Here is a 57,027-nt window from a genome sequence, read left to right on the forward strand (position 1 = left end):
TCAAACTTACCTTTTGCCATGGCTGTGACTCCTGACTGTGCGAAAATACTGCGAGTGAACGAAATACGTTAGTGGTGCCCATGACGCGGATCGAACGCGTGACCTCTCCCTTACCAAGGGAGTGCTCTACCACTGAGCCACATGGGCGGTATCCTTCAAGCTAAAAAACCCGCCTTAGCGGATTTGCAAAAACTTGGAGCGGGTGAAGGGAATCGAACCCTCGTCGTAAGCTTGGAAGGCTTCTGCTCTACCATTGAGCTACACCCGCGAAGGGATTCTCTTCTGTACCTGGCGTTGCCTAACGTTGTTGTGCAACGCTGCTTACGCAAAATGCCAGGCCCGTTCTAAAAGGTTTCTGGTGGTGGGAGTTGGATTCGAACCAACGTAGGCGCAAGGCCAACAGATTTACAGTCTGCCCCCTTTAACCACTCGGGCATCCCACCAAAAGAGAACCTCGAATTATGCACATATTTTTAGTGCGTGTCAAACGCTATGCGGCTTTTTTTTAGTGTTCGTCGAAATATTTTTGAATTTTTACAATTTCGGCGGTTTTTTGCAGGGCAAGAAACAACAAAACACGTGCTTTATGTGCATTTAAGTCATGGGTTACAACAAACCCATGAGCATCATCTTGAACCTCGAGATTTCGGGTCACACGACCGGCGGCGCAACGGGTGGCTCGGGCCACCACAAGGCCCTGTGCCGCGGCAGAGGCCAGGCGTTGCAGGGTTTCGTCTGACATATTGCCATTACCAACGCCTGCGACCACCAATGCCGCTGGTTTTGTGAGCAATAGTGCTTCAAGGGTTTCGATATCATTTGCTGCCATGGCGTACCACACGGGCACACGAACGGGAGGGCGCGCGTCTTGATCGGTGGCGCTCAAGTCAAGATGCAGCTCGCTTGCACTACCAAACTTTTGCACCGGGCCTTTATAGAAATAATGTATTCCGGTTGTGTTCACGTAGCCCATAGGGCCGGCATTGCGGGATTCAAAAGCGTCGATGCCTTCACATGCAGCTTTTTGCACGTAACGCGCGCTGTGGACAACGCCGTTCATGACGACTAATACGCCTTTTTTGGCCGATCTGGGATCGGCAGCGACTTGCACCGCGTCGTACAAGTTAATCGGGCCATCTGCCGCATACGCATTCGCGGGCTTCATGGCGCCGGTAATAACCACCGGAATGTCGACAGACAATGCCAACTGCAAGAAATATGCGGTTTCTTCCATGGTATCGGTACCATGGGTGACAACGATTGCATCGGCATGGCCAGCCTGAGCAATTTGCGTAATACGGCGGGCGAGTGCCGCCCACACGGTCCAGGTCATAGACTGACTACCGATATTGACCAGTTGTTCAGCCTGGACCGCAGCAATGCCGGATAAATCGGGCAGAGCCGACAGCAATGCTTTGGCACTGAGTTTGCCCGCCACATACGCGGCCTGCCCCGTTTGAACACCAGCAATAGTGCCGCCGGTTGCCAGGATGGTCACGCGGGGCAAAGCCACCGCCTTATGCCGGTCAGGCATCGACCACACCTGCCATACCTTGTCGCTCGAGCAAGGCGTTCAAGTGCTCCCAATCATGAAAATCGATAATAAGTTGGCCTTTATTCTTGCGGCTGATTTTCAGGGAAACTTTTGTGCCTAAGTGATCGGACAATGCTTCTTCAAGCCGCTTGGCATCGCCGGATTTGCTGCTGTCAGCAGCTACAGTGCGCGCAGCCGGCTCGTCTCGTTCTCGTATGGCCCGACCCACCAGTTTTTCAGCATCACGAACTGACATACGTTTCGTGATGATTTCGTTGGCCAGAATAATTTGTTGCCCAGCATCGATTGCAAGCAGCGCCCGGGCATGTCCCATATCGATGTCGCCGGCCAAAAGCATCGTTTGCACCGGCTCGGTCAGGTTAAGCAAACGCAACAAGTTGCTGGTTGCCGATCGCGAACGACCGATTGCCTGTGCGGCTTGTTCATGCGTAAGGCCGAACTCGTCTAGCAAGCGACGTACGCCATGTGCTTCTTCAAGCGGGTTCAGATCCTCGCGCTGAATGTTCTCAATAAGGGCCATGACGGCCGCATTTTCGTCAGCGACGTCACGAACCAGCACTGGGACTTCTTTCAGACCCGCAATTTGGGCGGCGCGAAAACGACGTTCACCCGCGATGATTTCATACTTGCCTTTCTGCGAGCCGGAAAGTGCGCGCACCAGAATAGGCTGCATAATCCCTTGCGTACGAATAGATTCAGCCAGTTCATTCAGGGCGCCTTCATCCATGCGCGTACGAGGTTGATACTTGCCCGCTACCATTTTGGTGACAGGCAACGTATTAGGTAATGTTGCAGCTGCTGGCTTATCGCCCAGCTTCTCCATGGCGTCAGCGTCTGCGCCTAACAGGGCATCCAGCCCACGTCCCAACCCTTTTGGTTTTTTTGTGGCCATGATTCGAATTCCTTATGTATGCGAGGGTTCGTTTTGGACAGATTTGTTCTTGGCGTCTTGTTTCACGCGTTTGACGAGCTCTTTGGCAAACTCGATATAGGCTTTTGCGCCACGCGAGCTTTTATCGTAGACCGTTCCTGGCATGCCATGACTAGGCGCTTCGGCCAACCTTACATTGCGTGGCACGACTGCTTTAAACACCTTATCGCCAAAATGACGCTCAATCTGTGCAGAAACTTGCTGTTGTAACGTTACGCGGGTGTCGAACATAACGCGCAGCAAACCAATAAGCTGCAAATCGGGGTTGATGTTTCGATGTACACGCTTAATGGTGTTGACCAGATCAGACAAACCTTCGAGCGCGAAATATTCGCACTGCATCGGGATAATCACACCGTGTGCGCCAGCCAAACCGTTCAGGGTCAGTAATGACAGCGTTGGCGGGCAATCGATCAAAATAAAGTCGTAGTCCGAAATGACCGTCTGAATCGCATTTTTCAACTGCTGCTCGCGGTTGTCCATTTGGACCAAGTCAATTTCCGCACCTGAAAGTTCACGATTTGCAGGCAGGACATCGTACAGACCCGTGGGCGATTGAACCCGTGCCTGGGCAATGTCAGCTTCGCCAATCAACACATGATAAAGATTGACGTTATCTGCGTTTTTATCGACGCCGCTGCCCATGGTCGCGTTGCCCTGTGGGTCGAGATCGATAAGCAAGACGCGTTGCCGCTGCATGACCAGGGCAGCAGCCAGGTTAATTGCTGTCGTTGTCTTGCCAACACCGCCTTTTTGGTTGGCAATGCAAAAGACCTTGGCAACTTTCTTTTGTGAATCTTGGGTCATTTATTTTCCTTGCGGCTCATCCAGACCAAGCAGCGCTGGGCATCAAGTGCTGGTACATGTAAGGGTTCGATTGCACTGACGCGCCATTCGGTTTGTTCGTGTAATGCGTTAATTTCTTCGTGGGGCTCACGACCTTTCATGGCCAGCAACACCCCCGAGGCCGCGACGTGCTGTCCCGACCACTTGGCAAAATCGTTTAGGGAAGCAAATGCTCGCGATACAACCACTTGTGCGTTAAAAGCGGGTAGCGACTCTACACGAGCATGATGGGCATGTAGATTGGTCAGTTTCAATACGCCTGAAATTTGTCTGACAAACGCCATCTTTTTTTCGACGGCATCAATGCAATGTACCTGCCGCTCGGGCAATAAAATAGCAATAACCGCACCGGGCAAACCTGCGCCAGAACCCACATCTACGATGGGTCGCGTCTCGCTACCTGGCGAAATTGTATCTAAATATTTCTTAAGCGCAGGGATAATAGCCAAGCTGTCAAATACATGCTGAACCAGCATCTGTTCAGGTTCGCGAATCGCCGTCAAATTATACGTTCGATTCCACTTCTGAAGCTGCTGCAAGTAATGCAATAGCAATTCGCACTGCGCGTCAGTCGCTTCGATGCCCAACTGATCGACAGCAGCTCGAAGACGTTGTAAATAGACCGAGGTCGACGCCGTCATGCCGCGTGTTTTCCGTAGTTGTGACGTTTAATGTGAATCAAAAGCAATGAAATGGCCGCAGGCGTTACACCCGACACACGACGCGCCTGACCAATCGTTTCTGGACGGCTTTTCTTAAGTTTTTGACGCACCTCGATCGACAAACTGGAGATTGCATCGTAGTCGAGATTCTCTGGAATTTTTTGCTCTTCTTGTGCAGCCTGTTTCTTCACGTCTTGTTGCTGACGATTAACGTATCCTTCGTACTTGACCTGAATTTCTACCTGCTCAGCCACAACAGGATCTTCAACCGCAGGCCCGCCAATATTTTTCCCATCGACAGTGGTCAGCGTGGTCAACTTTTGATAGGTAACCTCCGGACGCTTTAACAAGTCCAATAATGCGTAGTCGCGTTCCAGCTTTTTGCCTACTACCTCTTGAGCGACCGCTTCGCTGACAATGCGTGGATTAACCCAGGTTTTTTTCAAACGCTCTATTTCACGTGAAACAGCATCGCGCTTTCTATTAAAAGCATCCCAGCGAGCATCATCTACCAAGCCCAAATTACGGCCAATTTCGGTCAATCTCAGATCGGCATTATCTTCGCGCAAGCTTAAGCGGAATTCGGCGCGAGACGTGAACATACGATAGGGCTCTGTCACGCCTCGGGTAATCAAATCATCAACCAAGACACCAAGATAGGCCTCGTTACGCTTTGGACACCATGCATCAAGTTCTTTAGCATGACGTGCAGCATTAACGCCAGCCAACAACCCCTGGGCTGCAGCTTCTTCGTACCCGGTGGTGCCATTGATTTGGCCGGCAAAAAACAGACCCGAAATTGCTTTAGTTTCTAATGAAAACTTTAATTCACGTGGATCAAAGTAATCATATTCAATGGCATACCCAGGCCGCATGATCAATGCGTTTTCCAGGCCTGGCAATGTTCTGACCAGCGCTAGCTGAATATCGAACGGCAAACTAGTAGATACGCCGTTAGGGTATATCTCTGTTGTCGTAAAGCCTTCTGGTTCTAAAAATATTTGATGGCTCGACTTGTCGGCAAAGCGATGAATCTTGTCTTCGATCGATGGGCAGTAACGAGGGCCGATCCCTTCAATTTGACCCTGATCGCTATACATAGGGGACCTATCGAGACCCGAGCGAATAATATCGTGCGTACGTTCGTTTGTATGTGTAATCCAACAAGGCATTTGCGCCGGATGCATGGATTCATTGCCCATAAACGAAAAGACAGGGATGGGGTCTGTGTCGCCAGGCTGTACTTGAGTGCGGCTAAAGTCAATACTTCTTGCATCAATACGCGGCGGCGTACCCGTCTTGAGACGACCTTGGGGCAGTTTCAATTCTTTAAGGCGCTGCCCCAAAGACACAGCAGGCGGGTCTCCTGCACGACCACCAGAATAGTTATCTAGCCCTACGTGGATCAACCCATTTAAAAACGTGCCTGCTGTTAGCACAACAGCACGTCCTTTAAACGACAAACCAATTTTGGTTACCGCACCCGTAACGCGATCGCCCTGCATCAACAAATCATCAACCGACTGTTGAAAGATTGTTAGATTAGGTTGATTCTCTAGTGTTTGCCTGATTGCACTGCGATACAGCGACCGATCGGCTTGAGCTCGCGTCGCACGTACCGCCGGACCTTTTGAACTATTAAGCGTTCGAAACTGTATTCCCGCTTTATCGGTAGCAAGTGCCATAGCCCCACCCAGGGCATCGACCTCTTTAACCAAATGGCCTTTACCAATTCCACCGATAGACGGGTTACACGACATTTGGCCGAGTGTGTCTATATTGTGGGTAAGAAGCAGTGTAGATGCGCCCGTTCGTGCCGCAGCCAGGGCAGCTTCGGTACCAGCGTGTCCACCACCAATAACGATGACGTCGAATTCGTCTGGGTAGATCATGTTTGATAACTTTAAAAGACTATATACGGATGATTATAACTTCCGCACTACGTTTCACGTGAAACATACAGTTATCAACAAATTAAAGAATCACGCCAACACACATTATCTACCACCATGTTTCACGTGAAACAAACGGGAGAAGCGGCGTTGAATATTATTTCCAGAAAAATACGGGCATCTGAAAACGCACAAGATTTCTTAAGAACCATCCTAAAAAACAGCAGGGCTAAGGTTAAGCCGGAAAACGTTTCACGTGAAACACAAAACACACCATGTGGATAAGTATGTGTATAAAGCTGTGGGTACAGGAAGGATAAAATGTGAATAAAAAACCCCAGCACTGCCGGGGTTTCGATGAAGCGCAGCGAACTGCTTACATCTTAAAGAGGGCGAATTTGAGCAGCTTGAGGACCTTTCGGGCCATCATTAACTTCAAACTCTACAGCCTGACCTTCGTTAAGGCTGCGGTAACCGCGACCATCGATAGCGGAGAAGTGAGCAAACACGTCTGCACCACCTGCGTCAGGCGTAATGAAACCAAAACCTTTGTCGGCGTTAAACCATTTAACTTTGCCCGTTTGAGCCATAGTACTAGCGTCCTAAATAGAAACAAGAAAAACAATGAACCAAGGGCGCCGACACGAACTGGATACGCTTAACTTAATAACCAAACGAGACTTACGCACAGCTTGAATTCAAATGCACCGCAAGAATAACCATAGCGCGTAGATATTTCAAATACATGATTACCCCAAGCCAACCTATGCCTAACGGCGCAAACTACACAACAACCATAGAGACACGGCAAATGAGTATTGAATCGAAATTACCCAACGTCGGCACCACTATTTTTACCGTAATGAGCCAGCTGGCTGCCGAGCATAACGCCATCAACTTAGGGCAAGGGTTTCCTGACTTCAACCCGGACGAAAGGCTAATAAGCCTGACAACCGAAGCCATGAAAAATGGCCACAATCAATATCCACCCATGCCAGGCATCGCGTCGTTACGCCATGCTATCGCCACAAAAATTTCAACCTTGTATGGTCAGCACTACAACCCCGATACTGAAATTACGGTAACCGCCGGTGCTACTGAAGCATTGATGATTTCAATACAAGCCCTGGTTAAACCTGGCGATGAAGTTGTTGTGATCGAGCCAATGTATGACTTGTATGTTCCTGCGATCGAATTAGCCGGTGGAAAACCTGTACTTGTACAAATGACAGTACCAGACACACCCGAAGCAAGTTACCGCATTGATTGGAACAAAGTAGAAGATGCACTTACTGAAAAAACAAGGTTGCTGATTTTAAATACGCCTCATAACCCAACAGGGATGACTCTGAACAACGCAGACCTGGATGCGCTGGAAAATTTACTTGAGCGTTCCCCATTTTTTGTGTTGTCGGACGAAGTCTATGAGCACATCATTTTCGAAAACAAGCCACATTTAGGCATGTCGTCACGACCAAAACTGGCTTCTCGTTCAATTGTCGTTTCTTCATTTGGCAAGACTTATCACATCACAGGTTGGAAAATTGGCTACTGCGTAGCGCCGTCTTATCTGATGAAAGAAATCAGAAAAGTTCATCAATTCACGGTGTTCACCGTAACGTCGCCTATGCAGGTTGCTTTAGCGCAATACGCAGCAGACGAATCTACGTTTAACGGTTTAGCAAGTTTCTACGAAGAGAAGCGTGACTATTTGGCAAAAGGTTTGGCGTCTACAAAATTTGTTCCCTACAAAAGCAACAGTACGTTCTTTTTACTGGCCAACTACAAAAATCTCAGCCATGAATCAGAAAGTACCTTTGCAAAAAAATTAACGATCGAACACGGGGTGACGGTCATTCCGCTGTCTGCGTTTTACATGCATCCCGAATCGAAGTCAGCAAACAATCATCTGGTTCGGTTTTGCTTTGCCAAACAACCTCAAACCCTGGATAACGCTTTGGCACGTTTGGCTGTGCTTTGAACTGAACGAAGCGAAGTATAGGAACTTTGTCGGCTGTTGTGCAGCGGCTTGCCGCCGGTGGCGTTGGGAACAAAGTGTTTTAGTTATTCCTTTTCTTTGATATCAAATGATTACTGATAATGGGTGTCTGTGGATAAGTAGAACAAGCCGATTTGGCTGTTTGAGAACAACGACTTAACGCAAAAAAATCTCTGGACTAACTTGGGCGTAAGCAAAGGATGGTTTCTGGACAATTTTTTGAAGGGCACAGATTTGTGAGGTTATGCCTGTCTCGTCCACAAGCTGTTCACATTGCCTCGTACTAGACGTTATCCACAGGCATCTTTATTGTAATTTTGTGTAACTTAAGTCTTTGGGTAGAGAAAAATGCAAAAAAAAAGGGCCTAAGGGCCCTTTTAAAGGTTGTTGACGGAAGGAAAACCCGTCGGAGTTACCTGATGGTATTCACCGCGGTGCCATCATCAAATATCAGCTGGTTTTCGGGCCAGCGCAGTGCACCCAGCTTGAACCTGGACTGACTGACCGGGCGATTGGCCTTACGGTCTCTCCAACGCGCGCCAACCGAGTAATCGATGCAAAATACCTTTTTTTCATAGCCATACCAGGCCACCGAATGAATATTGCTGAAGAGCTGTGTGTATCGGGGACTGGCCTGGGTAACTTTTTGCCGATACAAGCGCCAATAATGGCCGATGACGACGTTTTCAGTACCTCGATAGTCATCCCACCAATTGACGCGATCTGAAAAGCGCCAGCGCCCGCCTGCAAAGAATGGTTTGGCCGCTTTTTTTTCGACGCCTGACGTCAATACCTTAAACGGGTTAACCATTTGCTGCATGGCTTCGTACTGTGCGATATGTTCAAGCACCGGCGGCGGGGATGTGTCGTCTTCCAGTACTTTTGCCCATCGTTCTTTTTCTTCAAGGTACTGATCGTAAAGGCCGCTGTGTTCTGCCGCTTTTTGGGCCTCTTCGTCCCAACGTTTAAATGCTTCGGTAACGTTACCCAAAGGGATGTCTTGAATCGCCTGAACGGCAGTTTGTGACCATGCCGCATGAACAATCCGAAGGTTTCTACCCACTAAAACAACGGGTAAGCTGTTCAAGAATGTTCGAACCTCATGTCGCTCTGATACGGGCGTTCGTCTAAAAGGCGCATAGTTCTTTAAATCTTGCTCGTAGCGCTCGTCGAAGAACCAGCCCGACCCATCTTTAATGTCGTCGGTTAATAAGTTGAGTTCGTGATTTCCCAAAATAGCCTGGGCCTGGTGGTTTTCTACCAGCTCTTGTACGCGCCTGACGACACCATGGCTGTCGGGCCCGCGGTCGACAAGGTCACCCACAAACACGGGAATGCGGTTCTGCGGGTGGTGGCCACTGGATGAATACCCCAATCGTTCGAGCAGGAGCTCGAGGGCGTCAATTTCGCCGTGAATATCACCAATAATGTCTAGGGGGCGGTCGGGAAGTTCGGTCACTAGATTCATGTGACGCCTTTAGAAAAACAGGTTACAGAAATACTTTTTGCAGTAGGTAGATCAGTTGGTCGTGCTCGTCGGAAGAGAGCGACGCAGGACGGTCAAGGTCGGCGATACCCGCCCGGGCCTTTTCATATCGTTGCTGACCCTGCAGTGTAAGTGCCAGTATCTGGGAGCGTTTGTCGTTTGGGTTGCGCTGGCGGGTCAGCAGGCCGTCGGCCTGCATGCGGTCAAGTAAAGTCGCCAGATTCGGCGGTGAAACGTTGATGGCTTCACCCAGACGTTTTTGATTGATGTCCGGGTTGTCGACGATAACGGCTAAAACGGTGAATTCGACAGGACGTAAATGAACCTTTTTAAGCTGCTTTTTTACTTGTGGGATGATTTTAAGATACGCCTGCAAGCAGTTGTACCCCAACAGACCAAGCAAATAAGATTGGTCTACTGGGGCAGGTTGGCGCGAGGTTGCCTTGGCCGTCATTGCACAGAAAGTACCGTTTGGTAGTTTTGGTGTTGGCCTGCCTTGGCATTGGCCAGGCATTGCTTAATGACAGTGATCAGTTGCTGCGACTCGGGCAAGACAAACGTAAAGTAATACTGCGCCGTCGTCTGCTTTGCCAGATAAAAGTCGGGGTCTTTGTCTTGCAAGGTACGGGCGACGTTGGCTGCCTTAAGCCAAAGCCATGCAATGGCGCAATGACCAACCAATCGCAACACTTCAGGTGCAATTTGGTGGGGTAGGTCGGGGTAGCTCAGGCCGGCTTGGCCAATTTCGGGTATTAACGTACGTAGGGTACGTGTTAATGCTAAAAGGGCTGTCGTTGCGCTTGCCAATGATTCGTGCGTTGTTTCGGCAATGGTTTGTTCGATATCATCCAGCAACATACCCAGGCGTTTGCCATTGTCGGCCAGTATCTTTCGCATCAACAGATCTATGGCCTGGATTTCGTTGGTACCTTCGTAAATCATGGTGATGCGAACATCGCGCATGTACTGTTCGATACCGGTTTCGCAGACGTATCCGTGACCACCATAGACTTGCAGCGCTTGGCTGGCGCCTGCAAACCCTTGATCGGTCATCAAGGCCTTGATGATCGGCGTCAGTAGTGCCAGCTGCTCGTCGAGCGCTTTGCGTTGGGCTTCATCGGGGTGGTGTTCGGCGCCATCAAGCAGTAGTGCGCTGTAGTAAGCCAGCATCCGGCAGCCTTCAACCCAGGCGCGTTGCGTCATTAACAAGCGTTGTACCGGCGGATGCATGACAATGGGGTCGGCGGCTTCTGTTTTACGATGTTCTGGCCGCATGACGGCCCGCGACTGAAGTCGTTCGTTGGCGTAAATCAATGCATTTTGGTAGGCCGTTTCGGCAATACCCAGGCCTCCGATACCCACCTGCAGCCGGGCCGAATTCATCATGACAAACATGGCTGCCAAGCCGCGGTGGGGTTCTCCCACCAGCCAGCCGGTCGCCTCTTCGAACTGCATAGTGCAGGTTGGGCTGCCATGGATGCCCATTTTGTGCTCAAGCCCAGTGCACGTGACGGCGTTATGTTGTCCGGCGCGGTCGCCATCGGGGAATATCTTTGGCACGACAAACAACGAAATGCCTTTGCTGCCTGCAGGCGCGTCGGGCAACCGGGCAAGTACCAGATGAACGATGTTGTCGGTGATGTCTTGGTCGCCGCCAGAGATAAAAATTTTGGTGCCGGTAATTTGGTAGCTGCCGTCGTCGTTGGGTATGGCCTTGGTGCGCAGTAAACCCAGGTCGCTCCCGGCATGAGGTTCGGTCAGACACATGGTGGCCAACCATTCGCCGCTGACAATTTTTGGCAGGTATGTGTTTTTGATGTGGTCGCTTGCATAACGATGAATGCAAGAATAAGCGCCATGCAGCAAACCAGGGAACATCGTCCAGGCCAGGTTTGTGGCATTGAGCATTTCGTACAGGACGCTGTTCAGGGTGTGTGGCAATCCCTGCCCGCCGTAGTCTGGGTCACACGCGAGTGCGGGCCAGCCAGCTTCACAAAACTGATGATAAGCCTGGGCATAACCTTGAGGCGTTATGACCCGGCCATTGTCGAGCGCACTGCCTTTAGCATCTGCAGTCGCATTAAGCGGGAACAGGACTTCGCTTGCAAATCGCCCGGCCTCTTCAATGACTTGCTGAATTAGCGCATGATCGACGTCTGCAAATTCGGGATATTGTTGCAACACGTCCGCAGCCTGGAACATATCGGCTAGAACAAAATTAATGTCTTTGAGCGGGGGTTGGTATTGGAACATGGTGATTAGCTCCGTTGAACTTTGTTCTTTTTCTGGTCAAGAAACTCGGCCAGCAAACGTTGTGTGGCGGGGTCGGTTTGAGCAACAGCTGCCATCAGCGATTCGGTTGCCATACCGTCTTGAATGGTTTGGTCAGCGATACGGGGCAGCATGTGCATGACGCCGTAATTGGTCATGGCGGCGTTGGTTGCAATGCCCTGGGCCAACTCCATGGCCTTTTTAAGCCCTTCGCCTGGTTCAGTCAGGTAGGTCGAAATGCCCAATTGCAGGCCTTCTTCGGCGCTGAGTACACGGCCTGTGAGCATCAGGTCGGACATGCGGTTGACGCCGATCAGGCGCGAAATACGTACTGAGCCGCCACCCCCGACGAATAACCCTCGTTTGCCTTCGGGCAAGGCATAAAACGCGGTGTTTTCCGCAACGCGAATATGGGTTGCAGATGCCAGCTCAAGCCCGCCACCGACGACTGCACCATGCAAGACGGCAATGACGGGAGCGCGTCCGAACTGGATTTTTTCGAAGGCTTCATGCCACATGCGCGAATGTAGGACCGACTGCGGTACGGTGTGTTCGCGAACCTCGGACAAGTCGAGCCCTGCGCAAAAGTGGTCGCCTTCGCCGTGCAAAATGATGGCTTTTACTGTGTCGGGCATTGACCCGAAACAATGGTTAAGTTCGCCGACCAAATCAAGGTTGATGGCATTACGCTTGGCTGGCCGGGTAAGTGTCACCAAGGCAATGGCATCAGTAAATTTGACGGACAACAGTTTGTATTGGGTAGATTGGGTCATGTTCGGGCTCGCGAATAGGGTAGAAGCAAATATTGTTAATTACTTATAAATCATAATATTTATTCTTTATAAATAAAATAGGGGGAATCCTGCAAGAAATGAACTTGCATTTTTTGCAGGGGCATCATCCAATGAGCTGTCACGACACGTTACGTTTGAGCATCAATGCAAGGCACCCGTCGATCGCATACCCGCACCTACTTGCGTTTGCGTTATCACTTTCTGGTTTTGCCTTTGCTGGTATTAGCCGGCGGCTTTTTGCTGACCTACGCGTCCTGGTTAGTGTTCGACCGCGCCCATCAGGCCGAAGTTCGACGTGCTTTTTCTGTTCAGGTAGATCAAACGTTAGGGCAGTTTCAGGCGCGTTTTTTGCAATATCAATCACGCCTGGAAGCTATTCGAGCTTTGTTTGCGGCTTCTGATACTGTTGACCGGTTCGAGTTTGTCGAGTTTGTTGACACGCTTAATTTCCAGAAGCAGTCTCCTGGCATTGTCGCGGTGGGTTATATCGCCTTAAATGCCGATAAAACCAAAGCCAACATTGAATATATCTACCCCGAAACTGAACGGAATTTGGCGATTATTGGTGTAGATGCTTTTAGCGATCCTAGTCGTGAAACGGCGCTACACGAATCGGCAAAAGCTTCTGTTGCCGTGCTGTCTAATCCAACCCGTTTGCTTCAATACGAAAACAACGGTACGCAAGATGACACCGGGTATCTGCTGTTCATGCCGATCGATGCCGAGTTTGCGTTGTCCAGCACCATCAAGCCGTCAACGTTAATGGGTTGGATATACATTGCTTTTCGATTAGACGAGACATTGGCAGCAACATTTGACGGCCAGGGCTTTGAGCTGGCGCTTAACGTGTTTGATGCCACTGACACTAGCGCGCGACAATTGGTGTTTACATCTGACATTGCATCAGAGGCACGTCCCAGCGGTTTTAAGTCTTTGGTGACAACGCGTACCGTAAGCTTGTTGGGCCGAACCTGGGAGCTGGACATTGCGTCCACCCCGAAATTCCATGATCAGTTTCGTAATTCGTCGGGCGGCTGGGTAATTTTTATTGGCCTGTTGCTGAGTGCATTTTTGGCAGTGTTGACCTGGCTGGTGGCTGACCGTACCCGAGCATTACGTCAAATTCGTCGCATCAATCATCAGCTTCAGGTTAGCGAACAACGTTGGAAGTTCGCGCTTGAAGGTGCTGGCGACGGCGTATGGGATCACGATATCGTTGCCGGTAAAAATCATGTGTCGGCTCGTTGGAAAACTTTGCTGGGCTTTGAGCCTGAAGAAACGACGGAAAGCATCGAGGCATGGGCAAGCCGCATCCATCCCGACGATTACCCCGTGGTCATGAAAACCATGACTGACTACATTAAAGGTGAGCGTACCGACTATGTTGTTGAACATCGTATGCGCTGTAAAGATGGGTCGTGGAAGTGGGTATTGGAACGCGGGATGATTGTCGAGCGCGACGCCGTGGGCAACCCTGTTCGCATGGTGGGGACAACCGCAGATATTTCGCGGATGAAAGCGTCTGAAGCCTTAATTTGGCAACAAGCCAATTTTGATGCACTGACGGGTTTGCCCAACCGACGGATGTTTTTTGATCGCCTGGAAACCGAGATTGCGCGAGTTAAGCGTTACGGGGGAGTGTTCACTTTATTGTTTATTGACCTTGATGAATTCAAAGAAATTAACGATGGTTTTGGACACCAGGCCGGCGACGATGTGCTTAAAGGTGTAGGCCGGCGCTTACGTGTGGCCGTACGCACGACCGACGTTGTCGCGCGGTTAGCCGGCGACGAATTCACGATTATTCTTAGTCAGGTGAACCACAGCCAAGATCTTGAGACCATCGTCAATAAAATACTTGACTCACTGCAACAGCCCATAAATGTTGGTGACCATGTCTTTACGGTGTCAGCCAGTATCGGCGCTGCTGTTTGCCCTTACGACGGGGTTAGCGCAGACGATTTGCTTAACAAGGCCGACCGTGCAATGTACTGGGCTAAAGCCAAGGGGAAAAATAGATGGCAGAGTTATTCGATGCCCGTCGCGTAAGTCCCGAACGGGCATTGATTCTTCTCCAAAATCGGTTGTTTCGCGACGCCGTACGAGGTAAGACCTTGTTTGAGCTTTTAGGCGAGCTCATTGCGTTTGTTGAAAGCGAGTTTCCACGGGTACGGGCATCGATACTATTTGTTGATGAAGAAAGTCGACGCTTGGTGCCAGGGTTGTCTCCGCGTCTGTCAGCAGGTTATATCAGTGCGTTGTGCGCGCTGGGTATTGGCCCCAGTGCGGCGTCGTGTGGCAGTGCGGTATTTATTGGCGACCTTGTTATTGTGGCCGATATCGCAACCGATCCGTTATGGGCCAATGTAAGTTACGCTGCCGCCAAAGAAGGGGTTGCAGCGTGCAGTTCCCTCCCGTTTCGTAACAGCGAGGGGGCGGTAATTGGCACCCTGGCGCTACATGCAGATCATCGTTGTCAGCCGTCTGGTGACGATATATCGATGCTGGATCAATTGGCGGCGTTAGCAGGCTTGCTGGTTGTACATGACCGCAAAATGCAACACACCAAGTTTACCGGGCAAGAAATTAACCATGCGTTTTACGGCGCGGCAACGGGTATTGCAATTACTGATTTGCATGGGCGATTTGTTCAAGTTAACCGGGCCTATTGCGAAATGTTGGGTTATACCGAGCAAGAGTTGTTGCCGCTCGATTACACGGCTGTTACTCACGTTGAAGACCGTCATAAAACCGATGACGAGATTCAACTGCTGTTGCGAGGTCTGAAACGTAATACCGTCGTCGACAAACGGTATACGCACAAAGATGGGCACACTATTTGGGCGCGGGTCAGCGTATCGGTGCAGCACGATGCCCGGGGACGGCCTACCGGGCTGATTGGCATTGCTGAAGACTTTACCGAAATTAAACTGGCGCAAGCGCAACGCGAAGAGGCTGAAAAGTCGATGTTAAACTTTTTGGCTAATTTGCCCGGCATGGTTTATCGCTGTCGTAACGACGACCACTGGACGATGCTGTACGTTAGCCAGTCGGTAAAAGCGTTAACGGGTTACGACGCCGACGATCTTTTGCTTAACCGTCGTTTACCTTATGCGCAGGTCATTCATCCAGATGACATTGCGTATGTTGCGCTGCGTATTTCAGAAGCGGTCCGCTTAAATGGCAGTTTTCATGTCAACTACCGTATTCGTCGTGCCGATGGGCAAATTGCTTGGGTGTGGGAACAAGGCCGGGTTGTACTTGATGAAGCTGGCGAAGTCGCCTTTCTCGAGGGTTACATTACCGACATTACGGCACGTAAAGTGGCTGAAGCGGCGCTTGCCGACAGCCAGCGCCAGGCCGAAGCATTGTTGAACGCTGTTGCTGAGGGTATTAACGGTGTCGACCATCGTGGCAACGTTGTGTATGTGAACAGGGCGGCTTTACAGGCGTTTGGTTATACCGAGCCCGAAATGCTGGGCAAAGACAGTCATGCGCTGGTGCATCATCATAAAAAAAATGCGCAACCTTACGCGTTTACCGATTGCGCGGTTTATAAAACATTGCAAGATGGCAGGGTGCGGCGTGTCAGCGACGAAGTGTTTTTTCGTAAAGACGGCTCGTCTTTTCCGGTTGAATATATGGTGTCGCCAGTCTTTAACGAGTCTGACGAAATATGCGGCGCCGTTATAAGCTTTAGCGATATTTCAGAGCGTCTGGCACTTGAAGATCAATTACGTCGTGCGCAGCGGCTGGATTCCCTGGGCCAGCTTACTGGCGGTGTCGCACACGACTTTAATAATTTACTGACCGTGATTATGGGCAATGCCGAGTTGCTTGAGTCGCACCTATCGGTGCAAGACCCCATGAGGAAAGTTGCGGGTATGGTCGTTAACGCGGCGCAGCGCGGTGCAGAGCTTACCCGCGCCTTATTGGCGTTTTCGCGTAAACAGCCCCTTAAGCCCACGGTAGTGTCAGTAAACGACTTACTCGAAAAAAATCGAAGTTTTATCAAGAGCGCGATGGGTGCGCACATTGCCCTGAGCATTATCGAGAATCCAGACCTCTGGTCGGCCAATATCGACGTGCATCAGCTTGAAAACGCCTTATTGAATTTGGCTATTAATGCACGCGACGCGATGCGTGCCGGCGGGCAACTTACCTTGCATACCAGTAATGTGCATTTCGCGGCCGATCAGGCGCTGCAACGTCATATGGCTGCGGGTAACTATGTGGCGGTGTCGGTGACTGATACGGGCTCAGGTATAGAACCCGCGATACTCGATCGTGTGTTCGAGCCGTTTTTTACCACTAAAGACCAGGGTAAAGGTACGGGCCTGGGTCTGGCCATGGTGTATGGTTTTGTGCGGCAGTCGGGTGGGCATGTCGAGATCGATTCTGAACCCGGGCGCGGCACGACGATCAGACTGTATTTGCCGGCCGTCACAACGACAGCGCTATTGACTGAAGCCGTTGCAGCGACGCAAGTAAAAGGGGGGGGCGAGCGGATTTTGCTGGTTGAAGATGACCCGTTGGTGCGGCTGTATGCAGTGACGCTTTTGTCGGGTCTGGGTTACGACGTTATCGAGTACCCCAATGGCGCCGATGCGATTGCCGCCGTGGCGAGCGGCAAAACTTTTGACTTACTATTTACCGACATGGTGATGCCGGGCGACATTAACGGCAAGCAATTGGCAGACCAAGTGCTTGCTATATGCCCGACGGCGAAAGTGTTGTTTACGTCGGGCTATAGCGAAAACCACTTGATGGATGGCAAGCAATTGGCGCAAGGCATACAGTTACTTACCAAGCCTTACCGAAAAGACGAGCTAGCATCAAGAGTACGGCAAATTCTTGACCAATAATTGTGCGTAGTTAACGGTTATTGGATATTGCCTTCGCCTTGGGGAAAAGCATTAAGGCTATTTTTAATGCATACATCACAATAACGGCGCCAGCGATATCTCCTGTTGCCATGGCAACAAAACTTTTCAAAGAGATGCTGTTTGTTTCGCTAAACAAGTACCAAGAATGATGAAAAATTGCATTCAGCATCCCAAAGGCTCCGCATAACACCAACAACTTTTGGGGCGAAAGGTTATGCAGCGATGGTAAAAGACCGAAGTAGCGTCGTGCTGAAAGATAGATCAAATAGGGCGACAGCGCCGACAAGACGCTAACAGTGAGCCCATAAACAAACTGTTCTGGATACACAAATTGTGTGGCAATAAGGAACGACGCGGCCCACAGCCCCAGTGTGCCCCAAAAGCCAAATAAAAGCGTGCATAACAGCCGTATGCCGGCAGGTAAGAAGATCCAATTTACCCCGGTGATTTCTTCTAGCCCGAGGAATGCCCAATAATTGATAAACCATGTGAGTCCGTACAGGCTGGCGGATGTCAGGGCCATGGCCGTGTGTAATACTATTTGTGACATTTGCCTTGTTGTCCTACAAAACCGGCACTGTTAATATCAAGAACAGTTATGCAAGGTTTTGCTTAATTACTTCAGTTTATTAACCGTACGGTTTCAGCCATGAAAGAGAAAACTCGCCCTGCCGACATATATATGCGCTTTTTGCAGTTGGCCGAGTCTTTACGCGGTTTGCCGTCGTTGCCAGCGCTTGACCCATTAGAAGAACGTATTTTGCAAATGGTTGCTTTTGCAGCTAAAGAAGCCAGCCGCCTTTCGGTACGCGACATGATGGCGTATTCCGAGCTGGGTTCGCCTGCAACCATTCATAACCGGTTAAAGTCGATGCGTGCAAAGGGTTGGATCATGTTGACGGATACTGAAGACTCGCGTCGTAAGCAAGTTACTCTGACTCAGGCCGCCTTGCTGCACTTCGACAAACTTTCTAAGTGCCTTGTTCAGGCAGCTAAGGAAGCCTGATAATACTACTTTTTAGTACGAAATGCGTCGCGACTACTTCACCCAGATGAATCCGGCTTTTATAGCCGGGTTTTTTATTGGCTCGACGTAAATCACTTCCCAATACAAAAACTCGAAAAGATTTCACCTAAGAGATCGTCGCTGGTGAACTGGCCGGTGATGCTGCAGAGGGCTTCGTGGGCTAGCCTGAGCTCTTCGGCGAACAGGTCTAGAACGCTGTCGTTGTGTTGCGCATGGCGTGCGGCGAGGTCAATGTGCTCGGCAGCAAGCTTTAAGGCTTTAACGTGGCGTTCACGGGCCAGCCAGGGTGATTCTGATGTGGGCTTCCAGCCGGCGATGTCCAGCAGGCGCTGGCGCAGTTGGTCTAGCCCGTCGCCTGTTTTGGCCGAGATGTACAGCACCGAATCAGAAGACACAGGTTTGCCTGGCGCAAGATCAAGCTTATTGAATACTTTAAGCACCGGGGTGCGTGCGGGCAAACGGCGGGTGATGTCGATGTCTAGAGGGTTTTCTTCTGCGCGGATGTCTTGCAGATGAATAATGACATTGGCCTTTTCGATTTCGGCCCAACTGCGCTCAATACCAATGCGTTCGACCGTGTCGTCGGTTTCGCGCAGGCCGGCCGTGTCGATAATATGAATAGGCACGCCCTGGATATGAATTTGCTGCACGACCTTGTCGCGGGTGGTACCCGCCACCGGCGTGACGATGGCAACCTCGTCGCCGGCCAGGGCGTTAAGCAAACTGGATTTCCCCACATTGGGTTGGCCGGCCAGCACTACGTGCAGGCCTTCGCGCAAGATCATGCCCTGCCCGGCCTGGCGTAGCAGGTGGTCTAGGTCGGCCTGCAGGCTATGCAGTTGTTCGCGTGCCTGGTACTTCTCAAGGAACTCGATTTCTTCTTCGGGGAAGTCGAGCGTGGCTTCGACCAGCATGCGCAGATGCACAATACGGTCGTCAAGTTCATGTACCTGTTGCGAGAAAGCGCCGCTGAGCGAGGCCATGGCGCTGCGGGCTGCCGCTTCGGAAGAGGCCTCGATCAAGTCGGCCACGGCCTCGGCCTGCGCCAGGTCGAGACGTTCGTTAAGGAAGGCACGGTGAGTGAACTCGCCCGGCTCGGCGTGCCGTAGACCAAATGGGGCCCCGGCTTCAAGGCAGCGGTCGAGCAGGCGCCGCAGTACCGCCGGTCCGCCATGGCCTTGCAGCTCAAGAACATCTTCGCCGGTATATGAGTGGGGGGCGGGAAAGTACAGCACGATGCCCTTGTCGATGGGCTGGCCGTGCTGGTCGTCGAAGCTGAGATAGTGCGCGTGGCGTGGCTTTAACGGCGTACTGAATAACTGGCTGATCAGCGGCGCCAGGTTCCGGCCTGAAACCCGGATGACGCCAATACCGCCTTGCCCGGGCGCGGTGGCAATGGCGACGATGGGTTCGTGAGCGTGTGCAACCATAGTAAAACCTGCCGGCCAATAGACTTGCCGGGCCTCTGGGGCCCGGCAATAAGGTTAGCGATGTGCTTTTGCCTTTTTAGTTTCCTGATCGAGCTTGTGCATGATGTACCGTTGCTGAGCGATAGAGATCGCGTTATTCACAACCCAGTACAGCACCAGACCGGCGGGGAAGAAGAACATCATGCCGCCGAACACCAGAGGCATCAGCATCATGATGCGCGCTTGCATTGGGTCGGGAGGCGTTGGGTTCAGTTTAATTTGCAGGAACATGGTCGCCATCATGATGGCGGGCAAAATAAACCACGGATCGCGCGCTGCCAAGTCGTGAATCCAGAGGATCCAGGGGGCGCCGCGCATTTCGACGCTGCCCAGCAACACCCAGTACAAGGCGATGAACACCGGAATCTGGATCACCATGGGCAAGCAGCCGCCCAGCGGGTTGATTTTTTCGGTGCGGTACATCTCCATCATGGCCTGGTTCAGTTTGGCGCGGTCGTCGCCAAATTTTTCACGCAGGGCCTGAAGGCGCGGTGTGACCTGCTTCATTTTGGCCATCGAGCGGTAGCTGGCGGCAGACAGGGGGTAGAACACCAGTTTGATCAGGATGGTGAGGACGACGATTGTCCAGCCCCAGTTACCCAGGAAGCTGTGCAGCCAGGTCATGAGCTTGAACAACGGCTTCGAAATGATGGTCAGGAAACCGTAGTCGACCACGACGTCGAGCCCGGGGGCAACGGCTTGCATGGCGTCTTGGTCTTGCGGGCCAACCCACAATTGCGATGTGACCGATACGGTGTCGCCAGGCGCAACTGTTGAAGTAGGCTCGATGCTGCGGATGGCATACAGGTTGTTGTCGACGCGCAAGGCCTCGTTGTAACGGGTTTTGCCTTCAGTGGGTATCCAGGCGCTGGCAAAGTAATGCTGCACCATGGCGATCCAGCCGTCATCGGCCTGCTTGATGTAAGTGGCTTTGTTTTTGTCGATGTTAGAGAAGGTGATCTTTTGGTACTTCTCTTCTTGCGAATAGACCGCAGGCCCGGTAAATGTGTTGTAGAAGAACGAGGTGTCGGGTGGGTCGTTGCCGTCGCGCGTGAGCTGCAAGTAAACCGATGGCGTTACAGCTGTCGCGCCGGTATTCTGGATGTCGTGCTTGACGTGGATGTTGTAGCTACCGCGTTCAAGTGTATAGGTTTTGGTGACTTTGACGCCGTCGGATTCGGCTTCGAAGACGACATCAAGGCGGTCACCGGTCAGGGTCTTTTCAGACGAAACCAGGCGGAATGGGGTGAGGTGCGTAGGAAAGCTTTGACCGGCCGGCGCCCCGACGACGCCTGTTTGCGCGACATAGAAAGAATTGGGTTTGTTGTCGAGCAGCACCATTGGGCCGCTGGTATTGTCAAACCCGTCAAATTTCGACAGCTCGGCTTTAACCAGTTGGGCGCCTACTGTGTCGAAAGTCAGCTTGTAGACATCGGTTGTGATGTCGACTTTCTCGCCGGCGGGTAAAGCGCTGCCTGAAGAATCAGGGACGTTTTCGTTGGTGCCGGGCGCGGCTGGGGCACCGGCTGGAACGCCTGCCTGGGCGGCATCGGCCGAGGCAGCGGCTGTTTGGGCGGGTTCGCTTTGTGTCGTAGCGGGCGCACCGGTAAACAGCGATGGCATGCCATTATGCACTTGCCAGTTGTTCCATAGCAGCAAGAGCGAAAACGAGAATATGATCCAGAGGAGGGTGCGTCGGATATCCATAGCGCCTGTTCGTAGGTTAAAGCACAAAAGCTTGCTAGTTTAACGTAGCCTGCCTGAATGATCTTTTAGATTAATGGTTTGAGTGGCCATGCCCATGCCCGGGAACGGGGTCGTGTCCGCCCTGGCACCACGGGTTGCAGCGCCCAATTCGTCTTGCGCCCAGCCACAGGCCCTTTAGCACCCCATGGGTTTCAATGGCCTGAATGGTGTAAACCGAGCATGTGGGTGTAAACCGGCAACTGTTGCCCACCCACGGGCTTAAAAAGTACCGATAGAAACGAATGGGGGCGATGACAATGGCTTTCAGCATCGGGCGGCTCGTTCCAGCAGGGTATCGACTTCGACTCGAACTTGTTTTTTAAGTTCGGTTAATGAAGCAGGCGCCACTTTACTGTGCAACCGGAAGACAAAATCTTTGGGTGGAAGATGTTGACGTTTTAGCCGAAACGCTTCGCGAATGACGCGTTTGATAGCGTTACGCGTAACCGCTTGTGCGGCATAGCGTTTTGCAATAATAAGCCCGAGTCGCGCACCATTTTCGTTGGTGGTTACTTCGCGGGGCGTATTTAAAACAAGCATAGCCCCTCGGGCAACACGTTTGCCCTTTAGGGCAAGCGCGAATTCGGAGGGGCGGTGCAGGCGCGCCGCCGGTGTGAACGTGGCACGCATCGGGAGCTGGCAGGGGCCGTTTGTGGCCGAGGGCGTTGCCTTAGACAGCCAGACGCTTGCGACCCTTGGCGCGGCGAGCATTAAGTACGGCGCGACCACCACGGGTTTTCATGCGAACGAGAAAGCCGTGAGTACGCTTGCGACGGGTAACAGAAGGTTGGAAAGTGCGTTTCATGGCGCTATGCCTTTGGTTGTGCCTTGGTTAAGACTTTGTTAAAAAATTCTGGGAAAGCCTGCTATTTCACCAAATTAAGTATGAATAGTCAAGTGCTTAGCGTAATTACGCATGGTCTGTTACGACCGCCCTTGTGGATAACTTGTCCACCAACAGGGTAGAATCGAGGTTTACTGAAGTGGTGCACATGAAAGATTTTTGGCAATCCTGCATTCAACGCCTAGAGCAAGACCTACCCCCGCAACAGATCAGTGCCTGGATACGCCCGCTTGTACCGGTCGCGTACGACGAGGCCAGTGCTGTGTTGCGCGTGGCAGCGCCTAATCGCTTTAAGCTTGATTGGGTGCGCAAAAACTTTTCGCATCAAATCGAATCCCTCGCCACCGAATGGTTCGACAAGCCCGTGCAAGTGTCGTTTGAATTGGCCACGGCAGCCAACGGTGCGGCGCGCACCCCTGCTGCGGGCCCGGCCAGTATGGCCGGGGGGGGCGTCACGCCGCCGGCAGCACCATCCGCGAGCCATGGCACATCACAGGCTGTGTCGGCGTCAAATGGGCGATCGGTCAATGCACCTTCGTTGTCACCTGCGGTGGCTGCTGCCAACGCAGCTGCCGATATTGCCTACGATCGCTCCAGCCTGAATACCGACCTGACCTTCGATAACTTCGTCACAGGTAAAGCTAACCAGTTGGCGCGCGCCGCTGCCATCCAGGTCGCACAAAACCCTGGTGTGTCTTATAACCCGCTGTTCTTGTACGGCGGTGTCGGTTTGGGTAAAACCCACCTTATTCACGCCATTGGCAATGCCCTGCTTAAAGACAACAGTTCTGCCCGGGTGCGCTATGTGCATGCTGACCAGTATGTGTCCGACGTCGTCAAGGCCTACCAGCGTAAAGCCTTCGATGAGTTCAAGCGTTATTACCATTCTCTCGATTTGCTGTTGATCGACGATATCCAATTCTTTGCCGGTAAAAACCGGACACAAGAAGAGTTCTTCTATGCGTTTGAAGCCATGGTAGCCAAGCGCAAGCAAATCATTATTACGTCAGACACCTACCCGAAAGAGCTGGCTAATATCGATAGCCGTCTTATCTCGCGTTTTGATTCCGGCTTGACGGTAGCCATCGAGCCTCCAGAGCTTGAAATGCGCGTGGCTATTTTGTTGCGCAAGGCCGAGACCGAAAACGTCACCATGCCCGAAGAGGTCGCGTTCTTTATTGCCAAGCATTTGCGTAGCAACGTGCGCGAGCTTGAAGGCGCGTTGCGCAAGGTGTTGGCATATGCGCGCTTTCATGGCCGCGAAGTGCTTACTGTAGAAGTATGTAAAGAAGCCCTTAAAGATTTGCTGTCGGTGTCGAACGGGCAAATCACCGTCGAGAATATTCAGAAGACTGTGGCCGACTTTTATAAGATCAAAGTGGCTGACATGTATTCAAAACGTCGACCGGCTAATATTGCCATGCCGCGCCAGGTGGCCATGTATTTGGCTAAAGAACTGACTCAAAAAAGCTTGCCCGAAATCGGCGATCTTTTCGGGGGCCGGGATCACACCACGGTGCTGCACGCTGTACGTAAAATTTCCGATGCACGGTCAAAAAATTCCGAGCTGAACCACGCCTTACATGTATTAGAACAAACCTTAAAAGGATAACCATGCAACTCGTACAAACGACTCGCGATGCGTTGTTGAAGCCGCTTTCGACGGTAGCCGGCATTGTTGAACGGCGCAACACCATGCCTATTCTTGCCAACGTGCTGTTGCGCAAAAACGGGAATCAGGTTTCGTTTCTGGCCACCGACCTGGAAGTACAGATTACGACTCATGCAGACTTTGGTGTGGGTGACGAGACTGAGTCGACGACAGTTGCGGCACGCAAGTTAATGGATATTTTGCGTGCCCTGCCTGATGCCAACGACGTCAAACTGGCGCTTAGCGCCGGCAAGCTATCCATTCAGTCGGGTAAAAGTCGTTTTGCGTTGCAAACCTTGCCTGCGGGCGATTACCCCACCGTATCGCAACCCGAAGCCTGGGACGTATCTTTTTCGTTGCCACAAAAAACACTCAAGCATTTGTTCAACATGGTGCACTTTGCCATGGCGCAACAAGACATCCGTTATTACCTTAACGGCTTGTTGTTTGTATTCGAGCCGGGCCTGGTCCGCACCGTGGCTACCGATGGCCACCGTTTGGCGCACTGTGCAGCAGCGGTCGAAGGCATCGAGCAAAAGCACGACGTGATTGTGCCGCGTAAAACCGTGCTTGAAATGCAGCGGTTGCTTGGCGAGGTCGATGACCTGGTGCAAGTCGACGTCGCATCGGGCCAAATCCGGTTCCGCTTTGGTGATGTCGAGCTTATTTCCAAGTTGGTCGAAGGCAAGTTCCCCGACTTTACGCGCGTCATTCCTACAACGTATACGCGTCATTTCCAGATCCGCCGCGAAGCGCTTCAAGGCAGTTTGCAACGCGCTGCCATTCTGACCACCGACAAGCTCAAGGGTGTGCGCGTCCAGTTGGGCGATAACGTGCTTAAAGTGTCCTCAACCAATGCCGAGCAGGAAGAGGCCCAGGAAGAGATCGATATCGATTACGGGCACGAGGCGCTCGACGTGGGCTTTAACGTCAGCTATTTGCTCGATGTGTTGTCGAATGTAAAAACCGAAGAAGTACGTTGGTCGGTTCAACCCGATCCAAACTCCTCGGCCCTTATTACCTTGCCCGATGACGACCAGTTCAAGTATGTCGTCATGCCCATGCGCATTTAAGCGCTGGCCGTTGCCCGCCCGTTGTCGCGACGCCGGCGCACACGTTGTGCCCGTCGCGGCGATTGCCCGATTTATATAAGGTTTAAAACTCGTTATGTCAGATCAAGTCAGCCAAACCCCTGAAAATGGTTACGGTGCCGAATCCATCAAGATGCTCAAGGGCCTCGAGGCCGTGCGCAAGCGCCCAGGCATGTACATTGGCGACACATCCGACGGCACCGGTTTGCACCATATGGTCTTCGAGGTTGTCGATAACGCCATCGACGAAGCCCTGGCCGGGTATTGCGATGACATCATCGTAACGATCCATGCCGACAACAGTATTTCGGTGTGCGACAACGGTCGTGGTATTCCAACCGACATTCATAAAGATGACGAATTCGGCCGAAGCGCGGCCGAGATCGTTATGACCGAGCTGCATGCGGGCGGCAAGTTTGACCACAACTCGTACAAGGTGTCGGGTGGTTTGCACGGTGTGGGCGTGTCGTGTGTGAACGCGCTGTCCGAGTGGCTGCGCCTGACGATCTGGCGTAACGGCGAAACGCACGAGATGGAGTTCCGTCGTGGCGAACGCGTTGAGCCTTTGCACATTACGGGCGCGGCAAATCAAACGGGTACGCGCGTCCAGTTTTTGGCCGACGAAACTATTTTCGAGAACATTGAGTACCACTACGATATCTTGGCCAAGCGTTTGCGTGAGCTCTCGTTCCTGAACAATGGTGTGAAGGTTCGTTTAATTGACGAGCGTCAGGGTAAAGAAGAAAACTTTGCGTTTTCGGGTGGCGTCAAAGGGTTTGTTGAATACATCAACCGCACGAAAACGGTGTTGCATGCCAATGTGTTTTCGGTCAGTACCGAGTCGCAAGTGGCCGATGTGTCGATTGGCGTTGACGTGGCCATGCAATGGAACGACAGCTACACCGAGACGGTGCTGTGCTTTACGAACAACATCCCCCAGCGCGACGGCGGTACCCACTTAACCGGTTTGCGCGCGGCCATGACGCGGGTATTGAATAAATACATCGCCGATAACGAGCTGGCCAAGAAGGCTAAGGTCGATACGACTGGCGACGATATGCGCGAAGGCCTGGCTTGCGTGTTGTCGGTGAAAGTGCCCGACCCGAAATTCAGCAGCCAGACCAAAGACAAGCTGGTATCCAGCGAAGTGCGCCCTGCCGTTGAAGAGGCGGTAGCCCGCACGCTGGAAACCTGGCTGCTTGAGAACCCGAACGACGCCAAGGCGCTGTGCAACAAAATTATTGATGCTGCCCGGGCGCGTGACGCCGCGCGTAAAGCCCGCGAAATGACGCGTCGCAAGAGCGTGCTTGAGGGCGCCGGGTTGCCTGGCAAGCTGGCCGATTGCCAGGAAAAAGACCCGGCGCTTAGCGAAATTTACATCGTCGAGGGTGACTCGGCGGGCGGTTCGGCCAAGCAAGGTCGCGATCGCAAGTTCCAGGCAATTTTGCCGTTGCGCGGCAAGGTGCTGAACGTTGAAAAGGCGCGCTTCGACCGCCTGATTGCCAGCGATTCAATTACGACGTTGATTACGGCGTTGGGTACCAGTATCGGGCCTGACTTCAACATCGAGAAATTGCGTTATCACCGCATCATCATCATGACCGACGCGGACGTTGACGGCGCGCACATTCGTACGCTGTTGCTGACGTTGCTGTATCGCCAGATGCCTGCGTTGATTGAGCATGGCTATGTGTATATTGCGCAGCCGCCGTTGTACAAAGTCAAGCAGGGCCGCGACGAGCGCTACCTGAAAGACGACCACGAAGAGGCGCAGTACATGATGGAAGTAGCGTTGAAAGATGCGTCGGTGGTGCCTTCAGAGGGCGCGGCGCCTCTGGTTGGTGACACGCTGGCCGAATTGGTGCGTCAGTACATCTTGGCCGATGCGGTGATTAACCGTCTGGGCCGTACGGTAGATGTTGAGGCGCTGTCAGCGATGGCCGAGGGCATTGAGCTGCACCTTGAAGACGAGGTGGCGGCCAGGTCGTCTGCCGAGCGGTTGCAGGCAGCAATTGATAACCCTGCGTTGCCCGGCAATGTGACGGTCGTGGCCGAGCAGGTTGAAGAAGGTGCGCCATGGCGTTTGGTATTGCGTCGCATGCACCATGGCAATGTGCGGGTGTCGGTGTTTGACCGCACGTTTGTGCGTGGCGCCGATTACGCGGTGCTGGCGAAAGCCGCCAAAACGTTTGTTGGCCTGATGGGCCGCGGCGCGATGGTGGCGCGCGGCGAAGGCGAGAAGCGCAAAGAGAAGTACGTGTCTGACTTCCGCGAGGCTGTCCTGTGGTTGCGTAGCGAGGCCGAGCGTTCGGTAAGCAAGCAGCGTTATAAGGGTCTGGGCGAGATGAACCCACAGCAGTTGTGGGAGACGACGATGGATCCGAAGGTACGTCGTTTGTGGCGTGTGCAGATCGAGGATGCGATTGTTGCCGACGAGGTGTTTACGACGCTGATGGGCGATAACGTTGAGCCGCGTCGCGAGTTTATTGAAACGCATGCGCTGCAGGCGGGGAATATTGATACTTGATTTTTGTAGGGCTTTTTTAGGTCCTGGGTAAATCTTTCGTTTTGCTAGTTTGGCTTGAGGTTGGAAGCGGCTCCTTTTGGGGCCGTTTTCTTTTTGGGCGGCTGAGGTGCGTTGTTAAGTTGGTGTTGGATATGCGCGGGTGTAATGGTTTGCGCTGCGCCGTCGTGGCCTGGGCAGGCCCGGCGGGACATCGCACGGCCCTTCGGGCTACCCGGTAAACGCATACTGGACGGGGCGTGCGCGAAACTCGCCGGCTCGACCCGGTGGGTCGAAAACGCCGGCTCAAACAGTCGCGCACTTGCACCCCCGTCCAGTGTGCGTTTACCGGCGTGCTCAAGCCCTTGGGCCCACCCAGGCCACGACGGCGCCGGGCAAGGAAGTTTTCGCCCAGCACCTGATGCAGCGCTCAGGCATCGGCACTGCTGGCACCGGATTTCAGGCGACCCAAATAATTGAGCGGGATTCGGATAAACTGACATCCGGGAAAAATGTGAGAATTTCGTGGAAACCCTCACAAACGCTGAACAAGTCGCTGATTCAATAAGCTGCGCCTATTCGGAGTTTTGAAACCGTACAAATTTTCTAAAAAACTTGCTGGCCTTGGCCCAAATAAACATACAACGGATGGCGAGTTAAGCGAGAGGCGCAATGCAAGAAGTATGGGATTGGTTGTTAGTGAACCCAGCGCGGTTTTTGGTGGTGATATCGCTGGTGGTGACATGGCTTGTTTGCGTGGCGGAGTATCAAGGACGTAAATCGGGTGGCTCCGGTTGGTTAACGTTAGCCCGGATTTCGGTAGGGGCAATATTTACAATGGTCACGGCCGTGGTTGCTGGCTTTTTTGGCGGTGTGGGTGCGTTCTTTGGTTATTTAGTGCTGCAAGCTTTTGTTTGTGTGTTGATCCCCATCGTTTGGGTAGAAAAAATTTAGCGTTGCACGAATATAGATGAATACGTTATTGCTGGTTGGCGGTGACTTATGTGTGCGGACCGCAAAAATGCTGGACCCGCAGCAGTGGCACTGCATTGGTTTGCGTCGCCGTCATATGGTGTCGGGCCCCGACGACCCTGTGACGTGGTATCGGGCAGATCTGCAAGACCCGGCCAGTTTGTCTTTTCTGCGCGATGGGGCGGTTCCCGAGGTTACGCATATTTTGTATGCGCCCTCACCCGACAGCCGCACAAGTGCTGACTATGCCAGTGTGTACCCACAAGGTCTTTCAAGGCTTCTGAGCAGCCTTTCGGCGTCTTGCCTTGGCCGCCTTCAGCGCTGCGTTTTGGTGGGTTCGTCGGCCGTTTGGGGGCCGTCTGATGAATGGGTGGATGAAGGCTCGCCTGTTCAGGCGACGAATTTCCGGGCTCAGGCGATATTGGATGCAGAAGCTGCGCTGAATGCGATGTTGCCGCGCGGCGTGGGTGTTGCGTTGCGTTTGTCGGGTTTATATGGCCCCGGGCGAATGTATTTGGTTAATGGGTTGCGTGCGGGTAAGGTGATTGCGCCGGAGGGCCCCGGGCACTGGGCGAACCGGATTCACATTGACGATGCCGCGCGAGCCTGTGCCCACCTTTTGACGCTGCGCGAGCCCGAACCGGTTTACATCGGGACGGATGATCACCCGACCCAGACTGCCGAGTTTTATGAGGCGGTGGCGAAATTGGCAGGGGTGCCTGCACCACAGCGGCAGCCAAAATCACCCGAAGGCAAACGCTTGTCAAACGCTCGGCTCCGCGCGTCGGGCTGGGCGCCCGCCTGGCCAAATGCGTTGGACTGGTATGCGTCGGAGTTGGGGGCCTTGAAAGGTGGCGTTGACGTTAAGTAACGTCGGTCTACGCGAAGCGCGATCTAGTTGAGGGCTTTGCTGTGCGCAGACGCTTTCATACTTTGGGCCCAGTCCCAAGCGGGGTCATGGTGTAGCCGTCGATTTATCCCGGCGATGATGAGTATCGCGATGAGCGCCCCCAGCGCGGCAAGGGCCATGTCTTTGTGGGCATCCCAGATGTCCCCTTGGGTGCCAAGATAATGCATTCCCAGGTCGCCGCCGAAGACTTCGGCCGCCCCCCATTCGATTAATTCATATAAGGCCGATGTGCTGAGCGTTACATCGAGCGGAAGAAAATAGCCCCAAAACCCGCGCACTTCGACCACGCGAAGGAAAAATTCGCGAATCGGATACACGAGCAGCAGGCCATAACAAAAATGGATCAGGCGATCGAAGTGATTGCGTTGCCACCCCAGCGCTTCGTTAAGGCTATGGCCCGTCAGGCTTTGCCACCATGCATCGTAGGGCACCTCGGAGTAGGTGTAGTGAGCACCCAATGCGTGCAACGCCAGAAACGTCAAAATCAAATACAACGATACGTTTGAGAACCGAAATACCCGTCGGCAGCACCAGAGCACGATCACCAGTCCTGCGACCAGGGCGTTTTCAAGGACCCAAGTGGAACGATCTGCAGGCGAGATTGCGAGCCCTGCCCAGAGGACCAGATATAGCGCGGCGGCTACGCGCACACCTACGCTTGGAAGGGGTTGGAGGGCTGCGGGTTTTGCGGTTGTTTGGGCCATGGGTGAGTGTATGTGGGTGTTTCGGCGAATATGATCGCTGCCATAGCGTATGGTGTTGCGCGCATTAAATTCTAATGCAGCCAGGCCGCTGTAGTCCTTTAAACGGGGGCTCTTGTCGTTCGTTGACGTAGCCCTAGGGCATACTGAGCGCAGTGCCCACCCTCTTCTAAGGGATTTCCCCTGTCGGACAATCCTTGGGTCATGTCAGAACCCGCATAATTATTAACTTGTTGCGTTTTGTGCAACAAGTTAATCAAGGCTAGTAAGTCAACGGCCGCTGGTTCACCACCAGAATGCTCCTACCGTTATCCCAATACTGAATCGCCGTTGGGATCTTGTTCAAGTTCAGGTGGAGCGTTCTTCTTATGATATCAATTGAGTCCGCAGGGCCATCGTCTTCAAGACGGTCGTCGCACTTTAAAGGCAAAGTCCTTCAAAGTTGGGACAAAGCTATTTTGCCGTTTGTGTTCGTAGTGATGTTGGTCGTTTTCTATGCGATAGATCAACGTACGTTGTCTCCCGGCAATCTAATGAATGTTCTGAATCAGGTATCCATTCTGGCGATTGTCACTGTAGGCGCCAGTGTCGTGATTTTTTCCGGTGGGTTCGATTTGTCGGCAGGTGCGGTGGTTGCATTGTCCGCCGTCTTGGCCGCGTTGGTTGTTGACATCACTGGCGATGTTTGGCTTGGCGTTAGTGCCGGCATTTTCATTGGGTTGGTCGTCGGTGGCCTTAATGGCTTTTTTGTCGGCTATCTCAACGTGTCCCCTCTCATTGTCACGTTAGGCGCCCTGAATATTTGCCGAGGGTTAGCGTTAGTGCTGGCAAAAGATGGCGCGATCTACAGTTTTCCTTCGTGGTACACGAACTTTGGCGCCATGCGGTTTTTGGGGATTCCGTCGCTGGCTTGGGTTGCCATTGTCCTGTTTGTAATTGTCAGCTTGATTTTGCGTTACACCCCTTTCGGCCTCAATTTGTATGCAAGCGGAGGCAATCCAAAGGCGGCACGTTTGTCGGGCGTGCCGGTCGCGCGGGTAAAGCTTATTGCCTTTGCTATTTCTGGTGCCTGTTGCGGGGTTGCCGGCGTGCTGCTAACGGTTCGCTCTGGTGGTGGAGACCCGACGTCCGGAATGCTTTATGAGCTTGAGGCTATTGCGGCGGTTGTACTGGGCGGAGCAGCACTTAGCGGTGGCGAAGGGCGGTTGTGGCGCTCAATGCTGGCCATACTTTTGCTCGCGGTGCTGGCTAACGGATTAAACATCATCGGCGTGCATCCACACTGGAAAGGTGTGGTCATTGGTGTGATTTTGACTATTGCCGCCACTCTGGATGCGTTGAAACGATCACGCTGATACGCATTAAATCTTAATCAAGGAGAGCCTCATGATTCGTCGATATATTAAATCAGCAGTCGCGTTATTGGTTGTCTCAGCTTCAGGTCTCGCTATTACGGCGCAGGTTCAGGCCAAAGAGTTTCGTGTGGGTATTTCTAGCCCCGAATCACAAAATCCCTTTCACGTTGTTATGGCAAGGAGTATTGCCGAAACGCTTAAGGCGCGAGGCATTGAACCTATGCTTCTGGCGGCAAACGCCGATGTTAATCAGCAAATCAACAATATTGGTGACATGGTTGCCGCTAAAGTTGACGCCATTTTGGTGGCTCCGCTGAATGCAGAGGGGCCTGCGGCGGCGCTGGTAAAGGCTAAAGACGCTGGCATTCCTGTGTTTATGTATGCGCGTACTCTTGACTCTAAATATGCAGATGTATGGGAGAGCTTCAACGGTATGGACGCCGTGCACGTAGGGCGCGACAAAGCGCGTTGGATGGCTGAAAACACCAAGCCAGGGAAAGTTGCGATGTTGACGGGCATGGCCGGTGCGGCGCCGATGATCGAACAAGAGACTGGCTTTCGGGAAGTTATCACTGCCGCAGGGTATCAAATTGCATTTTCCCAGACGTCGAATATGACGCGCGAATACGGGATCAAGCTGACCGAAGACGCCTTGGTTACGAACCCGGATTTGGTGGGTATTTATGCGGCCAACGATGACCTCGCTTTAGGTGCAGCTCAGGCGGTCAAGGTGGCCGGGCTACAAGGCAAGGTAGTTGTTATTGGTTTGAATGGCGCACCGTCTGCGCTGGCTGCGATTCATAACGGCGACCTTACCGCCACTGTCTTGCTGGACCCTGTGGGTTGGGGGAAAACAGCCGCAAATGTGGTTGCTGATTACCTGCTGGAAGGCAAAAAGCCCGCAAAGTTTACGCCGATGGACCATAAAGTGGTGACCCAGAAAGAGGCTTACGACAACATTCCGCCGCCTTTGCGTGAAAAGTTGGGTGTGAAGCGTTAAGTCCGGCGTCCTTACCCTTAAAGCGAAAAAAGGTGTAAATCATGACCTTAGCGGAGTCACCACCAGTCCTGACGGCCAGTCGTATTTGCGTTAAGTATGGAAATCTGACGGCACTGGATGACGTTTCAGCGACGTTCTTGCCGGGTGAGGTCCATGCGATTGTAGGTGAGAACGGCGCAGGGAAATCAACGTTGATGCGTATCCTGGCTGGCGAAGAAACGCCGTTGTCAGGTGAACTGTCTGTTGACGGAGAATGCGTTCGATTCTCGTCTCCGAACGATGCCCGAGGGCACGGCATCGGTGTGGTTCACCAGCATTTTCAGTTGGTTGATACGCTGACTGTAGAAGAGAACTTGAGACTGGGAAACTACCCGACCCGGTCGATTCTTGGGTTCGACTGGTTACTTGACCGTGGGGCCATGCATCAGGAAGCGCTTCAGAAGTTGGCGTTGTTCGGACTCTCTGATAAGGCCAAATTGCCTATCCATCAATTATCTGTTGCCGAGAGGCAGATGGTTGAAATTGTGCGGGCTCTATTGGGCAACTCGAGGCTGGTTATTTTCGATGAACCCACGGCCTCGCTAGGAGCTGACGAAGTGGCGCGCTTGTTTGAAGTCATTAACCAGATGCGGGACTCAGGAGTCAGTGTGATTCTCATCGCCCATAACCTGGACGAAGTTTTGTCTATCGCCGACCGAATTACGGTGCTGCGCAACGGTAAATGGATCGATACGCTTCCCAAGACCCAATTGAGCCGGGATGAGTTGGTGAGCCTCATCATGGGTCGCAAGCTGGGTGCCGGCTTCCCGGACCGGATAAGTGCTGGTCATGAGGAGCAGCTCGGTTTGTCTGGCTATTTGAATGATCAAAGTGGTAGGCCCGTAGATTTTGGTCTGAAAAAGGGTGAGATCGTCGGTGTGCCGACGTATATCGGTGCCCAGGTCGAAGATCTTCTTGAAGTGATTTCCGGGGGTAAAAAGCACCGGAACGCGCGTGTGGCTATTCAAGGGGCGGACCTTACGCGCGAGTCGCGTAGTACGCGCGTTGCACATGGCGTGGGCGTAGTTCCTGGAGATGCATTGCACGACGGCCTTGTGCCTAACATGACGATTGAAGAGAACATTTTGCTCTCGATGAGTGCGCAGGTAACTCGGTTCGGTGTGATCCGGCGGACACGCATGCGCGCGATCGTTCAAGAAATGATCGAGCAGCTGGGGATCAGGCCGGCTGACCCGGATGCTCGTGTTGACCGCTTGTCGGGCGGCAATCGTCAGAAAGTGGTTATCGCCAAGTGGATAGCTTCGGGTGCCAAGGTGCTTTTGCTTGATGACCCGACCAAGGCGGTTGATGTCGGTGCCAAAGTCGATATTTTCCGGTTGATCGGTAAAGCGGCTGCGGAGGGCGCGTCTGTCTTGTTTGTGTCGTCAGAAGTTGAGGAGTTGGTGGGTATGTGTCACCGGATCATGTTGGTTCATCAAGGAGTGGTTGTCGAACGCTATGACGAGCCGCCCTTTCACAAGAAAGATGTACTTGGTGCGGTCGTTAGCGGACGCAAATCCCGCTCAGAAAACCGTGATCAGCGAGGTATGCAATGAGTTTGTCGGCACTTGAACAACGTTTAATTAACGGTTTGGATTATCTGAATTTCCCACGACGCGAGTGGGTTCCGAGACGCGAGCATTGCGGTCAGCGTGTGCTTGACGTGGCAATTATCGGAGCGGGTCAGAGTGGGTTGGCGACCGCGTTTGGATTACGCCTGGAGAATATCAAGAACGTTGTTGTGCTTGATAAAAGGCAGCCCGAGACCGTTGGGCCCTGGCGAACTTTCGCACGCATGAAAACGCTTCGTACGCCCAAGTTTGGCAGTGGTCTTGACTTCGGTAACCCAGATCTGACGCCCCAGGCTTGGTATGAAGCGCGTTTTGGCAAAGAGGCCTGGAATGCGTTGGGCAAAATGCCAACCGATTTGTGGCACGAGTATCTGGAGTGGTATCGGCGTGCCTTATCGATACCGGTTCAGTATGGGGTGACGGTAGAGAGCATTCTGCCGGATTCAGACTGTCTGCGTCTGACCTGCGCGGGTGGGGAAATCATTTTTGCACGGCGGGTAGTTTTGGCGACAGGGCTCGATGGCTCTGGGCGTTGGTACCTGCCACCCATCGTAAATAATTTACCTAAAGCTTGCTATGGTCATACGGAAGAGCGGATTGATTTCTCGGCTCTGAAAGGGAGGCGGGTTGGCGTGCTTGGTGGAGGCGCGTCTGCGTTCGATAACGCAGCCACAGCCATTGAGGCCGGCGCTCGATCGGTGGATTTGTGTATTAGAGCGCCACAGCTACCTCGAATTAACCCAAATAAGTGGATGGAGTTTTCGGGCTTTCTAGGGCATTACGCCGAACTGACTGATGACAGAAAGTGGCGGTTTATGCATCAGATCGGATCAATGTTGCAACCGCCGCCCCAAGAAACTCTGTGGCGTTGTAACCGACATGAGCAGTTCGCGTTGCATACGGGCTCACCGTGGTTGGAGGCTTGGCAGTCTGACTCTTGCGTAGGCATTAAAACGCCCCATCGTGAATTTGAGTTTGATTTTTTAATTTTCGGTACAGGGCTCACCCATGATCTGAAATGCCGCCCTGAGTTGTCGGGAATCGCTGAGGAAGTCGCCCTTTGGCAAGATCGGTTTCGTCCGGCCGAGGGTCTTGAGGCGGGTCATCTTATGGCTTCACCGTATTTAGGTCCTGGGTTTGAGTTCCTTGAAAAGCGCCCGGGGGCGGCACCTCACCTGGGAAAAATATATAACTTCACTCATGGTGCCATGCTCAGCCTCGGCCTGAATGCAGCCTCGATCACCGGGATGAAGTATGGCGTTCGCCGCTTGGTGCGCGCCCTTTCGTGCAGTCTGTTTATCGAAGACGCTGACGAGCACTTTGATTCGCTGACTTCTTACACCGAGCCTGAGATCTGGACACTGGATCCTGAGGCTGTGGCTCAGAAAAAGACAAGCAATGCTGCTTGATGGAGGGTTCTGATGTTTCCGGCAGGTTATCAATATCACAAAGTAGATAGTTTTAAGGCGGCCTGCGAGGCCCTCGATGCGCTCGGCGGCGAGGCTAAGCTTTTGGCGGGAGGGCAGACGCTGATTCCGATGATGAAGCTAAGGCTACTGGCGCCAAAGCATCTGGTAGACATGGGGGGCATTCGCGACGGCAACCGAATCGAGATTTCCGAAGAAATTCTTAGAATCGGTGCGCTGTCCTCTCATGCAAGTATCGCCGGTGCTGAGGTTATCAAGCCGTTTTCATTGTTGCGTGACTGTGCCTCTGGCATTGCTGATGTTCAGGTACGAAACATGGGCACTATAGGCGGCTCTCTTGCGGAGGCCGACCCTTGCAGTTGCTGGCCGACCGCTTTAATGGCCTTGGACGCTAGGGTTGTGTGTGTGAGTAGTGGCGCTGAGCGTACGCAAACAGTGGCACAGCTGCTGAAAGATGCTTATACCCCCAATCTGGAAGTGGGCGAGTTGATCACCGAGGTCCAGATTGACCGATCAAACCTGGAGGGCATGAGTACCTTCGTGGCGTTTAAACGTGCCGCACCGGCGTACCCAACGGCAAGTTGTGCATTAACCGTCAGGTTCGACGGCGAGCAAGTGCAATCGGCGGGCATGGCTTTAGGCTGCGTCGGCTTGACCCCCATTCGCGTGCCATACCTTGACGAAATACTCGTTGGTAATGTCCTGGATCAATCGCTGATTGACGACATTGCGGCGCTGGCCTCTGAGATTGCAGAGCCAGTTTCTGACAATAAAGGTAGCGAGGCTTACAAGCGTTCGTTAATCAGGGGGTTGGTAGCACGTGCATTTGACATTGTCATGCACAGAAAAAATGGAAAACCGCATACGGAGACACATTCTTATTATGGATGATCAAAAGCTTGAGCAGGTCAAAGTCAGCATCAATGGACGCCCCGTAAAAGCGACGGTTGAGCCTCGAAAACTGCTTGTCCATTTCATTCGTGAAGATCTCGGCCTGACCGGGACACATGTGGGGTGCGATACCAGTTATTGCGGAGCTTGTACTGTTTTACTCGATGGTAAAGCGGTGAAATCTTGCAATCTTTTTGCAGTGCAGGCCGATGGTAAGTCGTTAACAACGGTTGAGGGTCTTGAAAAACAAGGTGAACTGCACTCGTTACAGAAGTCGTTTTCTGAATGCCACGCCTTGCAGTGCGGGTACTGCACGCCAGGTATGTTGATGTCGTCCTTGTATCACATTAATACATGTGACCAGGTGACAGAGTCGTCTGTTCGGAAGGCGTTGGCTGGCAATGTGTGCCGATGCACGGGTTATCAAAACATTATCGAGGCAGTCGTTAGTACTGCGAGACAAGTAAAAGGGGAGATGGCATGAGGCTTTCTATGGATGGCAGTTTTTCGGTAAAGACGTCCCTGGCGGAAACTTACGCGTTTTTGACAGATCCTGAGCGTTTTGCGCCGTTATTGCCCATGTTCAAGTCTTTGGACTCAATGGATGAGGACTCCTTTGATTTGGTAATGGAAGTGGGCGTTCCTCAGATACGTGGGCGCGCCGAGGTCCATGTCGTTTACATTGAGCGCAAGCTAGACGAATACGCAAGCATGAGCAGCACGGTGCGGCACTCTTTGGGCGTCGCCGATGCCAGTTTGCGGTTCTCCCTTGAAAGCCAGGGGACTGGCACGCAGGTGACATGGACTTGTGACAGCACCGTACGAGGAACGCTGGCGTCGGTAGCCAGCGGAATTTTGAAACCTTTGGCTAGACGCAATGTCAGTGCCATGATCGCTTCAGTCCAGAATGAGCTAGGTGCAGCCGAGGATGGGGATGGCCCCAAGGAGGCGCCTGTCGAGTCGGGGACTAAATCAAAGTTGAGTGACCGTGTGTCATCTTGGCTGTCACGACACAAAAAGGTGACGGCATGAAGAGTCGTAAGGAAGATCATCGCCTTGTGCGCGGGCAGGGGCTTTTTGTTGATGACGAGCAGAGCCCGCGGCAATTACATGTCCGGCTGGTTAGGTCGCCGTATGCGCACGCCAAGATTCAGTCCATTGATGTGGCGGCGGCACGGGCCCTCGAAGGGGTTGTTTGTATCATGACGGGCGACGAGGTCGCCGCGCTGACTAAACCTTTTCCCCAAATGGCGCCAGCCCCGGCTAACGAAATCCGTGACTATTGCATGGCAATTGATCGGGTGCGTTTCCAGGGGGAGCCTGTGGTGGCTATTGCGGCAGAAACTCCCGAGATAGCGGCGGATGCCGCTGAATTGGTTCGCGTCACGTACGTCCCTCTCGATGCCGTTGTTGATGCGGTGGTTGCGCTCGAAAATCCCGTGGTTCTACATGAGAATATCGGCACTAATCAAGTGTTTTCTGATGTGTTCGAATGGGGTGAGGTAGATGAGGCCTTTGAGTCAGCTGACCATGTGATTGCTATTGATCGCCTGCATTTTCACCGTTTTTCGAGTACCCCTCTTGAGCCATTTGCAACGCTGGTAACTTGGGAAGCAGACGGGCGACTGGATATCTTTTGCAATATTAGTCAACCAGGCGTAGCTATGAAGTTTTTGGCGCCGCCGTTGGGTTTATCTCCTGACCTTGTTCGGCTGCGTACCCACGATATTGGTGGTGGGTTTGGTATCAAGCAAAATTTGTACCCCTACATTTTGATTTGTGCTTTGCTATCAAGACAGGCAGGGCACCGGCCCGTGAAGTGGATAGAAACACGTAGCGAGCATTTACAGGCCAGTGCCCACGGAAACGAGCGCACTTTCCTGGATACTGAAGTAGCGCTAGACAAAGACGGTGTCATTCAGGCTATTCGGTCGACACACGTGGATGACTGCGGCGCTTACCCGCGATATGAACCTTTAGGCTGCGTAATTTGGTCCCAAGTTGTGCCCGGCCCTTACCGGCTTCAGAACATTCGCATCAAAATGTCCCAGTCGGTGACTAACAAGTGTCCGGTTGGACCGAACCGCGGCTTCTCTCGTATGCAGCATATTTGGTTTCTTGAGCGTGTGATCGATATCTGTGGTCGGAAGCTTGGGATCGATCCGGATGTCATCCGGCTCAGGAACTATGTGCCTTCGTTCCCTTGGACTACACCCAATGGGTGCATCTATGATTCGGGTGACTATCCGGCCATGCTTGCTCTGGCCAAAGAGTTGGTTGGTTGGGATGCCTGGCAACAAAAAATCAAGGCCTTAAGGGCTGAAGGCAGGCTGGTTGGTATTGGTATCGGTACGACGCTCGATTCCGGAACCAACAATTTTGGTCAGTCACGCATCATTAATCCGGGCTCTCCGCTAACCGGTAACTCTGAAATTGCCAATGTGAGAGTAGGGGTTGATGGCCGCTTGATTGTCAGTGTCGGGTCCGTGCCGCAAGGGCAAGGTCATGAGACGGTGGCTTCACAGGTTGTGGCTGAAGAAATGGGCATTACTCCTGACTGGGTCTCTGTCCAGGTTGGTTTTGATACAGAACGGAACACATTCACTTCGCACTCAGGTACTTACGCAAGTCAGTTTGCGGTTACAAGTCTTGGCGCAATTCATGGTGCACTGGAGTTGGTCAAGCGAGAGTTACGCAGAATCGCGGCTTTTCATCTTGGGGTCGAGGTGGCGAGTCTGGGTTTTGGGTTATGCGACGGTGTGCCAGCGGTGCTGGATAAAACTGGAACTAAGCGGGCTACCTTTGCTGAGCTTGCAGCCATGGTGAACACGCGTACTGCCGGAATTTCGCCGGAAATCGCCGATCTTTCATTGAATTGTCGTTATGTTTATCGGCCGCCTTTTCAGGTGCCTGATACTCAGCGCAAGTACGGTAACTTGACCTTGACTTATGCGGCTCAGTGTCATATCGCAGTGCTTGAGGTAGATCGTCAAACGCATAATATTCATATTCTTGACTACGCGGCGGTCGACGATTGTGGCAAGGTGATTAGCCACACTATTGTTAAAGGTCAGGTGTTAGGGGCGGCAGCGCACGGGATTGGGGCTGCTTTGCTCGAAAGCTTTAAGTACGATGAATACGGAAATTTGTTAACCAGCACATTCAGTGATTATTGCCCTATCACTATCATGAATATGCCCAAAATAAAGTACGGCAATTACGAGTCCCCGTCGCCTTTTACTTATAACGGGGCCAAAGGCATGGGTGAAGGGGGCGGGGGTCCTTTACATGCGCTGTCTGCCGCACTTCAAGATGCCGTGTTTGACGCAGGTGTTGTGATTTCGGATTCGCATTATGCGCCTTCAGATCTTTTCGAGGCTCTGCAGGCGATCTAATCCTTCAATTTACGTAGCGCAATTCTGAATCTCTTGCTCAATCAACTGCATCAGTACGGTAGCGATTTTTGGCAGCTTTCGCCCGCGACGATAGACAAGATGAATTTCGCTTTCGTTGAACGCTTTTTCGGTGATCGGCAGTGCGGTCAGCAGCCCCGACTGTAGTTCTGACTTGACAACAGTTTCGGGCAATACCGCAACGCCGGCCCCTGCAAGTACCAGACTTCGTACCAGTTGTATCGACGATGAGGTGACTATAGGATCGAGTTCAAAATTTTGTTCTCGAGCGATTTTCTCAAAAATCTGGCGTGTTCTGAAAGTGTGTGTAGGCAAGATCAAATCGGTTTGAAGTAGGTCTGCAACTGACACTTTTGCGTGTCGCGCCAACGGGTGATTGCCTGGCACTATAGCGCGCACTGGTTGGGTAATAGTGCGTCTGGTTTGCAACGAAGGCTCGGGGTTTGGTTCGAGCAGTATGCCGAAGTGAGCCTCGTCTTCACTGACCATGTTAAGTGCTTCAGCGGTTGCGGCATCTTTCAGATTGATGCGCAGTCCGGGGTATTGCTTCAAAAACCGTCGAATAGCCAGGACGATAGCGTCCCCTAGTAGGCCTTGGCCAATGGCCACCGTTACATTGCCGCGTCTTAGCCCCCGAAGGTCATCCATCGCTGACATCAGAGCTTCATGGTGTCCGAGTTGGTCGCGGTAGTAGTCAATGAGCATTTGGCCCGCTGGTGTAAGTTTGACGGTATGTCGCCCCCGTTCAATGAGGGGTAGGCCCATTTCTGCTTCAAGGCGATTGATTTGCCGGCTGATTGACGATGGGGCCATGTTGAAGTGTTCGCTGGCCGCACGCATGGTGCCTCGCCGGTATGACTCATAAAGATACTTGAGACCGCTTTCTCCGAGTTTCATTTCTGTGTGGCCTTGCGTATTGCATAAGTTTGATATTTGGTTTGTCGTCAAATTAGCTGAGTCTTGTCCGATTCTAGCGGAGCCTCTGTTGTTTTTTGCTTTGGGGTTTACCTTTAGCTGAGGGTTGTTGACTTGTTGTATTCCATAAGATATAGTTAGTGATATATCACAAGAGATGATAACAAGCTCTTGCGAAATTATCCGATTGCGCCATGGAGGCTGTGGCGCCTATCTGTTCATCTTCAAGGGGATCTGGCATGTCTAAAGTTGCAAAATCTTCAACACGGCGTAAATGGCTCCAGTCCGTGGCAACGCTAGCCCTGTGCGTGGCTATGCCTGCAGCGCAGGCACAAGCACAGGCGACGGCACCGCTAAAAATTGGTGTGCTGGGTTCATTTACTGGTGGTGCTGCCGATATCAATAAAGGCGAGCTCGATGGCCTGAAACTCAAACTGAAGCAAATTGGCTATCAGATCGGTGACCGTCAGGTCGAGCTGATCGTCGAAGACGATGGCGGTGATCCCGGTGCTGGCGTGACCAAGATGCAAAAGCTGGTGGAGCGCGATAAGGTCGACATGGTGGTTGGGCCGTTTTTGGGGCACGTTGTTGCCGCTACCCAAGAGTACGTGGGCAAGTCGGGCATTCCTCAATTGGCTATGGTGGGGCAGATTCCAGAAAATGCAAAGCATCCTAATTCCTTTGTGCCCGGCTGGAATGCCGTACAACTTGGGCGTCAAATGGGTCAGTACGCCGTCAATAAGCTTGGCTATAAGACTGCAGTCGTAATCAGCTCGAAGTTTGCCTACGGTGAACGCGTCTCTGAAGGCTTTATCGATGGGTTTCAGAAAGCGGGCGGAAAAATTGAGCGTGAGGTCTATGTTCCTTTGGGAACTGCTGACTGGGGGCCCTTTATTACGGGAGCACCTAAGGCAGATAGCGTATTTGCGGCAACGCTTGGCGCGGATGCCATCAAATTAGTGAAAGCGCGACATGAGTACGGCCAACGTGATCGATTGCCCTTGATCGGCGTCATCAGTACTGTTGACGGCATGTTGCTGCCTGCCATGGGAAGTGCGGCATACGGGGCAGTGGCGGTAACCCATTACTTGCCAGAGCTCGATATTCCTGAAAACCGTCAATTTATTGAAGACTTTAAGAAAGAATATGGAAAGACGCCAATTGGTTACTACGAAGCCTTAGGGTACACGATTGGGCAGATCATTGAGTCCGCAGTGACGTCATCTGCCGGGAAAACGGATCCGGCATCCTTGGTCGCCGGTTTGAATAAGGTAGATCTTAAAACCCCTCAAGGTAATTTCCGCTTTGATCCGCAAACCCGCTTTCCTTATATGGACTACTACTTTGTCAAGGTCGTCGACAAGGCTGGAAAGCCCAACTTTGAAATCATCGACGTTAATCGCGACGTCAAGCCCGAGAACAACTGAGGAGAGTCGTAATGGGAGAGCTTAATAACATACCCGAAGGTGCACCTAGCCTTGATGAAATTTTGCTGCAATCGGCAGATATGGAGTGGCGGGCTAAGTCGCTGCCAGGCTTGTACGAAAAAATGTTGTGGAGAAATGAGGAGACCGGCGCGTCGATTGCGTTGATCAAATTCGAAAAGGGTACGAGCATTCCCAAACCTCACAGCCATGCGTCTAATCAGTTCATGTTTTGTCTGAGCGGCCGCTACGAATACACGTCGACGGGTGTCACTTTGGTCGCGGGCTCGTTCTACTGCAATCCGAAAGGCAATGTGCACGGGCCGACGATTGCTCATGAAGACACTGTCGTTATTGAAATCTACGACGGTCCGCATTATCCGCAGGTGCCCGACTGGTATACCAACGCGGCCGACGCAAACTGAGGTGTAAATGTCAACTGAAACTATCTCGGCTTCGGCGCTGAGGGCCTTCGTTAAAGCCTTGTTTGTAAAGCAAGGTGCAACCGACGCTGACGCGCTGGTTATCGCCGACAGTCTTGTCGGTGCCGACCTTGAGGGAGTGAGTTCGCATGGTGTCATGCTGTTGCCTATGTATGTTGATCGGGTGAAGGCGGGTAGCATGCGGCTTTCCGCTAGCGCTGAGATTGTTGACGATCTCGGAGGGCTGGTTGTGATGACTGCTAATCACGCGCCGGGTCAAGTATCTGCCCAGGAAGCAGTTGGCATTGCCATTGAGCGCGCACGTGTTCATGGCATGGCTACTGTTACGGTGCGCGAAGCTGGTCATTTTGGGGCTGGGGCTTACTGGGCTCGTCAAATGGCAGCCCAAGGTATGGTTGGTATGGCGTTTTCAAATACCCGGCCGCTCATGCCAGCCCCTGGCGGGGCGAAACCCCTGGTTGGCAATAACCCCTTGTGTATGGCTTTTCCTAGTCAACAAGGCTTGCCAGTTATTGTTGACATGGCGATGAGCGCGTCGGCGATGGGAAAAATTCGCATGGCTGACATCAAGGGTGAATCGATTCCGTTGGGGTGGGCAACGGACGCGAGCGGTAAAGACACCCAGTCGCCGGCCGAGGCTATCAAGGGCATGTTGCTTCCAGCTGCCGGGCCTAAGGGGTTTGGTCTGGCGGTGGCCATCGAACTGCTATGTGGCGCGTTGTCGGGTGGTGGCATTGCGTCGCAAGTTAAGCCGTTGTTCGGCGATCCGGCTGAGCCTTATAACTGTGCGCACACTTTTATCGCGATTGACGCCTCACGTCTGAACGGTGGACGTGGCATCGGTCAGCAAGTGGACAACTTGGCCAATGTAATTCGTCACTCCGAAAAAGCCCCCGGTATCGAGCGTGTATATGCCCCAGGTGATCTTGAGCGCAGTAGACGCGCGCAGCACAACGATCAGTGCTGTCTGTCGGCTGATTTGGTGACGCGGCTCAGGGAGTTGGCCCAGGCAAACGACGTCGCTTTTGTTTTCTAAGGATCGTTGCCCCTTATTTTCATGGCAACGTAGATGGACTGTATTGAAGGACTCAAAATGAAACAGCAAATTACTTCCCCCGCTTTGGCGAAACCTAATGGTCACTTTTCTCAAGCAACCGCCATCGAGGCAAAGGGCCGTTTGGTGTTTATCTCGGGTATGACAGCCCGTGCTAAAGACGGCACGATTGCCGGCGTGGGCAACATTGAGGTTCAGACGCGTCAGGTATGTGAAAACTTGAAGGGAGCTGTTGAAGCGGCTGGCGGCACGCTTGAGGATATTTGTCGCGTTGACGTTTATGTGCGCAATATCGAATATTTTGATGCCATTCATAAAGTTCGCATGGAATTTTTTAAAGAGCCCCTGCCTGCCTCGACCATGGTTGAAGTTACCAAAATGGTCAAACCAGAGTACCTCATTGAAATTAGTGCGATTGCGGTTATCCCGGAGTAATGGCCGTGACAAGGTTTAAGTTGGGGACTGTAGTTCATAGAGGCGTGGATCGTGTCGCTCTTTGGGATGGGGGCGGCACGCTTAGATTGATGCCCGAGCCCTCTCCTGATTTGGTTGGTCTGATCGAGCTGGGGGACGAGGGCCTGGCCTCTGTGCGTGCCGTTGCTGCTGATGCACGAGCAGAACAGGTTTCTTTATCGGATGTGACCGTCCTTGCGCCCATTAGGCGGTTTCGGCGCGATGTGCTGTGTACGGGCTGGAATTATTGGGACCACTTTTACGAAAGTGAGGGCAAGCGTGAAGGGCAAGACGTTCCCAAGCCTGATGCGCCGACATTTTTTACTAAGGCGCCTGATGTCGTCATAGGCCCCTATCAGGATATTGCCTATGACGCTCGAGTTTCTGCTAAATGGGACTACGAAGCTGAGATCGTAGTCATTATCGGTAAGACCGGTCGCAGCATCCCGCAAGACAGCGCCATGTCTCACGTATTCGGTTATTGCTTGGCCAATGATGTGTCGCAGCGGGATTTACAGCGGCGTCATGGTGGTCAGTGGTTTAAGGGTAAGAGCGTTGATCAGACTATGCCTTTGGGGCCGTGGATAACCTTGCGCGACGACATCGATCTGAGCACGGTTGTTCTTGAATGTGAATTGAATGGGGAGACCATGCAGCGCGCGGGTGCCCACGAAATGGCCTTTTCGATTGGTGAGTTGATTGCCGAACTTTCGATGGGTATGACGCTATACGCTGGTGATGTTCTGCTTACCGGTACCCCTAGCGGCATTGGCAATGCACGCACGCCACCCGTATTTATTAAGGCGGGCGATACGGTTATTGTGCGGGCAACCGGGTTGGGCGAGCTGGTCAACAAGTTGGTCGATGTCGATCTTAAATCTTATCGTCAATGAGGACGGTTATGAGTAATCCCTATGTTCAATATTTGGCCGGCTATGGCCTTGAGGTCCCCGAGCTTGATGTGGCTGAGAGGTTCTATAGCAGTTTCGGGTTAGGTGTTCAGCACACAGGGCAGACGCTTGAACTCCGTACGCCTAAGAATCCTTCCCCCGATATTGTCATTCTGAAGGGCGGTGCCCAAAAGCGTTTGCATCACTTGTCATTCGCGGTGCTTGAGGCTGACTTGCCCCGTTTTTTTGAGCACTTGACGCAAGAGGGTTCTACACCTGTCACGCCGCCGTTCGGCGAGATTCGTCCTGGCCTATGGTTTCAAGATCCGTGGGGGACGTGGATTAATCTGACGCCGATTCAGGCGCCTCGAGTCGAGCCGGTTAAAGATTTGGTAATTCCCGGTCGCCTTGACCGCCATTTATGGCGGGAGTTGAATCGCGATATCAAGCCCAATCGTCTGGGGCACCTACTGATCTTTACGCCTGATTTCGATAAAGCGCAGGCGTGGTTTGAGCGCGTGCTTGGACTAATGACCAGCGATCGTGCGGTCGGTAAAGTAGCGTTTATGGCTGGGGGCCGTGGTATTCGTGATCACCACTGTTTTGGGTTGATCAATGGCACTCATCGGGGCTTTCAGCACAGCAGTTTTCAGGTTAATTCGTTTGATGATATTGGCTTTGGCGCATTGCAAATGCACAAAGCCGGTTACACCGATGGCTTTGGTCTGGGTCGGCATGCGCTGGCTTCGAATCTGTTTTTTTATGTCCGTGACCCTTGGGGTAGCTGGGTGGAGTATTACGCCGACATGGACAAAATTAGTGATGCTTGGGTCACGAAAGACTGGCAAGACCTGCCTTACATCTGGCCGGCTTGGGCACCTGAGTTCTGGACCAATGAAATGAACGCAAATCATGAGCCCCGCTAGGGATATCGAGTCAAAAAAGGGTTGACCTATGATAGAGATCGATGTTCATGCCCACCTGGCTCCGATCCACGGGCCGGGCTTGGTGGGATTACCAGGGGTCGAGTGGAGCGGGGCGGACAGTCGCCTGGTACTTGATGGCCAGGTGATTGGGATGAAAGACTTATTCTATCCAGAGCGCTTGCTCCGTTGGATGGATTTGAATGATATTCAAAGGTCGCTGGTGTCAATTCCCCCACCGCTGTACCGGCAGGGCTTGGATCAGGACCACGCCTTGCAATGGGTGACCTATGTAAACGACGCGATGCAGATGACTTGCGCGCAGTATCCAGGTCGTCTTGAGGCCTTGTTCTATATGCCCTTAGAGCATGTGGCATTGCTCGAGACTCTGATGGCTCGTTATGCTGCAGGCGGCTTTCATGGTGTGGCGCTGGCCGCAGGCGGCCACCCCGATATCGTTTACTCGCGGCCTGAATATGAGCCGCTATGGGGCTTTTTGCATCGTCAAGAAAGTTTTGTCTTCATTCATCCGGGTACTTGCGGTGATTCTCGTCTGGCACCCTTTTACCTCGAAAATTTAGTTGGAAATCCCTACGAAACCGGTGTTGCGGCGTCGCATTTGGTTATGGCCGATGTGCCGCGTCGCTTTAGCGGCGTCCGGTTTTGTTTAGCTCACGCTGGCGGCGTTTTTCCGTGTTTATGCGGTCGTCTCGAGCGAGGCTTCCTGACTCGCCGTCCAGGTGTTGATGTCGACAAACTAGAAGCTCCCTTGAAGGCAGCGCGTCGTTTCTATGTCGACGGTATCGCCCACAGTGAGGCTGCTCTTGCGCTAGCGCGCGAGACTTTTGGTGCCGACCATATTCTTTATGGCTCTGACTGGCCATTCCCCATGGGATTGAAAGATCCCGGCGCTCACTGAACCTTCGAGGCATCCATGGATTTTTGGCTTTATCAGTTACTGAACGGACTGTCGTTCGGGATGTTGCTTTTCTTGTTGTCGGCTGGCCTAGCTCTGATTTTTGGGGTTATGCGTATTCTGAATCTGGCGCATGGCGTTTTTTATGCCTTTGGTGTTTGGGTAGCGATTGCTGTTTATGGTCATACGAATAGCTTCTGGCTTGCTTTGCTAGCGGGGATTGGTGTGGTGACGCTCATTGGCATTTTTATTGAGCGTGTTTTGCTGCGCCGTATTCCTCATGATGAGCTCCCACAGGCCTTGATGACATTTGGCCTCATGCTGATTATTGGCGATCTGGCGCTCTGGATCTGGGGCGGGACGCCTCAGACGTTACCACGGCCCGAATGGCTTGCTGGTCCGATCCAAGTGGCTGACTATTACTTTCCTGCCTATCGGGTATTTATGATTGTTGTCGGTATCGTCATCGGTGCCTTGCTGTGGTATGTCCAGTCAAATACACGCGTCGGTGCATTGATCCGGGCCGCTATTGACGATGCTGAGATTGCGCAGAGTACCGGTATTAATGTCTCTTTGCTATCTACGGCGACTTTTGCGATTGGTGCTGCCTTAGCCGCTTTCGGTGGCATTGTTGGAGGGCCTATTCTGGGGGTTCACGTCGGTCTCGAGCTTGAGGTGCTGCTGTTGGCTTTTGTAGTGGTCATTATTGGCGGCTTAGGTAGCCTTAAAGGGGCTTTTGTAGGCGCCATTATTGTGGGCATGCTCGACAGTCTGGGCAAAACGTTAATCCCCGAGTTTGCCTTGTTCACCTTGTTCGTTCCGATGGCGCTGATACTTATTTTCCGGCCCAATGGGCTGATGGGTGGTAAAGCATGATGAATACGTTTGATTTTCGGAATTCAGCCCTACCGCTCTTGGTCTTGCTGGCGTTAGTCGTTGTGCCTCTTTTTGCTGGCTCCTATGTCCAGGGTGTGGTTGTGAAGATGATGGCGTTTGCCTTGTTTGCGGTAAGTCTCAACATCATTCTGGGCTATGGCGGCATGGCGTCGCTCGGACACGCGGCATTTTTTGGTGTGGGCGCCTATGTAGTGGCAAAAATGTCGACTTCTGGCGTTGATAGCCTTTGGTTACAGCTGTTAGCCGCAGTGCTTCTGGCGACGGTTACAGCGGCGGTGTTTGGACTGCTGACCTTGCGTGCAAAAGGGGCGTATCTATTAATGATCACGTTGGCGTTGGCGCAAGTTTTGTGGGGTGTGGCGTATAGCTGGAAGAGTTTTACAGGGGCTGACGACGGTATTCCTGGCATATCCAGACCCGTATCTATCTTTTTGTGGGATTTGTCGACTAGCTCAGGGTATTACTATTTTGTGCTTGCCGTGTTCACGGTCGTCTTGGCTCTGACTGGGTTGTTTGTCGCCTCCTCGTTTGGCCGCGCCTTGCTAGGGGTACGCGAAAACGAGCGTCGTATGCTGGTCTTGGGCTATCCCGTTTGGGCCTATAAATACCTTGCTTGTGTTCTCTCCGGTGGCCTGGCAGGGTTGGCGGGCGCCCTCATGGCCTGGCAGAACGGCTTTGTTGGTCCTAGTTACCTTAGCGTTGCCTATTCGGCCATGGTTCTCATTATGGTCATTCTTGGCGGTGCGGGCACACTTTATGGGCCAGTGTTGGGGGCGTTCATCATTATCGGTCTTGAAAACTACATCAGTGGGATCACCGATCGCTGGGTACTTATTTTAGGTCTGATCTACGTGTTAGTGACTTTATTTGCGCCTAATGGCGTGGTGGGTTTGTTCGCCATGCGTAAAAAGGAGGGTGCATCATGAATGCACTTGATATTCGGAGTCTCACACTACGTTTTGGTGGTCTCAAGGCAATTGATAGGCTTTCGTTTTCCGTGCCGGTCGGAGAGCGCCTAGTTATTTTTGGGCCCAACGGCGCTGGCAAAACGACCCTGTTCAATGTCATCACAGGGCTCTTTTCACCTACCGAAGGGTCGTTACAGATGTTTGGTAAAGATCTGGCCGATCAGGGCGTTTCACAGCGAGTCGCTATGGGGTTGGGGCGTACTTTCCAGATCACAACATTGTTTCCACGTTTGACCGTACTCGAAAGCGCGATGTTGGCCATTCAGGCCGGCGAGCCGGGGCGTTTCAATATGGTTCGTCCCCTAGTGTCATCCCGGGGGATCCGTAGCCGCGCTCTGGCGTTGTTGGATGAGTGGGGCGTTGTAGAGAAGGCCGATACGTTAACTATGAGTCTGTCCTATGGCGAGCAACGTCAAGTTGAGCTGGTCCTTGCCCTGGCGCGTAAACCTCGTCTGCTGTTGCTTGACGAACCTGCGGCTGGGTTATCTGTGGCCGAGACGGCAAAAGTCGAAGAAATGGTTGCTCGCTTTCCCCGCGACATTACCGTCATGCTGATTGAGCATGACGTGGAGATGGCATTGCGATTGGCTGATCGGGTCCTAGTCATGCAGCAAGGGGGGCTGGCTACCTCGGGTACGCCGGACGAAATTCGAAATGATCCGATGGTGGCCGAAATTTATTTTGGGGCTGAGCATGTCTGAATTTTTCTCTGTGACTGGCGTTACTGCGGGTTATGGCGCAAGTACGGTTTTGCACGGTGTGTCGCTGACATTGCAGCCGGGCAGGATTTGCACGGTCCTTGGCAAGAACGGAGTAGGTAAAACGACGCTGATACGCGCTATAGCAGGCCACTGTCACATCCGCACAGGAAGAGTTGTCATGGGGCCGCGAGATCTCACTAATCTTCCGGCGCATGAAATTGCTCAGCACCGCGTTGGGTTGGTTCCTCAGGGTCGGCGGCTCTTCCCGACTTTGACGGTTCGAGAGCACTTGTTGGTTGGTGCGCGCGCTACCGAAGGCCAAGAGCCGGGCTGGAGTATGCATCGGGTCATTGAGTACTTTCCTCGCATTGGCGAACGTTTGAGCAATCTTGGCAACATGTTGTCTGGCGGCGAACAAAGCATGGTGGCCATAGGGCGCGCCCTGGTGGGCAACCCTAAAGTGTTGCTGCTTGATGAGCCTTCTGAGGGCTTGTCTCCATTACTGGTGAACCAAGTTGCCGAAGTGTTGCAAACACTACGGGACGAGGGGATTGCTATATTGCTTGTCGAACAGAATTATGGCTTGGCCATGAAACTGTCCGATCAGATCAACATTATGAGCAAAGGACAGATTGTCCACACCAGCACCCCGGAGCAGCTGAAGGCATCCCCCGAAATTCGGTCGCAGTTCCTCGGTGTGTAGGTGGCTTATCACTACGAGCACATATTCATGGCGACAAAGAAAGTACCTTCAGACAAGACCCGAGTTCGCAAGGCACCGTCGTTGACGGAGCAGGCATATACGCTAATAAAAGACAAGATCTTGTCTCTTGAGTTACGGCCGGGTCTGTTTCTCAATGAGGCTGCACTTTGTGCAATGACCGGGTTTGGACGTATGCCCGTTCACCAGGCGATTCAGCGGCTGCGCATGGAGGGACTCATCGAGGTTATTCCTCGCAAAGGTCTGGTTGTGCGGTTTGACTCGTTGCACGATATTCTCGAGCTGATCGAAGCACGTTTGACCATGGAGCCTGAAGTAGTCGCACTTGCTGCGCAGCGGGTTACTCCCGAGCAAATAGAGGAGTTGCGCGGCTTACTTGTGCGGTCCAAGGCCCTTACCAGCCAGACGAAGCGCGATGAGTTTAGTCAAATAGATCACGCATTTCATTCGCTGATCGCCCTGGCAGCAGGCAATAAGTTTTTAGCCGATGCGCAGCGGCCGCTGCATGATCGTTCGAACATGATGTGGCATTTGCGAGTCATGCCAGACGATGGTTTGGTTGTTACTCAACGTGAGCACGAGGCAATTCTTGAGGCGATTATTAAGCAAGATGCTCAAGCGGCCCGAGAGGCAATGCGCGCTCACTTGATGTCTCTGCAAAAACGGATTCTCAAAGCCTCGGTGTAAAGCAGTGCCGGGGCCGATATTTATAAAGGGTGTAATGATGATCGCAGGTAAAGCACAACGACAGCCCGTGGCAATTATTGGGTCGGGTCCGGTGGGTATGATCACGGCGCTGGGTTTAGCCCACTATGGGATCCCCGCCGTAATCTACGAAGATGACACGTCTCTTTCGCTTGATACCAAGGCGGGCACGATTCTGACGCGTACACTCGAGGTTCTGCACCGTTATGGTGCTGTTCGTAATGTGCTATCCAAGTCGTTGCGCGTTGAAGAAATTGGCGAAATCGATCGTCGTACCCAAAAGTCTACATTTCCTGTGTTTCTGGATACCTTGTCTGAAGAGACCCGTTATCCATTTGTAATCAACATGCCGCAGCATCATCTCGAGCCGATCTTGTCCGAAGAGATCAAGCGCTCGGGCTTGATCGAAACCAAAATGGGACATCGTCTAGAAGGGTATGAGGACAAGGGAGATCATGTTGAGCTGACCATCCGTAATGCGGATGGCGTCCTCAAGACCCAAGCTGCTTTTGTGCTGGCTTGTGATGGCGGGCGCTCGACGGTGCGTGAACTGATGGGTATCCAGGTCGATGGTCATTCGTTACCCGTCAAGTATTCGCTGGTCGATCTTGAGGTCGATTTGGATACCGCAAACCCGCGTGACTATCCTTACTTGTCTTACTTTGCCGACCCGGAAGAGTGGATGATTTTAGTGCGTCATCCGCATTGCTGGCGTTTTCTATATCCCATGAAGGAAGGGGTCGAAGAGCCAACTGAAGAAGAATTAAAAGAGAAATCTTTGCGGTTCATTGGTGAGGTAGATAACGTCAAGGTTATCAACAAGGTGACTTATCGTGTCCATCATAGGGTTGCGACTCAGTGGCGAAGCAATAGGGTTTTCCTTATGGGCGACGCCGCCCACCTGATCACGCCGATGTGGGCTTTGGGCTTGAACACTGGCGTACTAGACGCATCTAATCTGCCTTGGCGTCTGACGTGGTTTTTGCGGGGTTGGGCCGACGAATCCATTCTAGATGGCTATGAGCGTGAGCAGAAGCCTCTTGCCGTTCATGGTTCTGGCGAAATGGCCGAGGCAGCACGTCGCTCAATGGAGAAACGCAGTGATGGGACTGCGGCCATGTCCGACAGTAACTGGCAAAATGCGTATACGCGTACCATGCTTGGGGTAAAGCTTGACGTTGTCGGTACTACAAATTGGTCGATGGTGGCCCGTGCGGAGCGGCCTGCTTCTATTGCAGGTGACCGCCTGCCCGATTACCTGGTGCATACACCGCAGGGTGAGCAGGCCCGGATTCATGATGTGTGTTCGGGAAAATTTACGGCCCTCTATTTTTGCGACGCCCGTCGCCGGCTGGCTATACCCCAGACTCGGTCACCAGCGTTGCAGCATTATCAGGTCTCGCGCTATGACGCACCGCTTGACTCCGGTCTGCGAGATTGCAGCTTACTTGACCCCGGCAATGCCTTGGCCAAGCGGATGGGGGTGGCCTTGAATACGTTGGTATTAGTACGCCCTGATGAGCACATTGCGGCGATTGTGCCAATTGATGGCGATCCAGAGCAGGCCGCCAGAATTTATTGTGAAATTACTGGCCGTATGCCGGTTTGCGAGGGATTGTCGCAGTGAAAGCAACCTATGATTTTTCCGGACACGTTGTGCTTGTAGTGGGAGCAGCGTCGGGTATTGGCCGAGAAACTGCATTGGCCTGCGCAGCAGTGGGTGCGCAGGTATTGGCTATGGACATTGACTCCCAAGGTTTGTCTACTTTGGTCGGCGGGAATATTGATACTTGCAGTATTGATATTGCTGATTCAGGCGCGGTCGATTCGGTAATTCAAGATTGGCAAAAACAGTATGGTCGTATCGACGCAGCGGTGCTGACCAGCGCAATCCAAAAACGCACTTTGATCGATGAGCTTTCGAATGCTGAGTGGCAGCGTCATCTCGATGTGAATCTTACTGGCGTGTTTTATCTGTTGCGGGCGCTGTTTCCGATTATGAAGCGCCAGCGTAGCGGTGCGATTGTTACCTTTACGTCGGGTTTGGCTTCGGCTGGTTGGCCGGGTGCGGCCGCTTATGCTTCAACTAAAGCAGGCATTATTGGGTTGGTTAAGTCGGCAGCACTTGAGCTACGTGCTTTTGGCGTCCGGATCAATGCGGTATCCCCTGGCTTGGTAGCCACTCCAGTATTTCTTAAGTCGGCAACAGACGACGAACTGGCGATGTACGAAAAGTCGTTGGGGGTTTCGACGCCGGACGAGGTGGTACCCAGCCTGATGTTTTTGATTTCTGATAGTGCCAAGACTGTTTCCGGCAATGTTTTCGAGCGCCGTCTTGTCCCTCGTGCAGAATGATTTTTAGTATGTTTCCGATACTTGCGTGTTGGAGGGGTGACGGCGATGTTAATTAACGCTGATCAAGTACATTGCCCCTTCGACTGCCTTGAGTGTGGGTGGACGTTTCGGGGAACGTGACCGCTTTTTACTTTTGGCTAAATGAGAGGTCAAAATAGGGAAATGGGCGGTTAAATTGCGCCGAAATGCCCACTATTGCATCACAATCAATCTTTTGGCACTTGCGCTCGTTCGTGCATGCCATAGTCGCGCAGCACCGAGGCAACGCGCAGGCGATAGTTGGCAAATATGCCATTACGGCCCATGTTTTGGGCCATGCGATGCTTGTCTTGATTGCGCCATGTACGTACGGCGTCTTCATCTCGCCAGAACGAGAGCGACAGGTACTTGCCTTTTGTGGTCAGGCTTTCGAAGCGCTCGATGGAGATGAAGCCGTCGATTTTTTCCAGGTCTTGTCGAAGCGACGCAGCAATGTCTAAATACTGATTGGCCTTGTTTTCTGTTGGCCATACTTCGAAGATGACGGTAATCACTGGCTTCTCCTCTTTAAGTACAGTGCGGAGTGAAAGTTATTATGCCTTCGATGAGGTGATGACCGCCGGTTGCCATGAGGGAGGTCTCCCGCCCCCCGTTGTTTCGAGGCTTAACCCGACACCGCCGCCTTACCTCAGGCGGATGCCGCAGCGCTTTCCTGTAGGTTCTCTTGTTCAATCAGTCGGTCGACAATGCGTCGCATCTGGATGCGGCCGCGGTCGTGAATGATGGAGACGAGGTCGGCTTCGCCGGTTTCTTCCAGCATTTTTTGTTGGGCTTCGATCATGACCTGGTCTTCGCGGAAGGCTGTTGAAACATCGTTGTACAGGTCTTCGGTGGCTTGCGGGTCGTCTTGTCGGTAGCCGTTGGCGGTAGACCAGAAATACAGGCAGGTGCTTTCGGTTTCCGGGGTGACGCCGTGGAAAACGCGGATGGAAAATCCGCCGTCACGTTGGCTTTCGTCGGTCAGTGCACCTTTGCCTGCGTCTGCCGCACCGCTCCATTGCAATACGGTGGCTGGCGGTACAAATTCAAACTCTTGCCATCGGTCAACGTGGCCGGAAAAAGGTACGCCTTTGCGGTAGGTTGGGGGTGGAAGACAGTTGGGCATGTGACGAACTACTTTGACGCCGCGCGGGGTTTCCCGGGTTTCCATGTGGGCGGTAACGTGGGTGTTGGGGTCGCCGCCAATGGTTGTTTTATGCACGTATCCCAGGTGGGTCAGGTCCATCAGGTTGTCGACGAGCAACTGATAGTTGCCTTTGATGCGATAGAAACCGTGTTTGTGAGGCCAGTTCTTGTAGTCGTTATGAACGGGGTAATCCAGAATCTGGCTGGGGTCGGCCAGCTCGGGGTCGCCCATCCAGATCCAGATCAGTTCATCTTTTTCAACCACCGGGTAACTGCGAACTTTGGTGCTGGCCGGGATATTTTTTTGCCCGGGGATATGTACACAGGTGCCAGAGCAGTCCATGACAAGGCCGTGGTAGCCACATTCGATACCGGCCTCGACGACCGAACCCAGCGATAGTGGTACGCCACGATGACGGCATCGGTCGATCAGCGCGCCGACTTGCCCTTGCGGCGTGCGAAACAGCACGATGGGTTCATTACAAATGCGGCGTGCGACGGGGGTGGCGCCAATATCTTTTGCCCATCCGGCGATGTACCAAATATTTCGAATAAACATGCATGTCTCCTTTCAGAACAGACCTAGTTGTTGTGAAAGGAGTATGGGATTTTGAGCTATTATTAGTCAATCAAATCAAATAATTATAATTATTTAGAAATTAGATGATAGATCCGAAACAAATCGATTTGCCGATGCTGCGTGTGTTCGACGCACTGATGCAGACGCGTCATGTAACACAGGCGGGGGTAAACCTGGGGCTTAGCCAGCCAAGCGTAAGTTTTGCCCTGAATAAGTTACGCGCGCTAACGCAAGATGAGTTGTTTGTGCGCAGCCCTGGCGGGATGACACCTACACCGTTGGCGCAGCAAATGGCCGACACCGTGCGCCAAATACTGGATATGGTGGACAACGATTTGCTGGGGGCGCCTCGCTTCGACCCAGCCTCGGCGCAGCGCAGCTTTACGTTGAGTATGTCTGACATCGGCGAGATTGTGTTCTTGCCTTATTTAACCCGGCAACTTCGCGCGATTGCACCTAACATCAGTGTGCAGGCCATTTCATTGCCTCCGCTGGCGCACGAAGCGGCACTGCTGTCGGGCGATGTCGATTTAAGCGTGGGCTATTACCCTGATTTTAAAAAGGCGAACTATTATCAGCAGTTCTTGTACAGCGATAACTTTGTATGCGTAATGCGCAAGGACCACCCGCTGACGACCCGGCCTTTTGACCCGGCCGCTTTTGTGGAGGCGGATCATCTGGTGGTCAAGTCAGAAGGGCGCAGCGAGGAGGTGTTCGAGCGGTATCTGGCGGGGCATGGCGTGAAGCGTCCGGTCAAGCTGGTCATTCCGCACTTTATGAGTATCCCTCATGTGTTGCGTGACACGGACCTGATTGCTACCGTGCCCCGTTCGTGCGCGGCTGCACTGGCCCGTGCGGGTGACGTTGTTGTCCAGGAGTCGCCGGTGGGTTCACCACTGTTCGAGATCAAGCAACATTGGCATGCCCGCTTTCATAGGGATGAGCCGAACCGTTGGTTGCGAGGGCTGATTTACGAGGCGTTTGCGCGACCGCCTCGTCCCCACAAGACGATTTCTTGACGTTATGATCAACAAGCCACCTAGGAGCTTGTTATGTATTCATGCATCAAGAAGTCGTTGTTTTTACTGGTTTTTGCGTTCTTTTCCAATACAGCTGCCGCCCTTGACGTCGGCGACATGGCGCCTGACTTTCGTCTGCCTGCGTCCGATGGCAAAACCTACCAGCTGTCTGATTATCGCGGCAAGCAGGCGGTGGTGTTGGCTTGGTTTCCCAAGGCCTATACCTATGGGTGCACCATCGAATGCAAGTCTTTGGCAGAGAACGGTGACCAGATTCGTCAGTTCGACGTGACCTACTTTATGGCCAGCGTTGACCCGCTTATCGAGAATGAAGGTTTTGCCAAAGAAACGGGGGCCGATTTCCCCTTGCTTAGCGATGAAAGCAAGCAAGTCGCCCGGTCTTACGATGTACTGGGCCTGCTGGGCGTGGCTCGCCGTCACACGTTCTATATTGGTAAAGACGGACGCATTTTGAAAATCGACACTGATGTCCAGCCCGAGACGTCGGCCGAAGATATGGTGCGTACGTTGTCTGAGCTGGGGGTAGACCGTAAATAGCGCCTTGAGCCTTAGTTTTGGGCGCTGTTTTAACTCAGACGTGTTGGCCCACGCGCTCCTTTATGTAGTCAAGAAAAGCCTTTATTTTTGGGGGGTGGTACCCCCGGTGCGGGTATACCGCATACCAGGGCAATATCCATTGGCTGTCCAGGCATTCTTCAAGTCGGCCGGCTTCCAGGTCTTTGCGGGCATTCCATTCAAACTGCAGTCCGATGCCATGGCCTGCCAATATCCATTCGTAAAGCGTCTCGCCACTGTTGCAGACCAGCCGCGGGGTGACTTCGATGTCATGGTCAGACCCTTCGCAGGCTACGCGCCAGCGGTTTTGCACGGTAGGGCCTTGCGCCAGGCATAGGCAATCGTGATGGGCTAAATCGGCGGCCGACATCGGGCGTCCTTTACGCTTTAG

The 57,027-nt window shown here is 52.7% G+C and carries 54 protein-coding genes and 3 tRNA genes (1 of these 57 only partly in view); 33 read left to right on the forward strand and 24 right to left on the reverse strand.

The genetic code is table 11. The annotated features are described in order from the left end of the window. Positions 1-72: 72 nt before the first annotated feature. The 9 genes from PuT2_RS13380 to PuT2_RS13420 form a co-directional block, all read right to left on the reverse strand. A tRNA-Thr gene (locus tag PuT2_RS13380) sits at positions 73-147 on the reverse strand. Between the two features lie 47 nt (positions 148-194). Continuing rightward, positions 195-268: transfer RNA gene (locus PuT2_RS13385), tRNA-Gly, on the reverse strand. 88 nt (positions 269-356) lie between these two features. Further along, positions 357-443 (reverse strand) — tRNA-Tyr (locus PuT2_RS13390). A 62-nt stretch (positions 444-505) separates the two neighbouring features. Then, entirely contained in the window at positions 506-1,534 is a 1,029-nt protein-coding gene (locus tag PuT2_RS13395) for an asparaginase (RefSeq protein WP_093971497.1), read from the reverse strand. Next, positions 1,527-2,447 (reverse strand): ParB/RepB/Spo0J family partition protein, encoded by a 921-nt coding sequence (locus tag PuT2_RS13400; RefSeq protein WP_093971498.1) that lies wholly within the window; start codon positions 2,445-2,447, stop codon positions 1,527-1,529. The genes PuT2_RS13395 and PuT2_RS13400 overlap by 8 nt, the downstream gene beginning before the upstream one ends. Before the next feature lie 12 nt (positions 2,448-2,459). Next, positions 2,460-3,293, reverse strand: a complete 834-nt coding sequence (locus PuT2_RS13405; protein WP_093971499.1) for a ParA family protein — start codon at positions 3,291-3,293, stop codon at positions 2,460-2,462. Next, positions 3,290-3,973: a 16S rRNA (guanine(527)-N(7))-methyltransferase RsmG gene (rsmG, locus tag PuT2_RS13410; protein WP_093971500.1), complete on the reverse strand. Its 684-nt coding sequence runs from the start codon at positions 3,971-3,973 to the stop codon at positions 3,290-3,292. Before rsmG ends, PuT2_RS13405 begins: the two co-directional genes overlap by 4 nt. Then, entirely contained in the window at positions 3,970-5,886 is a 1,917-nt protein-coding gene (mnmG, locus tag PuT2_RS13415; protein ID WP_093971501.1) for a tRNA uridine-5-carboxymethylaminomethyl(34) synthesis enzyme MnmG, read from the reverse strand. The genes rsmG and mnmG overlap by 4 nt, the downstream gene beginning before the upstream one ends. Before the next feature lie 383 nt (positions 5,887-6,269). Continuing rightward, on the reverse strand, positions 6,270-6,476 hold the full coding sequence (locus PuT2_RS13420) for a cold-shock protein (RefSeq protein ID WP_093971502.1): 207 nt from the start codon (positions 6,474-6,476) through the stop codon (positions 6,270-6,272). 221 nt (positions 6,477-6,697) lie between these two features. On the opposite strand from PuT2_RS13420, the gene PuT2_RS13425 reads away from it, so the two are divergent. Continuing rightward, positions 6,698-7,867, forward strand: a complete 1,170-nt coding sequence (locus PuT2_RS13425; RefSeq protein ID WP_093971503.1) for a methionine aminotransferase — start codon at positions 6,698-6,700, stop codon at positions 7,865-7,867. Between the two features lie 430 nt (positions 7,868-8,297). Here the strand turns inward: PuT2_RS13425 and PuT2_RS13430 are convergent, their stop codons facing one another. The 4 genes from PuT2_RS13430 to PuT2_RS13445 are packed head-to-tail and all read right to left on the reverse strand — an operon-like array spanning position 8,298 to position 12,415. Further along, entirely contained in the window at positions 8,298-9,353 is a 1,056-nt protein-coding gene (locus PuT2_RS13430; RefSeq protein ID WP_093971504.1) for a metallophosphoesterase, read from the reverse strand. A gap of 22 nt (positions 9,354-9,375) precedes the next feature. Further along, entirely contained in the window at positions 9,376-9,825 is a 450-nt protein-coding gene (locus tag PuT2_RS13435; RefSeq protein WP_093971505.1) for a MarR family winged helix-turn-helix transcriptional regulator, read from the reverse strand. Continuing rightward, positions 9,822-11,624: an acyl-CoA dehydrogenase C-terminal domain-containing protein gene (locus PuT2_RS13440; protein ID WP_093971506.1), complete on the reverse strand. Its 1,803-nt coding sequence runs from the start codon at positions 11,622-11,624 to the stop codon at positions 9,822-9,824. Before PuT2_RS13440 ends, PuT2_RS13435 begins: the two co-directional genes overlap by 4 nt. 5 nt (positions 11,625-11,629) lie before the next feature. Continuing rightward, a complete protein-coding gene (locus PuT2_RS13445; protein ID WP_093971507.1) occupies positions 11,630-12,415 on the reverse strand; it encodes a crotonase/enoyl-CoA hydratase family protein in 786 nt (261 codons plus the stop codon). A gap of 165 nt (positions 12,416-12,580) precedes the next feature. Here PuT2_RS13445 and PuT2_RS13450 point away from each other — a divergent pair, with 165 nt between their 5' ends. After that, a complete protein-coding gene (locus tag PuT2_RS13450) occupies positions 12,581-14,485 on the forward strand; it encodes a diguanylate cyclase domain-containing protein (RefSeq protein WP_093971508.1) in 1,905 nt (634 codons plus the stop codon). Beyond that, complete coding sequence (locus tag PuT2_RS13455) at positions 14,455-17,301, forward strand: PAS domain S-box protein (protein WP_093971509.1); 2,847 nt, start codon at positions 14,455-14,457, stop codon at positions 17,299-17,301. The genes PuT2_RS13450 and PuT2_RS13455 overlap by 31 nt, the downstream gene beginning before the upstream one ends. A 10-nt stretch (positions 17,302-17,311) precedes the next feature. On the opposite strand, the gene PuT2_RS13460 is transcribed toward PuT2_RS13455, so the two are convergent. Beyond that, positions 17,312-17,872, reverse strand: a complete 561-nt coding sequence (locus PuT2_RS13460; protein WP_143516181.1) for a hypothetical protein — start codon at positions 17,870-17,872, stop codon at positions 17,312-17,314. Between the two features lie 99 nt (positions 17,873-17,971). On the opposite strand from PuT2_RS13460, the gene PuT2_RS13465 reads away from it, so the two are divergent. Continuing rightward, complete coding sequence (locus PuT2_RS13465; RefSeq protein WP_093971511.1) at positions 17,972-18,328, forward strand: MarR family transcriptional regulator; 357 nt, start codon at positions 17,972-17,974, stop codon at positions 18,326-18,328. Positions 18,329-18,420: 92 nt separating this feature from the next. Here the strand turns inward: PuT2_RS13465 and mnmE are convergent, their stop codons facing one another. The 5 genes from mnmE to rpmH form a co-directional block, all read right to left on the reverse strand. After that, positions 18,421-19,779, reverse strand: a complete 1,359-nt coding sequence (gene mnmE, locus PuT2_RS13470; RefSeq protein ID WP_093971512.1) for a tRNA uridine-5-carboxymethylaminomethyl(34) synthesis GTPase MnmE — start codon at positions 19,777-19,779, stop codon at positions 18,421-18,423. A 54-nt stretch (positions 19,780-19,833) separates the two neighbouring features. Beyond that, positions 19,834-21,525 (reverse strand): membrane protein insertase YidC, encoded by a 1,692-nt coding sequence (gene yidC / locus PuT2_RS13475; RefSeq protein ID WP_093971513.1) that lies wholly within the window; start codon positions 21,523-21,525, stop codon positions 19,834-19,836. A 70-nt stretch (positions 21,526-21,595) separates the two neighbouring features. Further along, on the reverse strand, positions 21,596-21,835 hold the full coding sequence (yidD, locus tag PuT2_RS13480) for a membrane protein insertion efficiency factor YidD (RefSeq protein ID WP_093971514.1): 240 nt from the start codon (positions 21,833-21,835) through the stop codon (positions 21,596-21,598). Continuing rightward, positions 21,829-22,194, reverse strand: a complete 366-nt coding sequence (gene rnpA / locus PuT2_RS13485) for a ribonuclease P protein component (RefSeq protein ID WP_093971515.1) — start codon at positions 22,192-22,194, stop codon at positions 21,829-21,831. The genes yidD and rnpA overlap by 7 nt, the downstream gene beginning before the upstream one ends. A gap of 40 nt (positions 22,195-22,234) precedes the next feature. Then, positions 22,235-22,369 carry a 50S ribosomal protein L34 gene (rpmH, locus tag PuT2_RS13490; protein WP_093971516.1) on the reverse strand — a complete coding sequence of 45 codons (135 nt, stop codon included), beginning with the start codon at positions 22,367-22,369 and terminating at the stop codon, positions 22,235-22,237. A 187-nt stretch (positions 22,370-22,556) separates the two neighbouring features. Here rpmH and dnaA point away from each other — a divergent pair, with 187 nt between their 5' ends. The 5 genes from dnaA to PuT2_RS13515 all read left to right on the forward strand — a co-directional run bounded on the left by dnaA (position 22,557) and on the right by PuT2_RS13515 (position 29,496). Further along, a complete protein-coding gene (dnaA, locus tag PuT2_RS13495) occupies positions 22,557-24,020 on the forward strand; it encodes a chromosomal replication initiator protein DnaA (protein WP_093971517.1) in 1,464 nt (487 codons plus the stop codon). Between the two features lie 2 nt (positions 24,021-24,022). After that, positions 24,023-25,132: a DNA polymerase III subunit beta gene (dnaN, locus tag PuT2_RS13500; protein WP_093971518.1), complete on the forward strand. Its 1,110-nt coding sequence runs from the start codon at positions 24,023-24,025 to the stop codon at positions 25,130-25,132. A 94-nt stretch (positions 25,133-25,226) separates the two neighbouring features. After that, positions 25,227-27,677 (forward strand): DNA topoisomerase (ATP-hydrolyzing) subunit B, encoded by a 2,451-nt coding sequence (gyrB, locus tag PuT2_RS13505; protein WP_093971519.1) that lies wholly within the window; start codon positions 25,227-25,229, stop codon positions 27,675-27,677. A gap of 648 nt (positions 27,678-28,325) precedes the next feature. After that, complete coding sequence (locus PuT2_RS13510; protein WP_093971520.1) at positions 28,326-28,607, forward strand: hypothetical protein; 282 nt, start codon at positions 28,326-28,328, stop codon at positions 28,605-28,607. A gap of 16 nt (positions 28,608-28,623) precedes the next feature. Beyond that, a complete protein-coding gene (locus tag PuT2_RS13515; RefSeq protein WP_093971521.1) occupies positions 28,624-29,496 on the forward strand; it encodes an NAD-dependent epimerase/dehydratase family protein in 873 nt (290 codons plus the stop codon). Between the two features lie 23 nt (positions 29,497-29,519). Here the strand turns inward: PuT2_RS13515 and PuT2_RS13520 are convergent, their stop codons facing one another. Beyond that, positions 29,520-30,239, reverse strand: a complete 720-nt coding sequence (locus PuT2_RS13520; RefSeq protein WP_093971522.1) for a DUF2238 domain-containing protein — start codon at positions 30,237-30,239, stop codon at positions 29,520-29,522. 530 nt (positions 30,240-30,769) lie between these two features. Here PuT2_RS13520 and PuT2_RS13525 point away from each other — a divergent pair. Genes PuT2_RS13525 through PuT2_RS13560 form a run of 8 tightly spaced genes read left to right on the forward strand, consistent with a single transcriptional unit; the run spans position 30,770 to position 39,914 of the window. Continuing rightward, a complete protein-coding gene (locus PuT2_RS13525) occupies positions 30,770-31,591 on the forward strand; it encodes an ABC transporter permease (RefSeq protein WP_158214048.1) in 822 nt (273 codons plus the stop codon). Positions 31,592-31,622: 31 nt separating this feature from the next. Then, positions 31,623-32,591, forward strand: a complete 969-nt coding sequence (locus PuT2_RS13530) for an ABC transporter substrate-binding protein (RefSeq protein WP_093971524.1) — start codon at positions 31,623-31,625, stop codon at positions 32,589-32,591. Between the two features lie 41 nt (positions 32,592-32,632). After that, positions 32,633-34,186 (forward strand): sugar ABC transporter ATP-binding protein, encoded by a 1,554-nt coding sequence (locus PuT2_RS13535; protein ID WP_093971525.1) that lies wholly within the window; start codon positions 32,633-32,635, stop codon positions 34,184-34,186. After that, positions 34,183-35,610 carry an NAD(P)-binding domain-containing protein gene (locus PuT2_RS13540; RefSeq protein WP_093971526.1) on the forward strand — a complete coding sequence of 476 codons (1,428 nt, stop codon included), beginning with the start codon at positions 34,183-34,185 and terminating at the stop codon, positions 35,608-35,610. Before PuT2_RS13535 ends, PuT2_RS13540 begins: the two co-directional genes overlap by 4 nt. Before the next feature lie 12 nt (positions 35,611-35,622). Next, entirely contained in the window at positions 35,623-36,519 is an 897-nt protein-coding gene (locus tag PuT2_RS13545; RefSeq protein WP_093971527.1) for a xanthine dehydrogenase family protein subunit M, read from the forward strand. Then, positions 36,512-37,003: a (2Fe-2S)-binding protein gene (locus PuT2_RS13550; RefSeq protein WP_093971528.1), complete on the forward strand. Its 492-nt coding sequence runs from the start codon at positions 36,512-36,514 to the stop codon at positions 37,001-37,003. Before PuT2_RS13545 ends, PuT2_RS13550 begins: the two co-directional genes overlap by 8 nt. Then, positions 37,000-37,551, forward strand: coding sequence for a CoxG family protein (locus PuT2_RS13555; protein WP_093971529.1), 552 nt, complete (start codon positions 37,000-37,002; stop codon positions 37,549-37,551). The genes PuT2_RS13550 and PuT2_RS13555 overlap by 4 nt, the downstream gene beginning before the upstream one ends. Continuing rightward, entirely contained in the window at positions 37,548-39,914 is a 2,367-nt protein-coding gene (locus tag PuT2_RS13560) for a xanthine dehydrogenase family protein molybdopterin-binding subunit (RefSeq protein ID WP_093971530.1), read from the forward strand. The genes PuT2_RS13555 and PuT2_RS13560 overlap by 4 nt, the downstream gene beginning before the upstream one ends. Positions 39,915-39,923: 9 nt before the next feature. On the opposite strand, the gene PuT2_RS13565 is transcribed toward PuT2_RS13560, so the two are convergent. Then, positions 39,924-40,829: a LysR family transcriptional regulator gene (locus PuT2_RS13565; RefSeq protein WP_093971531.1), complete on the reverse strand. Its 906-nt coding sequence runs from the start codon at positions 40,827-40,829 to the stop codon at positions 39,924-39,926. 257 nt (positions 40,830-41,086) lie between these two features. Here PuT2_RS13565 and PuT2_RS13570 point away from each other — a divergent pair, with 257 nt between their 5' ends. The 14 genes from PuT2_RS13570 (at position 41,087) to PuT2_RS13635 (ending at position 53,297) form a co-directional block, all read left to right on the forward strand. After that, the gene (locus PuT2_RS13570) at positions 41,087-42,274 is read left to right on the forward strand and encodes an ABC transporter substrate-binding protein (protein ID WP_158214049.1); all 1,188 of its coding nucleotides are present in this window, start codon (positions 41,087-41,089) and stop codon (positions 42,272-42,274) included. Positions 42,275-42,285: 11 nt separating this feature from the next. Then, a complete protein-coding gene (locus PuT2_RS13575; RefSeq protein WP_123660223.1) occupies positions 42,286-42,696 on the forward strand; it encodes a cupin domain-containing protein in 411 nt (136 codons plus the stop codon). 7 nt (positions 42,697-42,703) lie between these two features. Continuing rightward, positions 42,704-43,750: an Ldh family oxidoreductase gene (locus tag PuT2_RS13580; RefSeq protein WP_093971533.1), complete on the forward strand. Its 1,047-nt coding sequence runs from the start codon at positions 42,704-42,706 to the stop codon at positions 43,748-43,750. Between the two features lie 57 nt (positions 43,751-43,807). Then, positions 43,808-44,203, forward strand: coding sequence for a RidA family protein (locus PuT2_RS13585; RefSeq protein ID WP_093971605.1), 396 nt, complete (start codon positions 43,808-43,810; stop codon positions 44,201-44,203). A gap of 44 nt (positions 44,204-44,247) precedes the next feature. Next, on the forward strand, positions 44,248-45,114 hold the full coding sequence (locus tag PuT2_RS13590; protein WP_254047009.1) for a fumarylacetoacetate hydrolase family protein: 867 nt from the start codon (positions 44,248-44,250) through the stop codon (positions 45,112-45,114). An 8-nt stretch (positions 45,115-45,122) separates the two neighbouring features. Then, positions 45,123-46,037 carry a VOC family protein gene (locus PuT2_RS13595; protein ID WP_158214050.1) on the forward strand — a complete coding sequence of 305 codons (915 nt, stop codon included), beginning with the start codon at positions 45,123-45,125 and terminating at the stop codon, positions 46,035-46,037. 151 nt (positions 46,038-46,188) lie between these two features. After that, complete coding sequence (locus PuT2_RS13600) at positions 46,189-46,953, forward strand: amidohydrolase family protein (protein WP_371596932.1); 765 nt, start codon at positions 46,189-46,191, stop codon at positions 46,951-46,953. 15 nt (positions 46,954-46,968) lie between these two features. After that, positions 46,969-47,826: a branched-chain amino acid ABC transporter permease gene (locus PuT2_RS13605; protein WP_093971537.1), complete on the forward strand. Its 858-nt coding sequence runs from the start codon at positions 46,969-46,971 to the stop codon at positions 47,824-47,826. Beyond that, positions 47,823-48,773, forward strand: a complete 951-nt coding sequence (locus tag PuT2_RS13610) for a branched-chain amino acid ABC transporter permease (protein ID WP_093971538.1) — start codon at positions 47,823-47,825, stop codon at positions 48,771-48,773. The genes PuT2_RS13605 and PuT2_RS13610 overlap by 4 nt, the downstream gene beginning before the upstream one ends. Continuing rightward, positions 48,770-49,516, forward strand: coding sequence for an ABC transporter ATP-binding protein (locus tag PuT2_RS13615; protein WP_093971539.1), 747 nt, complete (start codon positions 48,770-48,772; stop codon positions 49,514-49,516). The genes PuT2_RS13610 and PuT2_RS13615 overlap by 4 nt, the downstream gene beginning before the upstream one ends. Then, positions 49,509-50,219 carry an ABC transporter ATP-binding protein gene (locus PuT2_RS13620; protein ID WP_158214051.1) on the forward strand — a complete coding sequence of 237 codons (711 nt, stop codon included), beginning with the start codon at positions 49,509-49,511 and terminating at the stop codon, positions 50,217-50,219. Before PuT2_RS13615 ends, PuT2_RS13620 begins: the two co-directional genes overlap by 8 nt. A gap of 27 nt (positions 50,220-50,246) precedes the next feature. Further along, positions 50,247-50,924, forward strand: coding sequence for a GntR family transcriptional regulator (locus PuT2_RS13625; RefSeq protein ID WP_143516183.1), 678 nt, complete (start codon positions 50,247-50,249; stop codon positions 50,922-50,924). Positions 50,925-50,958: 34 nt separating this feature from the next. Beyond that, a complete protein-coding gene (locus tag PuT2_RS13630; protein WP_254047010.1) occupies positions 50,959-52,569 on the forward strand; it encodes an FAD-dependent monooxygenase in 1,611 nt (536 codons plus the stop codon). Positions 52,570-52,607: 38 nt separating this feature from the next. Continuing rightward, positions 52,608-53,297 (forward strand): SDR family NAD(P)-dependent oxidoreductase, encoded by a 690-nt coding sequence (locus PuT2_RS13635; RefSeq protein ID WP_254047011.1) that lies wholly within the window; start codon positions 52,608-52,610, stop codon positions 53,295-53,297. A gap of 206 nt (positions 53,298-53,503) precedes the next feature. Here PuT2_RS13635 and PuT2_RS13640 read toward each other — a convergent pair whose 3' ends face one another. Both PuT2_RS13640 and PuT2_RS13645 read right to left on the reverse strand, forming a co-directional pair. After that, positions 53,504-53,830, reverse strand: coding sequence for an antibiotic biosynthesis monooxygenase (locus PuT2_RS13640; RefSeq protein WP_093971544.1), 327 nt, complete (start codon positions 53,828-53,830; stop codon positions 53,504-53,506). Positions 53,831-53,964: 134 nt separating this feature from the next. Next, positions 53,965-55,020, reverse strand: a complete 1,056-nt coding sequence (locus PuT2_RS13645; RefSeq protein WP_093971545.1) for an aromatic ring-hydroxylating dioxygenase subunit alpha — start codon at positions 55,018-55,020, stop codon at positions 53,965-53,967. A gap of 104 nt (positions 55,021-55,124) precedes the next feature. On the opposite strand from PuT2_RS13645, the gene PuT2_RS13650 reads away from it, so the two are divergent. Both PuT2_RS13650 and PuT2_RS13655 read left to right on the forward strand, forming a co-directional pair. After that, entirely contained in the window at positions 55,125-56,060 is a 936-nt protein-coding gene (locus PuT2_RS13650) for a LysR family transcriptional regulator (RefSeq protein ID WP_093971546.1), read from the forward strand. Between the two features lie 33 nt (positions 56,061-56,093). Then, entirely contained in the window at positions 56,094-56,618 is a 525-nt protein-coding gene (locus PuT2_RS13655; RefSeq protein ID WP_093971547.1) for a peroxiredoxin, read from the forward strand. Between the two features lie 34 nt (positions 56,619-56,652). On the opposite strand, the gene PuT2_RS13660 is transcribed toward PuT2_RS13655, so the two are convergent. Further along, a protein-coding gene (locus PuT2_RS13660; protein ID WP_093971548.1) for a LysR family transcriptional regulator crosses the window boundary here: on the reverse strand, positions 56,653-57,027 show its 3' portion. 516 nt of this gene lie beyond the right edge of the window; only the last 375 of its 891 coding nucleotides appear in the window; its start codon lies off the right edge, out of view — the gene reads right to left on this strand; the stop codon is at positions 56,653-56,655.

Source organism: Pusillimonas sp. T2 (genome assembly GCF_002236805.1).
Taxonomy (GTDB): Bacteria; Pseudomonadota; Gammaproteobacteria; order Burkholderiales; family Burkholderiaceae_B; genus Neopusillimonas.

Excerpts from the sequence above, each read along its gene's own strand:
- PuT2_RS13395 (WP_093971497.1), bottom strand. The coding sequence starts at position 1,534 with ATGCCTGACCGGCATAAGGCGGTGGCTTTGCCCCGCGTGACCATCCTG.
- PuT2_RS13400 (WP_093971498.1), bottom strand. The coding sequence starts at position 2,447 with ATGGCCACAAAAAAACCAAAAGGGTTGGGACGTGGGCTGGATGCCCTG.
- PuT2_RS13405 (WP_093971499.1), bottom strand. The coding sequence starts at position 3,293 with ATGACCCAAGATTCACAAAAGAAAGTTGCCAAGGTCTTTTGCATTGCC.
- rsmG (WP_093971500.1), bottom strand. The coding sequence starts at position 3,973 with ATGACGGCGTCGACCTCGGTCTATTTACAACGTCTTCGAGCTGCTGTC.
- mnmG (WP_093971501.1), bottom strand. The coding sequence starts at position 5,886 with ATGATCTACCCAGACGAATTCGACGTCATCGTTATTGGTGGTGGACAC.
- PuT2_RS13420 (WP_093971502.1), bottom strand. The coding sequence starts at position 6,476 with ATGGCTCAAACGGGCAAAGTTAAATGGTTTAACGCCGACAAAGGTTTT.
- PuT2_RS13425 (WP_093971503.1), top strand. The coding sequence starts at position 6,698 with ATGAGTATTGAATCGAAATTACCCAACGTCGGCACCACTATTTTTACC.
- PuT2_RS13430 (WP_093971504.1), bottom strand. The coding sequence starts at position 9,353 with ATGAATCTAGTGACCGAACTTCCCGACCGCCCCCTAGACATTATTGGT.
- PuT2_RS13435 (WP_093971505.1), bottom strand. The coding sequence starts at position 9,825 with ATGACGGCCAAGGCAACCTCGCGCCAACCTGCCCCAGTAGACCAATCT.
- PuT2_RS13440 (WP_093971506.1), bottom strand. The coding sequence starts at position 11,624 with ATGTTCCAATACCAACCCCCGCTCAAAGACATTAATTTTGTTCTAGCC.
- PuT2_RS13445 (WP_093971507.1), bottom strand. The coding sequence starts at position 12,415 with ATGACCCAATCTACCCAATACAAACTGTTGTCCGTCAAATTTACTGAT.
- PuT2_RS13450 (WP_093971508.1), top strand. The coding sequence starts at position 12,581 with ATGCAAGGCACCCGTCGATCGCATACCCGCACCTACTTGCGTTTGCGT.
- PuT2_RS13455 (WP_093971509.1), top strand. The coding sequence starts at position 14,455 with ATGGCAGAGTTATTCGATGCCCGTCGCGTAAGTCCCGAACGGGCATTG.
- PuT2_RS13460 (WP_143516181.1), bottom strand. The coding sequence starts at position 17,872 with ATGTCACAAATAGTATTACACACGGCCATGGCCCTGACATCCGCCAGC.
- PuT2_RS13465 (WP_093971511.1), top strand. The coding sequence starts at position 17,972 with ATGAAAGAGAAAACTCGCCCTGCCGACATATATATGCGCTTTTTGCAG.
- mnmE (WP_093971512.1), bottom strand. The coding sequence starts at position 19,779 with ATGGTTGCACACGCTCACGAACCCATCGTCGCCATTGCCACCGCGCCC.
- yidC (WP_093971513.1), bottom strand. The coding sequence starts at position 21,525 with ATGGATATCCGACGCACCCTCCTCTGGATCATATTCTCGTTTTCGCTC.
- yidD (WP_093971514.1), bottom strand. The coding sequence starts at position 21,835 with ATGCTGAAAGCCATTGTCATCGCCCCCATTCGTTTCTATCGGTACTTT.
- rnpA (WP_093971515.1), bottom strand. The coding sequence starts at position 22,194 with ATGCGTGCCACGTTCACACCGGCGGCGCGCCTGCACCGCCCCTCCGAA.
- rpmH (WP_093971516.1), bottom strand. The coding sequence starts at position 22,369 with ATGAAACGCACTTTCCAACCTTCTGTTACCCGTCGCAAGCGTACTCAC.
- dnaA (WP_093971517.1), top strand. The coding sequence starts at position 22,557 with ATGAAAGATTTTTGGCAATCCTGCATTCAACGCCTAGAGCAAGACCTA.
- dnaN (WP_093971518.1), top strand. The coding sequence starts at position 24,023 with ATGCAACTCGTACAAACGACTCGCGATGCGTTGTTGAAGCCGCTTTCG.
- gyrB (WP_093971519.1), top strand. The coding sequence starts at position 25,227 with ATGTCAGATCAAGTCAGCCAAACCCCTGAAAATGGTTACGGTGCCGAA.
- PuT2_RS13510 (WP_093971520.1), top strand. The coding sequence starts at position 28,326 with ATGCAAGAAGTATGGGATTGGTTGTTAGTGAACCCAGCGCGGTTTTTG.
- PuT2_RS13515 (WP_093971521.1), top strand. The coding sequence starts at position 28,624 with ATGAATACGTTATTGCTGGTTGGCGGTGACTTATGTGTGCGGACCGCA.
- PuT2_RS13520 (WP_093971522.1), bottom strand. The coding sequence starts at position 30,239 with ATGGCCCAAACAACCGCAAAACCCGCAGCCCTCCAACCCCTTCCAAGC.
- PuT2_RS13525 (WP_158214048.1), top strand. The coding sequence starts at position 30,770 with ATGAATGTTCTGAATCAGGTATCCATTCTGGCGATTGTCACTGTAGGC.
- PuT2_RS13530 (WP_093971524.1), top strand. The coding sequence starts at position 31,623 with ATGATTCGTCGATATATTAAATCAGCAGTCGCGTTATTGGTTGTCTCA.
- PuT2_RS13535 (WP_093971525.1), top strand. The coding sequence starts at position 32,633 with ATGACCTTAGCGGAGTCACCACCAGTCCTGACGGCCAGTCGTATTTGC.
- PuT2_RS13540 (WP_093971526.1), top strand. The coding sequence starts at position 34,183 with ATGAGTTTGTCGGCACTTGAACAACGTTTAATTAACGGTTTGGATTAT.
- PuT2_RS13545 (WP_093971527.1), top strand. The coding sequence starts at position 35,623 with ATGTTTCCGGCAGGTTATCAATATCACAAAGTAGATAGTTTTAAGGCG.
- PuT2_RS13550 (WP_093971528.1), top strand. The coding sequence starts at position 36,512 with ATGGATGATCAAAAGCTTGAGCAGGTCAAAGTCAGCATCAATGGACGC.
- PuT2_RS13555 (WP_093971529.1), top strand. The coding sequence starts at position 37,000 with ATGAGGCTTTCTATGGATGGCAGTTTTTCGGTAAAGACGTCCCTGGCG.
- PuT2_RS13560 (WP_093971530.1), top strand. The coding sequence starts at position 37,548 with ATGAAGAGTCGTAAGGAAGATCATCGCCTTGTGCGCGGGCAGGGGCTT.
- PuT2_RS13565 (WP_093971531.1), bottom strand. The coding sequence starts at position 40,829 with ATGAAACTCGGAGAAAGCGGTCTCAAGTATCTTTATGAGTCATACCGG.
- PuT2_RS13570 (WP_158214049.1), top strand. The coding sequence starts at position 41,087 with ATGTCTAAAGTTGCAAAATCTTCAACACGGCGTAAATGGCTCCAGTCC.
- PuT2_RS13575 (WP_123660223.1), top strand. The coding sequence starts at position 42,286 with ATGGGAGAGCTTAATAACATACCCGAAGGTGCACCTAGCCTTGATGAA.
- PuT2_RS13580 (WP_093971533.1), top strand. The coding sequence starts at position 42,704 with ATGTCAACTGAAACTATCTCGGCTTCGGCGCTGAGGGCCTTCGTTAAA.
- PuT2_RS13585 (WP_093971605.1), top strand. The coding sequence starts at position 43,808 with ATGAAACAGCAAATTACTTCCCCCGCTTTGGCGAAACCTAATGGTCAC.
- PuT2_RS13595 (WP_158214050.1), top strand. The coding sequence starts at position 45,123 with ATGAGTAATCCCTATGTTCAATATTTGGCCGGCTATGGCCTTGAGGTC.
- PuT2_RS13600 (WP_371596932.1), top strand. The coding sequence starts at position 46,189 with ATGAAAGACTTATTCTATCCAGAGCGCTTGCTCCGTTGGATGGATTTG.
- PuT2_RS13605 (WP_093971537.1), top strand. The coding sequence starts at position 46,969 with ATGGATTTTTGGCTTTATCAGTTACTGAACGGACTGTCGTTCGGGATG.
- PuT2_RS13610 (WP_093971538.1), top strand. The coding sequence starts at position 47,823 with ATGATGAATACGTTTGATTTTCGGAATTCAGCCCTACCGCTCTTGGTC.
- PuT2_RS13615 (WP_093971539.1), top strand. The coding sequence starts at position 48,770 with ATGAATGCACTTGATATTCGGAGTCTCACACTACGTTTTGGTGGTCTC.
- PuT2_RS13620 (WP_158214051.1), top strand. The coding sequence starts at position 49,509 with ATGTCTGAATTTTTCTCTGTGACTGGCGTTACTGCGGGTTATGGCGCA.
- PuT2_RS13625 (WP_143516183.1), top strand. The coding sequence starts at position 50,247 with ATGGCGACAAAGAAAGTACCTTCAGACAAGACCCGAGTTCGCAAGGCA.
- PuT2_RS13630 (WP_254047010.1), top strand. The coding sequence starts at position 50,959 with ATGATGATCGCAGGTAAAGCACAACGACAGCCCGTGGCAATTATTGGG.
- PuT2_RS13645 (WP_093971545.1), bottom strand. The coding sequence starts at position 55,020 with ATGTTTATTCGAAATATTTGGTACATCGCCGGATGGGCAAAAGATATT.
- PuT2_RS13650 (WP_093971546.1), top strand. The coding sequence starts at position 55,125 with ATGATAGATCCGAAACAAATCGATTTGCCGATGCTGCGTGTGTTCGAC.
- PuT2_RS13655 (WP_093971547.1), top strand. The coding sequence starts at position 56,094 with ATGTATTCATGCATCAAGAAGTCGTTGTTTTTACTGGTTTTTGCGTTC.